The following is a 57,671-nucleotide window of genomic DNA, read 5'->3' on the forward strand; positions in this document are numbered from 1 at the left end:
GGGCTGTCGTAGAACTGGTGCCAAATGGCATAGACCTTGCCGTTTGCCACCGCCTTGGAACCGGTGAAAGCAGGGTCCTGCATCAGCTTCTTGAGAGCCGCCCGGCCTGCATCAGCGTCCTTGGCTGCATCCGGTCCAACCTTGACGTAATTCGGCATGCCGTGCGCATGCGTCCAGTTGGAGCCGGTCGCCACGATCACGTCGGGATTTGAGGCGATCACCTGTTCGGGATTGATCGTGCCGGAAAAGCTCGGCAGGAAGTCCGAGCCGATATTGCGACCGCCGGCGAGTTCGACCATGAGGCCGAAGTTGCCCGGCCCGAAGGTGGCGCAGCAATCCAAGAGTCCGGCCGCCCGGTACATGAAGACACTCGGCCGCGGCGCATTGGCCTTCTTCAGCACGCTTTCGACCCGGGCGAGCTGCGCCTGCGAATAAGCTGCGACTTCATTGGCACGCTGCTCCTGACCAAAGACCTGACCGAGAATGTGCAGGCTCGGCACGGTGTCCTCAAGGATTTTCTGTCGAAAATCGATGTAGACGAGCTTGATTCCGGCGCTGTCCAAAGCCTTGTCGAAGCCGCCTTCTTCAGCCGCTTGCTTGTTGCCGATGGGCAGGAGGACCACGTCCGGATGCAGCGCGATGATCATCTCAGGCTGCAGCGTGCCGTCAAACAGACTGCCGATGAAGGGAAGGTCCTTCACCTTGGGATATTTAGCCACATAGGCGTTGTAGAGGTCGAGATCAGTCAGCCAAAGATCGTTGCGCCATGCCACAACCTTGGAAAAAGGATTTCCCGACTCGATCGCTGCAATCGCGTAGATCATCCGTCCTTCGCCGAGGACCACGCGGCTGACCGGTTTGTCGAAATGCACCTGCCGCCCGGCGATGTCGGTGATGGTGAAACCTTGCGCCAGAACCGGCGTGACGAAGGCGAAAAAGGCGAATAGGAGGCCTGCGAGGCGTTGCATCATTTTCATTTTGAACCCCAGTCAAAAACTCAATATGTAGGCGCGTATAAAAGCTGACGGTATTAATCAACTACTATTTTTTATAGTAATTCCAATGATTTATAGAAATCAGGGCGAGGGAATCAGCCGAGCATGCGCAGCGTCGAGACAAACTATTCAATTCGTGACGAAATCCGCGACTACTGGTCGATGCGGGCGGCCAGCTTCGACGAGAGTGTCGGCCACGAGATTTTTTCCGAGGCCGAGCGGCGCGGCTGGCACCGCCTGCTGCGCAAACATCTCGGCGCGGGACAGGGCCGGGCGGCGCTGGATTTGGCTTGCGGCACGGCGGTGATTTCGCACCTGCTCGACGATCTCGGCTTCCAGGTGACCGGCGCGGACTGGTCCGAGGACATGCTGGCGCGGGCCAGGCGTAAGGCCGAGGCGCGCGGTGCCGATATCCGGTTCGTCATGCGCGATGCCGAAAACACCATGGAACCGCGGGAAAGCTATGACGTGATCACCAATCGGCACCTGGTCTGGACGCTGGTCGATCCGTCTGCCGCCTTTGCTGAATGGTTCGCTCTGCTGAAGCCGGGCGGAAAGCTTCTGATCGTCGATACCAATCAGGATGCAACCTGCCTGGGCACGCGAATCCGCAAGGCCTGGGAAAAGCTGACCGGCCAGCCGAACGGTGCGGGGGTTGTCACCGATCTGGCGGCTGCCGAGCGCCATCGACGGATCCGAGAGCAGGTCTATTTCTCCGCAATGATGCCGGCCGAGGCCGTGGTGGCGCTGTTGCAAAAGGCGGGATTTGTCGATCCGGTGGTCGATCGGTCGATGGGCGACATCCACTGGGCGCAAGCTCGAAAGATGACGTTGCTCCAGGGCTTCGAGCGGCTCACCCAGGATCGCTATGCAATTTGCGTCACAAAACCCACCGGTTAGCGGGTCTGCGCTGTGGTCGATTGAACGCGGGAAATTGAAGTGTGTGCTCTGATCGCGACGGAATGAGTCCATTTTTCGCGACGGCAGCGTTGGACGGGTGAGCGCGTCTCGCTTCAGGCCGTTGTCTCTTCGATGGTTGACAGCGACGTGCTGATGCGGTCCGGAATGTCGCAACTGATTTTTGTCCTTCGTGGCGGGCGAAGGTTATATGAAAATATTCCTTGACAGCGTCACGGTCCTCCTCTAAGTTGTCGGCATCATCAACACGTTCGTGAGGGGCGCCCGAGGACGTGGGCTTGCTCTTTCGGTTCCGGAAGCCTGGCGCGGCTGATGCCAAGGTCTGGTTCGGCCGCCATGCGTTTGCGGTGACGCAAAGCTGTTCTCGGCAAATGGTCTCGAACATGGTGCTGAGCGCGCCGTGCGCCCGATAGAACGCACAAAGCAAGCGCACTCTGAGTCATTCTCCGCATCGTACGTTGCCGACAATCGAGTCCGATGTTCGGGCCGATGCTGGAGCCGAATATCGCCTTCGATCTTCGGGCTGCTGCCCTGATGAGATGTGGCGCGTCGAGGACTGAATGGCGGAATTGTTGTCGAATCGGCTGTTTGCGCTGCTGTCGCGTGAGGTGGCGCGATTGGAGGCCTGCGGAAAGGAATTTAATCCAAAAAGCGAAGCCGTCGATCAGAACGAGGAGACGGCGCGTCGCAGCGGTGACGGGCGAGCCTCGGAGGCGGGCGGCTCGGCCGCCCGGGCGGCCGCGTCGGGCGGGACGAAAATTGGCTTCAAGGAGCGCGCCGACGTCTTGAGCCTCCTGACTCGCACCTTGGAAAAGCTCTTGGAGCTGCGGGGGCGCGAGGCCCGCGACGGCGACGCGGACGACAGCGAGGTTCAGCGGCTGCGCGATGACTTTATGCGACGTCTTCGGGCGCTGGATGCCCGGCGGCCCGGCGGATCGCGCTTGTTCGACGGGGATGGCAACTACGCTCTCGATGCGGCGGCGGCGCGGCTCTTGGCCGACTTCGAGTCCGAAGCGGCTGAAGACGGAACGTTGGACACCGCCGAGCCGGGCGGTGATGGGGACCGCCGGAGTTTCGATGGCTCGCAATGACGAGGCTCCCGTCGTCGGAGAGGGGCCGGTCGGTGACGGTTCGCCAATGCAAGCGATCGGTTGCGGCAACGCGGCGGAGAGGGAAGAGGGCGACAGCCGATTTTGGGATCGGACCGAGCGGTTGGTCGGGCAAACAAGCGGCCGGGTGTTGGTGGGGGAGACGCCGCCGTGGCTGGCTTTGGCGCGGCCGGCCCAGCTACCGGTGCCGGGGCGCTGGCGGCAATGGCTGATCGTCGGCGGCCGTGGCTCGGGCAAGACGCGGGCGGGCGCCGAATGGGTGAGCGCGATGGCGGCGGGCGAGCCGCCCTTCGCCGAAACTCCGGCGATGCGGATCGGCCTCGTCGCCGAAACCTTGGCCGATGCCCGCGAGGTGATGATCGATGGCGAAAGCGGGCTTCTGTCCGTCACAGGCTACCGGCGGCCGGTCTTTGAGGTCAGCCGGCGCCGGCTGGTCTTTGCCAGCGGGGCGGTCGCGCAGATCTTCTCGTCGGAAGATCCGGACGCCCTGCGCGGCTATCAGTTCGATCTCGCCTGGGGCGACGAATTGGCGAAATGGGTGCATGGCGAGGCCTCATTCGACAATCTGCAACTGGCGCTCCGGCTGGGGCGCGATCCGCGGGCGATCTTCACCACGACGCCTCGGCCGATCCCGTTGCTGAAGCGGTTGATGGCCGACCCGTCGACGGTGACCACCCACATGCGGACGGTGGATAATGCCGGCAATCTGGCGCCGGGGTTTTTCGCCGCGATGACGGAGCGTTACGGCGGTACGCGGCTGGGTCGGCAGGAACTCGACGGCGAAATTCTGGCGCTGCGCGAGGACGCCCTGTTCGATCTCGCCCGCATCGAGCGCGAACGCTGTGCGGTGCCGGAGAACCTCGGCCGCATCGTCGTCGCGGTCGATCCGCCGGCAAGCGCCCATCAGCGCTCGGATGCCTGCGGCATCGTCGCGGCGGGGCGCGGCCCGGACGGCACCATCTACATCCTCGCCGATCACAGCCGGCGCCGGGCCAAGCCGCATGAATGGGCGCGGGCGGCGATCGGGCTCTATCGGCAGTGGCAGGCCGACCGGATCGTCGCCGAGGTCAATCAGGGCGGCGACATGGTCGAGGCGGTGATCCGCGCCGTCGAACCGGACACGCCGTTTCAGGCGGTGCGCGCAAGCCGCGGCAAGTGGCTGCGGGCCGAGCCCGTCGCGGCGCTCTACGAACGCGGCCGGGTGCGCCATGCCGGGCGGTTTCCGGAGTTGGAAGACGAGATGGCGGATTTCGGCCCCGACGGCCTGTCCGGTGGCCGCTCGCCCGATCGCCTCGACGCCCTGGTCTGGGCTGTCAATGCGCTCGCCGGCGACGGCAGCGGCCCCCGAATTCGCGAACTTTGAACCCTTCGGCGGCCTGTCCGCCAATCGTGACGGTATCGGAGACAGGCATGAGTCTTGTGCGATCCATGGCCGATTGGCTGGGGGCGGGGCGTCGGCGCGCGGCCGAGCGCACCGCGCCGGGCGCCCACGAAGCGAAGGCCGCGACGCCGGTGACCGGCACGCTGATCTTCACCGGCGGCGGCGATCCGGTGTTCACCGAGCGCTCTTTCCCCTCGCTCGCCCGGACCGGCTTCATGCAGAACCCGGTGGTCTATCGCTCCGTGCGGCTGATCAGCGAGGCCGCAGCGGCGATTCCGTTGGTTCTTTACGACGGGGCTGAGGAGGTCAGCGCCAACCGGCTGCTCGATCTTCTGCACCGGCCAAACCCGATGCAGAGCACTTCGGCCTTCATCGAGGCGATCTGCGGCTTCTTGCTCATGGCCGGCAACGCCTATGTCGAAGCGGCGATGTTTGGCGGCGAGATCAAGGCGCTGCACGTTTTGCGGCCGGATCGCATCCGGGTGATCGAGGGCGATGACGGTTGGCCGGTCGCCTACGAATACCGGGTCGGGTCGACCAGCAAACGCATCGCCGCCGAGGGTGAGGCGGGCACGCCGTCAAGCCTTTTGCACTTGGCTCTGTTTCATCCCCTCGCTGATCTGAAGGGCTATCCGCCCCTCGCCAGCGCGCAGGCCGCGCTCGATCTTCACAACGCCGCCGGCCGCTGGAACAAGGCGCTGCTCGACAATTCGGCCCGCCCATCCGGCGCGCTGATCTATAAATCGGAGGGCGGCGCTAGCCTCTCGCCCGACCAGTTCGCCCGGCTGAAGAGCGAACTCGAAACCGGCTATGCAGGCGCTGTCCGTGCCGGCCGGCCGCTGCTGCTCGAAGGCGGGCTGGAGTGGAAGGCAATGGCGCTGACGCCGAAGGACATGGACTTCATCGAGGCCAAGAACGGCGCGGCCCGCGACATCGCGCTCGCCTTCGGCGTGCCGCCGATGCTGCTCGGCATTCCGGGCGACGCCACCTACTCGAATTACGCCGAGGCGAACCGGGCGCTCTATCGGCTGACGGTGCTGCCGCTGGTCAAGCGGATCAGCGGCGCGCTCGGCGACTGGCTCGGCGCGCATCTCGGCGAGCCCGGATTGCGGCTCGGCTTCGATCTCGACGCGGTGGAGGGGCTGTCGGCGGAGCGCGAGGCGCTGTGGACGCGGGTCGGCGCGGCCGATTTCCTGACGCGGGCGGAAAAGCGGGAGGCGGTCGGCTATGGCGCCGAGGACTGAACTGGCCGCGCTGCACCGACGCTTTGCGGCGACGCCATCGCCGCCGCCGCCGCTTCTATCCGGCTACGCGGCGCTTTTCGGCGAGATCGATCTTGCCGGCGACCGAATCGAGCGCGGCGCCTTCAGCGCCTCTTTGCTGCACCGGCAGCCGGGCGATGTCCGCATGCTTTGGCAGCACGATCCCGCCCGGCCGATCGGCCGCTGGCAGAGGATCGTCGAGGACGAGGTCGGTCTCTTCGTGCTCGGCCGCTTCGCGCTCGGCACCCAAGCCGGACGCGAGGCGGCGGGGCTCGCGGCGGCCGGCGCGATCGACGGGCTGTCGATCGGCTTTCGCACCCGGCTCGCCCGGCGGGCCGCGGCCGGAGCGCGGCGCCGCCTGGTCACCATCGACCTTTGGGAAATTTCCCTCGTTACCTTCCCCATGCAGCAGCGGGCGCGGCTGACGCTCGTCGCCGAACCGGCGGCCTGAAGGCAGGGGCGGAGCTGAACACCGATTATCGATCACAGAGGAGACAGGATATGGACGAAACCGCGATCGCCGGCTTCGAAACGAAGGCGCTTGCCCCTGAGATCCGGGGCCTCCAGGACGATATGATGCGAACCTTCGAGAGCTTTTGCGAGGCCAATGACGCCCGCCTCGACGCCCTCGAAAAGCGGATGGGCGAGGATGTCGTCACCGCCGAGAAGGTGGACCGCATCGCCGCCGCGCTCGACGCGCAGAACCAGCGGATCGAGCGTTTGACTCTGAAGGAGATCCGCCCGGCGCTGGGGCAGAGCGGGCCGCGCGGCGAGGATGCCGTCAGCGAGCACAAATCGGCCTTCGAGCGCTATGTGCGCGGCGGTGACGAGGCGCCGCTGCGGCGCTTTGAGGAAAAGGCGATGTCGAGCCTGACCGGCGCCGACGGCGGCTTTCTGGTGCCGGACGAGACCGAGGCCGAGATCGGCCGCCGGCTCACCGCGATCTCGCCGATCCGCTCGATTGCCGCGGTGCGCACCGTGTCGACGGCCGTGCTGAAAAAGCCCTTCGCCATCTTCGGGGCCGAAAGCGGCTGGGTCAGCGAGACCGCCACGCGTGACCAGACCGCCGCGCCGCAGCTGGCCGAACTCACCTTCCCGACGATGGAGCTTTACGCCATGCCGGCGGCGACCAGCGCGCTGCTCGATGATGCGGCGGTCGACATCGATCGCTGGATCGGCAGCGAGGTCGAGCAGGCCTTCGCGGCGCAGGAGGGCGCGGCCTTCGTCACCGGCGACGGGGCCAACAAGCCGAAGGGCTTCATGAGCTATTCAACCGTTGCTGAAAGCTCCTGGGCCTGGGGCTCGGTCGGCTTTGTCACGACCGGTGCCGATGGCGCTTTCGCCAGCGATGGGGCCGCCGATGCGCTGATCGAACTCGTCTATGCGCTGAAGGCGGGCTATCGGCAGAACGCCAGCTTTGTGATGAACCGGCGCACCCAGGCGAGCGTGCGCAAGCTGAAGGACAAGGACGGCAGCTATCTCTGGCTTCCGCCGGCCTCGGCCGGGGGGCGGGCGACAGTGATGGGCTTTCCGGTGGTCGAGGCCGAGGAGATGCCGGACATTGCCTCGGGCAGTCTCGCCATCGCCTTCGGCGACTTCGCGCGCTTCTATCTGGTCGTCGATCGCCAGGGCGTGCGAGTGCTGCGCGATCCCTATTCGGCCAAGCCTTACGTCCTCTTCTACACCACCAAGCGGGTCGGCGGCGGCATCCAGGATTTCGACGCGGCCAAGCTGCTCGAATTTTCCGCCTGAGCGGTCGGGCATTGCGATTGCCATGATCAGGCCCGGCCCAGCGGCAGGGCCCTTCAATGCTCACGCATCGGCCGGAAAATCGGAGTCGATTTTCGGCAAAGCCCGATGTGTCGCTTTCATGATGGAGAGCGCCCTTTCTGCGTCCTGTTGGACGCACGGCGCTCGATCGGAGACGAGCCATGACGACGATCGATCTTGGCACTTCGGCCGCCGAGCCGCTGACGCTCGCCGATGCGAAAGCCTGGGCGCGGATCGAGCGAGACGACGAGGACGACCTGATTGCCAGCCTGATCACTGCCGCGCGGCAGACGATCGAGCGCGAGACCGGCCTGGCGCTTTTGCGGCGCAGCTTCAAGTTGCTGATCGATCCGGTCCCGACGGATGGCCCCGTCGCGGCAACGCGCCGGCCGCTGGTCTCGATCGACGCGGTTGACGCCTATGATGCGACCGGCGCGCCCGTCGGTTTTGACGTGGGGACGGCGATCATCCCCGATCTGCCGGGGATCGACGCATTCTATCTGACCCCGATCGTGATCGCGGCGGCGGTGAACGGCGTCGAGATCGATTTTACCGCCGGCTTCGGCCCCAACGGTTGTCCCGCCGACCTGCTTTTGGCGATGAAGGCCATGGTCGCCGCCGGCTATGAGGCGCGGGCGCTGGTGCCGTCTGGGGAAGCGGCTGGTCTGCGGCCGGCGATCGCGGCGCGGCTGCTGGCCCCCTATCGACAGGCGAGGCTCTAGATGGCGCCCCTGTTTCTCGATCCCGGCCTCTTCAACCGCCGCGTTGCGCTCGATCAGCCGGTCATTGCCGCCGACGGCGCCGGCGGCGGGACGACGGACTGGCAAGAGCTGCGGGCGGTTTCCGTGCGCATCGAGCCGGTGTCGGTGACGACGCGCGAGCGCTTCGATCAGCGCGAGGCGATGATCACCCACCGGGTGCTGATGCGCGCCAACGCCGTGGTCAAACGCGGCATGTCGTTCCGGCTCGGCGCGCGGCGGCTGGTGATCGTCTCGGTGCACGATCCGGACGAGAGCGGCCGCTATCTCGTCTGCCGCTGCGAAGAGGAGCGCTGAACGATGCGCTTCACGGTCACTGTTCGTCATCGGGCGGTGCAGGCATCGTTTCGACGCTTCGTCGAGGCCGCTCTTTCCCGGCGCTTGAGAATGGTAGGCAGCGCGACGCTGAGGTCGCTTCCGTCTACATCGAACCTTACGGAGACGCCGGAAGGCCGCGCGCTGCTTGCCGATCCCTTCGCCGAATCCGCGTCGTCGGGTGAAGACCGGAGGCCGGACGACAAGGTCGCGAAAAAGTTAAAACCCTGGCGTTGAACTTGTATCGATTCCCATCATTTCAGGGTATATTTCACAGCGACAAGTTTCGTGAAAGCGGCGTCGTGAAAACGGGATGGAACGATGGCTCATCCGAGCGCTGAGTTACAGGAATCGATCTTTTCCGCCTTGTCGTCCGATCCGGCGCTGACGGCGCTGCTCGGCGGGCCGAAAATCTTCGACCGGCGGCCCGAACAGGCGAGCTTCCCCTACCTGACCCTGGGGCGCACGGCGGTGGTCGACTGGTCGACCGGCACCGAGGATGGCGCGGAGCACATTCTCACGCTGCATGTCTGGGCGAAGGGCGGCGGCAAGGCCGAGACCTACGAGATCATGGACAAGGTCGCCACCACGCTGAACGACGCGGCCCTGCCGCTCAAGGACTATCACCTCGTCAATCTGCGCCTGCAATTTGCCGAGGCGCGGCGCGAGCCGGAAACGGCCGCCTATCACGGCATCCTGCGGTTCCGGGCGGTGACCGAACCGCTCGCCTGAGGTGTGGAGCGTGTCAATCTTGCGCAGGGATATATAGCTTGTTAGCTTGTCGTGAGTTTGGTCCGTGCAAGGCTCGCACATGTCGTAAGCGAGTTCATCGAACGGGGGAATTTCGATGGACGACGAGCAGGCCTATTTTTATTACTATGTGCTGCGTATGGAGGCGAGGAAATCCGTTGTCGATGCGTTAAATCGCCGGATTAAAACTTCCGATCATCGATCGCGGTGGCGCGGAATAACGTTGGCTTCAGTAAACGAGGAGTCAGTTGATTACGCTCGACGAGAGTGGTCGAAAAACTATTCGGTCGGAGGTTTTCAAGGCTTCAAGGACAGCTGGGAGCGATTAAATTATAAGTTTAAAGCGATACCATCACATTTCAATATCGCTGTTTGGCAAAGTTATGAGGACGTAAAAGTCCTTCAAGGCATGGCGCTTGGGAAGCCCTCGCGGGGTAAGACGCATCTGACCATTAACTGGCTTGAAAGGTCTTATGTGACACCGTATTTTCGGGGCGGCGTGATGCTTCCTATCCTGGCGTGTGCCGAACAATATGCGAAACTCTTGCGGTGTGAACGCGTTCTGGTTAAAGACGCGGCAGATCCGAATGAGTTTTCAAACTATGGATACAATCCATATAGCGCACTCGGCCGGGGCTATATCGCAAAGGAGTTACGGGATGGCACAACTGATGGACAATGACGCTGTAGCGCATGTGAGTGACGCTCTGGCTTTTGCGTTCGCGCGCGCCAATGAACGTGTCAACTCCTCTGGGATTATGAATTCGGTTCCTTTAATCGACTCTATCGATCAGGCGGCCTGGGATTCCTGGGACGCGACGGATGAAAATCCCATTGTCTGCGACTCAAGCGGCGTGCTGGATCTTGAGGAAGATTCAAAACAAGCTGCATAGTCAGCTTTTGGGTATAATTCTTTAGAAAGGCGGTCCTTCGGGGCCGCCTTTTTTCGTGGCCGCAGTGGCGGCCGGACCGAGCACGGGACACGCCGATGAGCGCGCAAAAAGGCAAGGATCTCCTCCTCAAGGTCGACGCCGAGGGGCAGGGCAACTTCACCACCATTGCGGGTCTGCGCAGCCGGCGCATCGCCTTCAATGCGGCCACGGTGGACATCACCGACAGCGAAAGCGCCGGGCGCTGGCGCGAGCTCCTCGGCGGGGCGGGCGTCCAGCGCGCGGCGCTGTCGGGCTCCGGCATCTTCAAGGACGCGGGCTCGGACGCAACGCTGCGGCAGATCTTCTTCGATTCCCGCGTCGTGCCATTTCAGGCGGTGATCCCGGATTTCGGCACGGTGACCGGACCCTTTCAGGTGACGGCGCTCGAATATGGCGGCGAGCACGACGGCGAGGTGACCTTCGAGGCGACGCTGGAATCGGCCGGCGCGCTCGCTTTCGTGGCGGCCTGACCATGGCCGTCAACCGGCGCCGGGGCGAAGTGTCCGCGATCATCGACGGCAAGGAGCGCCGGCTCTGCCTGACCCTTGGCGCACTCGCCGAACTGGAAGATGCGTTTGCCGCCGGCGATCTTGGCGCGCTCGCCGATCGGTTTCGCGACGGCCGGCTGTCCGCCCGCGATCTGACGCGGATCATCGCGGCCGGACTGCGCGGTGCCGGCGAGGCCGTCAGCGACGCCGATGTCGCGGCGATGCCGATCGAAGGCTCGGCGGCCGGGGCAGCGACGATCGCCGTCGCGCTTTTGGCCGCTGCCTTCGGAAGCGACGAGGAGGCGGCCGGGGCGGGCACGGCAAACCCTTGACCGCCGGCGCCTGCCCAGGGGCAGCGCCCGGGCCTGAAACTGAGACCGAGCCAGCACGGCCCGCCGTGGTGATCGCCTTCCCGTGGGAGGACGCGATGGCCTTCGGCTTCGGCGTGCTCAAGCTTTCCTCCGCCGCCTTCTGGAGTCTCACCCCGCGCGAACTGGCCAGCGCCGCCGGCCTTGGCCGGCACGTTGGCATCGCGCCTTCGGCCGCCGATCTGTTGGCCCTGATGCGCCGTTTTCCCGACGAGGCGCGGTGAGCCGCGCCGATCGCAACCACGAGATCTGACGATGCACGACGACGAAACCTTCACCGTCGCGGTCAAGGCCGATACCAGCGGCGTCGACCGGGCGCTCGGCGACTTGTCGAAACAGGCGACGCGCTTCGGCCATACGCTGACCTCGGCCTTCGCCGAGGCCGTCACCGGCAGCCGTTCCCTCGACGGCGTTCTGAAACATCTCGGCGAAAGCCTCTCCAAACTGGCGCTCGAGGCCGCCCTGAAGCCGCTCGGCGAACTCGCCTCGAACCTCTTTCGCCAGCTCTTTTCCATGTTGGGATCGAGCCTTGGATCAGGGCTCGGCGGGGGGCTGGGCGGCGGCGGGTTGTCGTCGGTGCATTTCGCCAAGGGCGGCGTTGTCGCCGCGCCGCAATATTTTGCGACGGACGGGCGCGTCGGGCTGATGGGCGAGGCGGGCGCCGAGGCGATCTTGCCGCTGCGCCGGGGCGCCGACGGCAGTCTTGGCGTTGCCGCGCCTGGCGGCTCCTCGGCACCCAACATCGTCTTCAACGTGAAGACGCCGGACGCGCCGAGCTTCACTCGCGCCGAAGCCCAGATCCAGGCGATGCTGACCCGGGCGGCGCTGCGCGGCCGCCGGAGCCTCTGACGATGGCGCTCGCAAGCTTCAGCGAGGCGCGATTTCCGCTGCGCGTCGCCTTTGGCAGCAGCGGCGGCCCGGAGCGGCGCACCGACATCGTCCGCTTGTCCACCGGCTTTGAGACCCGCAACCAGCGCTTTGCCCGCTCGGTGCGCCATTACGATGCGGGCTCGGGGCTGAAGAGCCTCGCCGATCTTTCCGCCGTGCTCGAATTCTTCGAGGCGATGCGCGGCAAGCTCATCGGCTTTCGCTTTCGCGATCCGCTGGATCATACGTCCGCGCCGCTGGGGGCGAGCGTGACGGCGCTCGATCAGGAGATTGGCGTCGGCGATGGCGCGACCACCCGCTTTGCGCTTTGCAAAGCCTATGGCACAGCCGACAGCGCCTATTCTCGGCCGATCGAAAAGCCTGTCGACGGCAGCGTGCTGATCGCTCAAGGCGGGGTGGCGATGGCGACCGGCTTCACGGTCGACGCGACGAGCGGGATCGTCAGCTTCGCGGCGCCGCCGGCCACCGGCACGCCGATCACCGCCGGGTTCGAATACGACGTGCCGGTGCGCTTCGACATCGATCAGCTCACCATCAATGTCACCGCCTTTCAGGCCGGCGACATTCCCAATATTCCGCTGATCGAGGTGCGGCCATGAGAGCTTTGCCCCCCGGCCTTGCCGCAGCGACAGAGCACGCGGTGACGACGCTGGCGACCTGTTGGCGGCTGACCCGGAGCGACGGCGTGGTTCTCGGTTTTACCGATCATGACGCCGCGATCACCTTTGATGGCACGCGCTTTGAGGCGGCAAGCGGTCTTGGCGCCAGCGAAACCGAGACGGCGCTTGGCCTCGAGGCGACGACGGCGGAGGTGCAGGGTGCGCTCTCCTCGGCGCGGATCGACGAGGCCGACATCGCCGCCGGCCGCTTCGACGGCGCGACCATTGAAACCTTCGTCGTCGACTGGCGCAATCCGGACGCCCATGTGCGGATCGACGTCGCCGATCTCGGCGAGGTCCGGCGCGGCGATGTCGCCTTCACCGCCGAGCTGCGCAGCGTCGCAGCAAGGCTCGAAGCGGTGCGAGGCCGGCTCTATCGCCGGCGGTGCGATGCGGTTTTCGGCGATCAGCGCTGCCGTTTCGAGGTTACCTCTGCGCCTTACACCGCCTCGGCCGCGGTTTCGGACATGGGCCGCGGCTGGGTCGAGACCACCGCGACGCTTGGCGTCACCCCGGAGCACTACGCTTTCGGCCGGCTGACCCTTCTGACCGGGGCGGCGAGCGGTTTGGCCACCGATCTTCTGGCGGCGAGCGCGTGCGCCACCGGCGCCGTGCGCTTCGCTCTCAGCGGGCAGATCGCGGCGCCGATTGCCATCGGCGATCGCTTCGCGGTGGTGCAGGGCTGCGACAAGCGCTTTGCCACCTGCCGCGATCGCTTCGGCAATGCGGCGAACTTTCGCGGCTTTCCGCATATTCCGGGCGCCGATGCCGGGTTCGCTGTCGCCAAGAAGGGCGATCGTCTCGACGGCTCGCCGGTGGTGCCATGAGCCTTTCCACGGACAAAGCGTCCGCGACGTCGCCGCCGGACGGCGCGTCGGATGCGCTGCGCTCGAAAGTGCTGACGATCGCCCGCAGCTATCTCGGCACGCCCTATCGCCATCAAGGTTCGACCCGCGGCGTTGGCTGCGACTGCCTCGGCCTGTTGCGTGGCGTCTGGCGGGAGCTCTACGGCGCCGAGCCGGAGACGCCGGGGCCTTATGCGGCAAGCTGGGGCCTCAAGGCGGGCGATGATCGCCTGTTGCTCGCGGCCGGCCGTCACCTTCGCCCGCTGGCGCTTGGCGGGGCCTTGCCCGGCGATGTGCTGTTGTTTCGCTGGCGCCCGTTTGCCCCGGCGTCCCATTGCGCGGTGATCGACGAGGATGACCGCATCATTCACGCCTATGAGGGCGCGGCCGTCGTCTCGACCGCGCTGCCGATCAGTTGGCGCAAGCGCATCGCCGGCGCCTTCCGCTTTCCGGAGTGAGCCATGGCGACGATCGTTCTGCAGGTGGCCGGCGCCGCGATCGGCAGCTTTCTCGGCGGTCCGATCGGCGCGGTGATCGGCCGGGCCGTGGGCGCGTTGGCCGGCTCGGCTGTCGACAGCTCGCTGCTCAGCGAGACCAAGCATTATTTTGGGCCGCGGCTCAAAGCCTCGCGCATCATGACCGTCGACGAGGGGACGGGGATTGCCCGCGTCTACGGCACCGCGCGGGTCGCCGGCCAGGTGATCTGGATGACGCGCTTCGAGGAGAAGGTCGACACCGAGCGCCAGGGCGGCAAGGGTTTTGGCCCCAGGGTGGACGTCACCACCTACCGCTATTTCGGTAATGTCGCGATCGGGCTCTGCGAGGGGCCGATCGCCGGGATCCGCCGGATCTGGGCAGATGGCGAGGAGATGGATCTGTCGCAGATCGACTATCGCGTCTATCTCGGCGACGAGACCCAGGCGGCCGATCCGCTGATCGAGGTCAAGCAGGGCAGCGGCAACGCGCCGGCCTATCGCGGGCTCGCCTATCTCGTCTTCGAGCGACTGCCGCTGGAGAGCTACGGCAACCGCATTCCGCAGATCGCCTGCGAGGTGCTGCGTCCGATTGGCCATTTGGAGCAGGCGATCCGGGCGGTCACCCTGATCCCCGGCGCCAGCGAGCACGGGCTCGATCCGCAGCCGGTGCGGGTAGAACTTGCCGAGGGCGAGGACGAACTGATCAACCGCAACGTCCTCTTCGGCGACAGCGATCTGTCGGCCTCGCTGGACGAATTGACGGCGCTTTGCCCGAATTTGAAGCGCACCGCGCTGGTGGTCTCCTGGTTCGGAGACGACCTTCGGGCCGGCCATTGCACGCTGCGGCCGAAGGTCGAGATCGCCGATCGCCATGAAAAGGTGAACTGGCGCGTCGGCGATCTGGAACGGCATGACGCCGAGCTCGTATCCACTATCGACGGCGCCCCGGCCTATGGCGGGACACCCAGCGACGCCGGTGTCATCCGGGCGATCGCGGCGTTGCGCGGGCGCGGCCTCAAGGTCACCTTCTATCCGTTCGTCCTGATGGATGTGCCGCCCGGCAACGCTCGTGCCGATCCTTATGGCGGAACCGAGCAGAACGCGTTTCCCTGGCGCGGCCGGATCTCACTCGACATCGCCGTCGGGCGGACGGGAAGCGCCGACGGGACTGCCGCCGCGCGGGATGCGATCGTGTCCTTCCTCGGCGCGGCGGCGCCGGGCGATTTCACCGTCTCCGGGAACCAGATCTCCTACCATGGCCCGGACGAGTGGTCCTACCGTCGGATGATCCTGCATCAGGCGCATCTGGCGGCCGCAGGTGGCGCCGACGCCTTCCTCATCGGTTCCGAGCTGCCGGGGCTGACGCGGGTTCGCGACGCGGACGGCCGTTTCCCCTTCGTCGAGGGGCTGATCGCGCTTGCCGCTGACGTCAAGACGATCCTGCCCGACGCGACGGTGACCTATGCGGCCGACTGGAGCGAATATTTCGGCTATCATCCGGACGACGGCTCGGGCGATGTCTTGTTCAATCTCGACCCGCTCTGGGCCTCGTCGACGATCGACATCATCGGCATCGACGATTATCTGCCGATCGCCGATTGGCGCGATGGCGAGGCGTCGCCGGACGCGCCATCGATCTATGACCGTGCGGGCCTTGCGGCCGGCATCGCCGGCGGCGAAGACTTCGACTGGTATTATCAGAGCGACGTCGACAGGGCCAAGAAACAGCGAACGCCGATCACCGATGGTGCCGATCAGGAGCCCTCGGTGTTTCGCGCCAAGGATCTCGTCGCCTGGTGGTCAAACCCCCATTACGAGCGCCGCAACGGCCAGCGGGCGGCCACGCCGACATCCTACGTGCCGAAAGCCAAGCCGATCTGGCTGACCGAACTCGGCTGCCCGGCGGTCGACAAGGGGGCGAACCAGCCGAACGTCTTCATCGATCCGAAATCCTCCGAAAGCGCCTTGCCCTATTTCTCCAATGGCGGGCGGGACGATCTTTGCCAGCGCCGCTTCCTCGAAGCCCATCTCGACCATTGGACGCCGGGGTCGCCCGGGTTCGACGAGGCGGCCAATCCGGTCTCTCCGGTCTACCACGACCGCATGGTGACGCCCGATGCGATCCATCTGTGGACATGGGACGCCCGGCCATTTCCGGCGTTTCCGGCATTGTCCAACGTCTGGGGCGACGCCGAGAACTGGCGGCGCGGCCATTGGCTCAACGGTCGGCTCGGCGCGGCGCCCTTTGACGCGCTGGTCGCCGCGATCCTGTCGGCCAACGGCGTCGACGAGCCGGATCTGTCGGGGCTGGAGGCGATTTTGACCGGTTGGGTGGAAAGCGAGCCGAGTTCGGCGCGCGACAGCCTCGACAGTCTGTTTCGCCTTGTGGGTGCCGTCGGCCATCTTGCCGAGGGAACGCTCGTTGCCCGCTCGTTGGCGCGGCTGCGGCCCGAGCGCGACCTTGCCGCCTTCGTCGACGTCGATCAGCAGCCTTTCGTCGAGCTCCGCCGGGCCGAGGCCGCTGCGACGGTGGATGCCGTGGCGGTGTCTTTTCTCGATGTCTGGCATGACTATCAGCCGGGCAGTGCCGAGGCGATGCGCCCCAGCGTTGCCGCGCCGCGCCGCGAACTGGTCAGTGTTCCGGCGGTCATCGACGAAGGGCAGGCGGGTGCCTTTGCCGCACGGATACTCGCCGAGGGGGCGGTGGCGGGCGAAACCGCCCATTTCGCCCTGCCGGCCAGCGATCTCGCTTTGGCGATCGGCGATGTCGTTGACCTCGACGGACGGACCGGCGATTGGCTGGTGACGCGGATCGAGACCGGTCTTTACCACCGGGTGACGGCGCAGCTTCTGCCGGCGCGGCTTGGCGCTGCCAGTCTCGGCGGCGCGATTGCCCAAGCGCCGCCGGCGCGGCTCGCGCTCGCCTCGCGCCCCTTCGCCGGCTTTCTCGATCTGCCCTTGCCGGCGGGCGGCAGCGGTTTCGATGGCGCCCGCGTCGCGATCAGCGCGTCGCCCTTTGTCGGTTATGAGGTTGCGACGATCGGCAGCGACGGCCTCCCACATTCCCGCGCAAGGGTCAGCCAGCCGGCGGTGCTCGGCCGGTTGCAGGCGCCGCTGCTGCCGGGGCCCGAGGGTCGGATCGATCCGGTGCATGCGATCACGGTGGCCTTACCGCGCGGCGCGCTGGCGTCGGTGTCCATGGCGGCGATGCTCGCCGGCGGCAATCTCTGCGCGGTGCAATGCGACGACGGTGGCTTCGAGGTGCTGCAGTTTCGCGATGCCGAGGAGATCGCGACCGGAACGTTTCGTCTCAGCGCTCTGTTGCGGGCGCAGGGCGGGACCGAGGACGCGATGACGGCCGGGGCCTCGATCGGCGCCCTGTTCGTGCTTCTCGACGGTTCGAGCGTGCCGCTCGATATTCAGGCCAGCGAGATCGGCCATACGCTTGATTTTCGTGTCGAGCCGTTTGGCCGCGCCCTCGACGATCCGGCGGTCGCCGCCAAATCCCACAGCCTCGGCGCGCGATCGGTGCGGCCGCTATCGCCGGTGCATCTGACCGCAAGCTTTGCCGGCGACGGCGCGGTGACGATTAGCTGGATCCGCCGCACCCGGATTGGCGGCGACAATTGGGTGGTGCGTGAGGTGCCGCTCGGCGAGGATGAGGAACGTTATCGCCTGACGCTTGCCGCCGCTGGCGCCAGCGCGGCGGTGATCGAGACGACAGCCAGCCCGGTGACACTGACGGCCGATCGGCAGAAAACGCTGTTCGGCAGCCTGCCGGCGGCGATCGACGCGACGGTGGCGCAGGTCAGCCCGGTCTGGGGCGCCGGCACGTCTCGCAGCGCACGGTTCGTGCGGCCGGTCTGACGGCCGCCGACGGCGCTTTCCCGCCGGCCGAACCGACGCGATCGTCGCCCGCGCCGAAGATTTTTCCGGACAATTTTGTCGGTTGCGTCACTTCGTGGCGCGCGGCCCCATCCCTTGCGGCTGCGGCTGCCCTATTGTCGTCTCTCACGAAATGTCTGCTGCAGCATTCATGCCTCATTCAGCCGGCTGATGTTACGGTTTGCCATGAATGGGACGGCCTGCCGCCTGATACGATTGGACACGCATGACCTTCGCTCGCACGATCCTGGTTCTCGCACTGGTGAGCGGCTTGTCCGCCAATCCGGCCTCGGCGTCCCAGGATCGGGAAGGCCCGTCTGATCCGGCGGTGTCGGTGACCGCCGATTTCAGCGATGGCGCGGACCAAGCCGAGCCGATGATCCGGCTGGCGGCGGCGGATTGTTCGGGCGCGGCCAGCCGCGCGGCGCGCCAGACCGGCGGTCAGGTCCTCTCGGTGTCGACCCGCAGCCAGGGCGGGCAGATCGTGTGTGTCGTAACGGTGTTGGTGCCGGGCAAGGGTGACCAGCGCCCGCGCAAGCAGACGATCACCATTCGGCCTTGATTGTGCCGCCTTCGCCGTTTTGGACAAAGACGACGTTCAGTCAAGCACCATCGAAGGGACGAAACCGACGCCATGCGCATCCTGATCGTCGAGGATGACGAAACCTTGAATCGCCAGCTCAGCGACGCGCTGAGCGGGGCCGGCTATGTCGTCGATTGCGCCTTCGATGGCGAAGAGGGACATTTCCTCGGCGACACCGAGCCTTACGATCTCGTGGTTCTCGATATCGGCCTGCCGCAGATGGACGGGATCAGCGTACTGGAACGCTGGCGACGGCAAGGCCGCAACATGCCGGTGCTAATCTTGACCGCGCGCGACCGCTGGAGCGACAAGGTCGCCGGCATCGATGCGGGCGCCGACGACTATGTCGCCAAGCCGTTCCACGTCGAGGAGGTGCTGGCGCGGATCCGCGCGCTGATCCGCCGCGCCGCCGGTCATGCCTCGTCCGAGATCCATTGCGGTCCGGTGCGCCTCGACACCCGCACCGCCCGGGTGACGCTCGACGGCACGCCGCTGAAACTGACCTCCCACGAATACCGTCTGCTCGATTACATCATGCATCACCAGCGCGAAGTGGTCTCGCGCACGGAGCTGATCGAGCATCTCTACGATCAGGATTTCGATCGTGATTCCAATACGATCGAGGTGTTTGTTGGGCGTTTGCGCAAAAAGATCGGCGCCGAGCTGATCGAGACCATCCGCGGCCAGGGCTATCGCATGCAGGATCCGGGAGAAAAGGGCTGATCTCGCTGCGCGGCTTCAGCCGGCGCCGGCACGGCGGTGGGGCGAAGCCGACCGACGCGGCGGCGGAGCGGCGCTCGATTTTCGCGACCTTCCTCCATCCGCGATCGCTGACCCTTCGGGTCATCCTCTTGACCAGCCTCTGGGGGATCGTCGCCCTGTTCGTCGCCGGGGCGCTGATCTCCACCCTTTACGAACGCACCGCGACGCGGGGCTTTGAAAGTCTCCTGGGCGCCCAGCTTTATAATCTCGTCAATGCCGTCGAGGTCGACAACAAGGGCGAGCTGCAGGGCGATCCGGACCTTGGCGATCTGCGTTATTCACGTCCGCTGTCGGGCTGGTATTGGGAGGTGCTGCCGGCCTCGGCCAACACCTCCGGCCGGCTGACCTCGACCTCGCTGGTTCTCCTGAAAATCCCGCAAAAGCCGGTCTCCAAGGTGCCGTTCGATCAGATGTATCGCCGCTCCTATGAGGAGCCCGGCCTCAATGGCGAAACGCTGGAGGTGCTGGAAACCGAAGTGGTGCTGGATTCCCAGAACCACACCGCACGATTTCGGGTGATGGGCAGCCTCTCTTCGGTCGAGAACGACATCAAGGCCTTCGATCGCACACTCTTGTTCTATCTCGGCACGGTTGGTCTTGGGACGGTTCTCGTCAACGTCATCATGCTGGTGTTCGCGCTGCGGCCGCTTGCCCGGGTGCGTGAATCGCTGGCTGAGGTGCGCGAGGGTCGGGCCGAGCGTCTCGAGACCGGTCTGCCGGTTGAGATCGAGCCTTTGGCCGTCGAAATGAATGCGCTGATCGATAACAACCGGCGCATCGTCGAGCGCTCGCGCACCCAGGTCGGCAATCTCGCCCATTCCCTCAAAACCCCGCTCGCCATTTTGATGAACGAGGCCGAGACGATCGGCGGCGACAAGCGTCGTCTTGTCGAGGAGCAGGCTGAGCGCATGCGCCAGCAGGTCCAGCATTATCTCGATCGGGCGCGGATGGCGGCGCAGGGGCAGGGCATCGTCTTTCGCACGCCGGTGAGCACGGTGCTTGAACGCATCGTCCGGGTGATTGCCAAGCTGAACCCCCATCTGACCGTCGCCTATGCCGGCGCTGAGACCGGTGGCCTGGTCTTTGCCGGCGAGCGTCAGGATCTTGAGGAAATCGTCGGCAATCTCCTCGAAAATGCCGGCAAATGGGCCAAGCACAGAGTGCGGGTCACCTGCCGGGCCGAGGGCGCCGATCGCTTCGCCGTGATCATCGAGGATGACGGGCCGGGGCTCGTCGGCGACGAGATCCGTGAGGCGCTGAAGCGCGGCCGGCGTCTCGACGAGGCGACGCCCGGCAGCGGCCTCGGGCTGTCGATCGTGCGCGACCTCACCACCGAATATCGCGGCACGCTGGAGCTTCGACGCGCCGAGCTCGGCGGCCTCGCCGCCGTCGTCGTCCTGCCGCGCATTCGTTGAGGCGCGTCGCGGCGACGCCGCGAGCCGGTCTGTGGCGGGCGGCCATTTGAGGCCGCCGGTTTTGCCGCCATCGCGGCATCTTGATCACGGGTGTGGCCTGGCTGCCGCAGTTGCCGAATTGCTGAACATTTCGCAAGGTCATTTTAGGGGCGAAAAGCCGTCTGCCTGCTGGTTATGACCTAACGGAAATCCTTGCTGCGTCGGGGTGAGGGGCTGAGGATCGGGCGCGACGCGGGCAAACACCGGGCGGCTCCGGCGATCCTTGACTTCTGTCCAGGGAGGGGAAAATCGGGATCATGACAGAGTCGCGGTTCGCGACTTTCGTTTCTCGCCTTGGTGGACATGCCCGATGAGACTGGCCAGAGCCCTTCCGCTTTTCATTGTCGCCCTGCCGCTTGCCGGCTGCCTGGGAAGCGGCGGGTCGACAGGCGGCGCGATATCGTCAGGGGTCGTCGCCCTCGGCAATGGTCTTGTCGGCCAGACCGCATTTGCCGCCAAGATGCCGTCTGACGCGCGCAACCGGGCGCTCGAGGCGGAATTCCAGGCGCTGCAGTTCAGTCCGGCCGGCCAGCCGGTGCGCTGGAGCGACGACGGCTATAGTGGCGAAGTCGTGCCGACGCAGGTCTATCGGGTGGGCTCGCAGGATTGCCGAGCCTACAGCCATATCATCAGCCACGGCGCCAAGCCGGCGACGGTCGAGGGCGTCGCCTGTAAGACGTCCGCAGGTCTCTGGAAGCCCGTCGCCTGAGGTTGAGGGCGGTGAAATCGGCGCGTGGGACGGCGCGCCGGCGATTATGCCGCGACGGCTCCGGACGAATTGAATGGGCCTTTCCCGCCGCGTCTGGTAAGCAACCAAGACGCGTGTGTCGGCGGGGCATGGTCTCGGCGCGGCAGGCGCAGCACGTCGACGGGGCCTCGATCGCGGCATGATTATTGCCCGGCACGAGGTAGCGAATTCGGGGAGGAGGGCGATGCTGTCGCGCGGTGGTTGTTCGCCGGGCGGAGCACGCGTAAGTATTTTGCCATGATGTTCTGGATCGTTGCAGCCGCGATGACGGCGGTCGTCACCCTGGCCCTTGTCTGGCCATTGCTGCGGGGGCGGAACTTTGAGCGTGACGTCGCGGCCGATCACGATGTCGAGGTCTATGCCGCCCAGCTGAGCGAACTCAAGGGCGATCTCGAACGCGGGGCGATTGCCGAATCGGAAGCCGCCTCGGCGCGGGCGGAGGTCGGCCGACGCCTGTTGCGCGCCTCGGCCAAAGCCCGGACGGACCGGTCGGGCGGGGGTCTCGAACGGCCGCTGGTGCTGGCCGCCGTCGGCCTTGTCGCGGTGATCGTGCCGGCGCTGTCCTTTTCCCTCTACGAACAGGTCGGTGACCCCGATACGCCCGATCAGCCGCTCGCTTTCCGCACGCCGCCGAAGGACGAGACGCCGAGCTTCGATCTCGCCACCCTGGTCAAACAGGCCGAGGCCCGGCTGAAGAGCGATCCCAACGATGCCGGCGGCTGGGACGTCCTGGCACCGATCTATTTGCGGATGAACCGCCCGAAAGATGCGGTCGTCGCCTATCGCAAGGCGATCGATCTGGCCGGGCCCTCGCCGAAGCGTCTCGGCGGTCTGGGTGAGGCGTTGACCGAGACCGCCGATGGCGACGTCACCAACGAAGCCAAGCGCGCTTTCGAGCAGGCGCTGAAGATCAATCCGGACTATTTGCCGGCGAAGTTCTTCTTGGCTCTCGACGCGTCTCAGAAGCAACGGGCGGCTGACGCCGAGGTCCGCTGGAGCGAGCTGATCGCCGACAGCCCGAAGAACGCGCCCTGGCTGCAGGTCGCCGAGGCGGGTCTTGCTGACGCGCGCAAGCGGCTCGGCAAGCCGGCGCCGTCGGGCGCGCCTGGCGCCGCCGGCAACGGGCCGGATGCGGCGGCCGTGGCCGCGGCCTCGCAGATGTCCACGGGTGCCCGCCAGGTCATGATCGAGGGCATGGTTGCCGAACTTGCCGCCCGGCTGAAGCATAATCCCAACGATGTCGAGGGCTGGAAGCGGCTGATCCGATCCTACGCGGTGCTCGGCAAGGGCGACGCGGCCAAGGCGGCGCTGCAGGAGGCGCAGAAGGCCTTTCCGGCGGACACCGAAGGTGGCCGGGAGATTGCCGCTTTCGCCGAGCGGCAGTTTTCGACGCCCGCTGCCGCTGCCACGGACGGCATCGGGCAGGCGCCTGGCAACCCGGCCAGCAACGGCCCGCCCGTCAACGGCCCGGACGCGGCGACGATGGCTGCCGCGGCACAGATGTCGGCGGGCGATCGCCAGTCGATGATTGAAGGGATGGTCGCCAAGCTCGCCGCCCGGCTGAGCGAAAACCCCAACGATCTCGACGGCTGGAAGCGGCTGATCCGATCCTATACGGTTCTCGGCAAGACCGATCAGGCTGAGGCGGCGGTGCGAGATGCGCAAAAGGCCTTCCCGGCGAACACCGACGGCGGCCGGGAGATCGCCGCTTTCGCTGAACAGTCTGGGCTTTTAGCTGGCAAGGATGGGGGGACGTCGCCATGAATCGCAAGACCAAGCGGCTCTATTCGATCGGCGGCATTCTCCTTGTCATTGCCACCGCGGCGGGGCTGACGTTGACCGCCTTGTCGAGTTCGATCGCCTATTTCCAGTCGCCGACCGATCTGGTGAAGAACCATCCCGGTCCCAGCCAACGCATTCGCCTCGGCGGCCTCGTCGAGGACGGCACGGTCAAACGCGAGGGCGGTGCCCATGTCACCTTCCGCATCACCGACACGGTGGACAGCGTGCCGGTTACCTATACGGGCATCCTGCCTGATCTTTTTCGTGCCGGGCAGGGCGTCATCGCCGAGGGGACGCTCGGCCCGGATAGCGTGTTTGTCGCGGATACGGTTCTCGCCAAGCACGACGAGAAATACATGCCGAAGGAGGTCGTCGACGATCTGAAGGCCCGCGGTCTTTGGGAAGACGGCAAGGGCCTCACCAAGACGCCGGCGGGCGACAAGACGGTGTCCGCGTCGCCGGTGATGCAGGGAGCCGGCTCATGATCGTCGAAATCGGGCACTACGCCCTGATCCTGTCGCTATCCGTTGCGATCGTTCAGTCGATCCTGCCACTGCTTGGCGCAAGGCGTGGCGACGCGCGGCTGATGGAAACCGGCACGATTGCCGCGACCGGCGGCTTCGTCTTGATCACGATCGCCTTTTCGGCGCTCGTCACCGCCCATGTGACGTCCGATTTTTCGGTGCTCAACGTTTATCAGAACTCGCAATCGGCCAAGCCGCTGCTCTACAAAATCACCGGCGTCTGGGGCAACCACGAGGGCTCGATGCTCCTGTGGGTGCTGATTCTGGCCTTTTTTGGCTCGCTCGTCGCGCTGTTCGGGCGCGATCTGCCGGCGGCGCTGAAGGCCAATGTGCTGGCGGTCCAGGCCTGGATCCTGACCGCCTTCCTGCTGTTCATTCTGTTGACGTCGAACCCCTTCACCCGGCTCGAACCGGCGCCGATGGACGGGCAGGGCCTCAATCCGATCCTCCAGGACATCGGCCTCGCGATCCATCCGCCGCTGCTTTATCTCGGCTATGTCGGCTTCTCGATCGCCTTCTCCTTCGCCGTCGCCGCGCTGATCGACGGGCGCATCGACGCCGCCTGGGCGCGCTGGGTGCGGCCCTGGACGCTAATCGCCTGGATCTTTCTCACCCTCGGCATCTCGATGGGCTCCTACTGGGCCTATTACGAACTCGGCTGGGGCGGCTGGTGGTTCTGGGATCCGGTCGAGAACGCCTCGTTCATGCCCTGGCTTGCCGGCACCGCGCTGTTGCATTCGGCGCTGGTGATGGAAAAGCGCGCGGCGTTGAAGATCTGGACGATCCTTCTGGCGATCCTGACCTTCTCCCTGTCGCTGCTCGGCACCTTCCTCGTCCGCTCGGGCGTTTTGACGTCGGTCCACGCTTTTGCCACCGATCCGACGCGCGGCGTCTTCATCCTTTGTATTCTCTGCCTGTTCATCGGCGGTGCGCTGAGCCTGTTCGCCATGCGGGCCTCGTCCCTGGAGGGGGGGGGCCTGTTCGCGCCGATCAGCCGCGAGGGCGCGCTGGTCTTCAACAATCTGTTCCTGACCACGGCGGCGGCGACGGTGCTTGTCGGCACGCTCTATCCGCTGCTCTTGGAAGTCACCATCGGCAAGAAGATCTCGGTCGGGGCACCGTTCTTCGATCTGACCTTCGGCCCGCTGATGGTGCCGCTGCTCTTCGCCGTGCCCTTCGGGCCGCTGCTCGGCTGGAAACGCGGCGATCTCCTCGGCGCCGGCCAACGGCTCTATTTCGCCGCGGGGGTCGCGCTGGCCGCACTGCTGGTCACCCTGGCGCTAACCAGCGGTGCCCGCATTCTTGCCGCCTTCGGCTTCGCGCTGGCCTTCTGGTTGATCGCCGGCAGCCTCACCGACCTCGTCCTGCGTGCCGCCTTTTTGAAAGTCGGATGGCGCTCCGGCCTATCGCGCCTTATTGGCCTGCCGCGCTCGGCCTTCGGCACCGCCTTTGCCCATTTCGGTCTCGGCGTGACCGTCCTTGGCATCATCACCGTGTCGAGCTTCCAGACCGAAAACATCACCACCATGGCGCCCGGCCAGACCGTCGATGCCGGTGGATACGCCATCACCTTCGAGAAGATCGTGCCGCGTGCCGGGCCGAATTACGAGGAGCAGGGCGCGCTGTTCTCGGTGCGTCAGGGCGGTGTCGAGATGACCACGCTCGATACCGCCAAGCGCTTCTATCCGGCCCGCCAGACCTCGACCACCGAGGCCGGCATCTGGACCCACTGGTTCTCGCAGCTCTATCTTTCGCTCGGCGATCCCTCGGCCGACAAGCGGTCGGTCGTCGTGCGGATCTGGTGGAAGCCGCTGGTGACGCTGATTTGGATCGGCGGGATCTTCATGGCGATCGGCGGCGCTTTCTCGCTCGCCGATCGGCGGCTGCGGGTCGGCGCGCCGTCAAGGCGTCGGCAGGCCGTGCCGGCGGCGGTGAGGGCCTGAGCGTCATGGGGGCTTTCATGAGACTGCCGCGGATTGCTCTCGTGCTGGTGACGCTCGTGGTGATCGTCGCGGCGGCGCCGAAGGGCGTCGCCATCGCGCCGGCCTATGCGGTCAATCCCGACGAGGTGTTGTCCAACCCGAAGCTCGAGGCGCGGGCGCGCAAAATTTCCGAAGGGTTGCGCTGCCTCGTCTGTCAGAACGAATCGATCGACAATTCCAACGCCGACCTCGCCAAGGATCTGCGACTTTTGGTCCGCAAGCGGCTCGAGGCCGGCGACACTGATCAGGAAGTCGTCGATTATCTGGTGTCACGCTATGGTGAGTTCGTGTTGTTGAAGCCGCGCTTCGACTGGGACAATTTGGCGCTGTGGGCGACGCCCGTCGTGGTGCTGCTCGGCGGCGGCATCCTCGCTTTTCTGGTCATGCGCCGACGGAAGGCGCGCCGCTCGCCGGATGCGCTGTCGGCGGCCGAGGAAGCCGCCATCGAAAGGATCATCGCCGAGCGCGGCTAGCGCGGCTAGCGCCCGCGCTGCAGTCAGAAATGGGCCCGGTGCGGCCAGGCCAATCTTACCGAGTTTTCATTCCCGAGACAAAGTCCTGTAACCTCTCGACACCTAGGTTCCTTTCCAAGCGATGGACGGCGAGACGTTCTTGCCTATCGTTGCTCCGAAATCACAGACCTTCGGAAAGGAACCAAGATGCAGCAGAAAAATCGGCCGCGGATCAAGCGCAATCGTCTTCTCGCCGGCGTTGTCGCCGCGGGCGTTGCCGGGACCGCTCTTGCCGGCGGGATGTTGGCCAACACGCTCCCCGTCTTCGCCGACCCGGTCCACGTCGACGCGCCGCAGCAGAGCTTCGGCTTTGCCGATGTCGTCTCGAAGGTCTCGCCGGCGGTGGTCTCCGTCCGTGTGACCGAGGATGTCAAGACGGCGGCGGATGACGGCGAAGATCAGATGCAGAACCCCTTCGACAATCTGCCGAAGGATCATCCGCTGCGCCGCTTTTTCGATATGCCGGGCATGCAGGGCGCCAAGCCGCACGGCCGGCAGCTCCCGCGCCACGCCATCGCTCAGGGCTCCGGCTTCTTCATCTCCGACGACGGCTATCTGGTCACCAACAATCACGTCGTCGACGGCGGCAGCAAGTTCACCGTGGTGATGGACGATGGCAAGGAATATGACGCCAAGCTCGTCGGCACCGACAAGCGCACCGATCTTGCCCTGCTGAAGGTCAACGCGACGCACAAATTCACCTATGTTGCCTGGGGCGACGACAGCAAGGTGCGTGTCGGTGACTGGGTGGTGGCCGTCGGCAATCCGTTCGGTCTCGGCGGCACGGTGACGGCCGGGATTGTCTCTGCCCGTGGCCGCGACATCGGCGCCGGCCCCTATGACGACTTCCTGCAGATCGACGCGGCGGTCAATCGCGGCAATTCCGGTGGTCCCGACTTCAACCTCGAAGGCCAGGTCATCGGCATCAACACCGCGATCTTCTCGCCGTCGGGCGGCAATGTCGGCATCGCCTTCGCCATCCCGGCATCGGTGGCGCAGGGCGTGATCCAATCGCTGAAGGAGCATGGTTCGGTTCAGCGCGGCTGGCTTGGCGTGCAGATCGCGCCGGTGACGGACGATATCGCCGAAGCGGTGGGGCTCGCCGAATCCAAGGGCGCGATCGTCACCTTGCCGGACAACGAGACGCCGGCCTCCAAGGCGGGCATCAAGACCGGCGACGTGATCACCGCGGTCGATGGGCAGACCGTGGCCACGCCGCGTGAGTTGGCCCGTTCCATCGGCGACGACCGCCCGGGCACCACGGTCAACATCACCGTGTGGCGCGACGGCCAGGCCAAGAACATTCCGGTCAAGCTCGGCAATCTGGCGAGCCTCGACGAATCGGCCTCGGTCTCGTCGAAGAACGGTGCGGTGCCGACCAACCCGTCGTCGCTGTCGGGTTACGGCCTCACCGTCACCCCATCGGAAGATGGCAACGGCGTCGTCGTCACCGACATCGATCCGGACTCCACTGCCGCCGAGAAAGGCATGCAGCCGGGCGACGTCATCGTCGCGGTCAACGGCAAGGCGGTGACCGATCAGAAGGAAGTGCGCGAGGCACTGCGCGATGCGGCCAAGTCCGGCCGCAAGGCGGCGCTCTTCCAGCTGCGCCAGGGCGACCAGAATCGCTTCGTGGCGCTGCCGCTGAACAAGGGGTGAGCCACACGGCTCACGCCACTGGGGAGGGGGCTGATCGCCTCCTCCCTCCTCCCCGGAAGTCGGGCACCCGGATCGGGTGTCCGCCTTCTGGCGTTTTCGCGAGATGTCCAAGGGACAACGTCCCGACGCGCATTGATTTTCGGTCCGAGATTATCGATTTAGGTGAGTAGACGTCATGCCAGCCGAAGCCGCGACCGTAATGCCGGAGTCCATGCGTATCCTGATCATCGAAGACGACCGCGAAGCGGCGTCCTATCTCGTCAAGGCACTTAAGGAAGCCGGTCATGTCGCCGACCACGCGGCGGACGGTGAAGAGGGGCTCCATTCGGCCCAGACGCGCGCCTACGATGTTCTGATCGTCGATCGGATGCTGCCGAAGCTCGATGGCCTGTCGGTGGTCACCAATCTCAGGGAAACCGGCCAGGACACGCCGGTGCTGATCCTCTCCGCGCTCGGCCAGGTCGACGACCGGGTCAAGGGCCTCAGGGCCGGCGGAGACGACTACCTATCGAAGCCCTTCGCCATTTCCGAACTCTTGGCGCGGGTGGAAGTGCTCGGCAAGCGCCGTGGCACCAAGGATGTGGAGACGTCCTACCGGGTCGGCGATCTCGAACTCGATCGGCTCTCCCACGAGGTGCGTCGTGCCGGCAAGCCGATTGTCCTGCAGCCGCGCGAATTCCGGCTACTCGAATATCTGATGAAGCACGCCAATCAGGTCGTCACCCGCACGATGCTCCTGGAGAACGTCTGGGACTACCACTTCGACCCGCAGACCAACGTCATCGACGTGCATATCTCTCGCCTGCGCTCGAAGATCGAGCGGGAATTCGGCCCGCCGATCCTGCACACGGTCCGCGGCGCCGGCTATATCATGCGTGCGGACGATTGATCCGCCGCTTCAGCCATCGCGGGCATGCCCTTGTCTGAAATGACTGGCTTTTGACATCTCATCATTTCGCAATTCCCGGCCCGATGGCACGTTTTCGCTCTCTCATGCGCATGACTGCCGTCCGGCTCTCGGCGGTGTATTTCCTGCTGTTCGCCATCTGCGCGGTGGTGCTGGTGTTCTATGTCACCGCCACCGCCTCGACGATCGTCGAGGATCAGAGCCGCCGCGCGATCTCGGAAGAACTCGACGAGCTGGCGCAGGTCTATCATCAGGGCGGCATCATCGGGCTGGTGCGCACCATCGACCGACGCTCGCGCCAGCCGGGGGCCTCGCTCTATCTTGTCACCGATGCCAGCGGCCGGATCATCGCCGGCAATGTCGAAAGCCTGCAGGCGGGCGTTCTCGATCGTGCCGGCCCGACCAAGAACGCGTTTTCCTACGAACGCTATTCCGATAGCCAACGCGAGCGCTACCACCTCGCCATCGCCGAAGTCGTCAGCCTGCCCAACGGCATGCGCGTCCTCGTCGGGCGGGACCAGAGCGAACAGGTGCGGTTTCGCGGCGTTGTGCGCAGCGCGCTGATTCTGGCACTGGCGTTGATGGGCGTCGCCGCCTTGATCGCTTGGTTCTTCGTTGGTCGCAGCGCGCTGAAGCGGCTCGACGGGGTGACGGCGGCGAGCTCTCGCATCCTCTCCGGCGATCTGTCGGAGCGCTTGCCGGTGACCGGAGCCGGCGATGAATTTGACCGGCTGTCGGCCAATCTGAACACGCTGCTTGCTCGCATCTCGCTGTTGCAGGAAGGCTTGCAGCAAGTCTCCGACAACATCGCCCATGACCTGCGCACCCCGCTGACGCGGCTGCGCACCCGGGCCGAGGGCTCTCTTGCCGCGCCGCCGAATGCCGAGGAGGCGCGCGAGGTGATGGAACAGATGATCGCCGAATGCGACCAGATGATCCGGACCTTCGACGCGCTGCTGATGATTTCGCGTGTCGAGGCGGGCTCCGATCAGGTGATCAAGTCGGAAATCGATCTGGCCGCGATCGTCGCCGATCTGACCGATCTCTACGAACCGCTGGCCGAGGATGCCGGCGCCGAACTCACTCTCGAATGTCCGCCGGAAATGGGGGTGGTGGCGAGCCGCGAATTGATCGCGCAGGCGCTGTCGAACCTCATCGACAACGCGCTGAAATACGCCACCAGCGCGGAGCGAAAAACGCGGATCAAGGTCCAACTGGCCAGCGACGAGCGGCAGTGGTGGATCGCCGTCAGCGACGATGGTCCGGGCATTCCCGCCGACAAGCGCGGGCGGGTGCTGGAACGTTTTTATCGCCTCGACCAAAGCCGCACCATGCCCGGCTCCGGCCTCGGATTGTCGCTTGTTCAGGCGATCGCCCATGTTCATGGCGGTCGTCTGGTCCTTGAGGATGCCGCGCCCGGTCTTACTGTTCGTCTGGAGATGCCTCTGGATGACAGGCAGACGGGCGAGAGAAGCGATGGATGACGACGGCAGCTGCGAGGCGGGCCTGAAGATCGGCGGGGACCGGCATCCCCGCCCGTTGAACGAGACAGCGGCGGCCCGCTGGCGCGACGAGCTGGCGGCACTGGCGGCGGAGCGCGAGCTGAATGGCCTCGCCGGTCTGTTGCGCTCGGATCATCCCGACGCAGCGCGGCTTGCGGCGGTTCTCGATCTTTCATCCTATCTCAACGGCATCGCTTTCAAGAACCCGGAATGGGTCGAGGCGCTCATCGGATCGAGCGCTGCCGATCTTATCGCCGCGACCATCACCGAGTTGAACCGGATGCCCGCGCCCGGTACCAGCGATGCGGCGCTGATGGCGGCGCTGCGGCAGGCCAAGCGCAAGGTCGCGCTGCTCGTCGCGCTGTCTGATGTCTTCGGCGCTATCAGGCCAGTTGAGACCACCCGCATCCTGTCCGATTTCGCCGAGGCGGCGGTGAGCGCCGCGTTGCGATTTTGCCTTCTCGACCTCAACGCGAGCGGCAAGATCGCGCTGCCCGATCCAGACAATCCGGAAACGGGATCGGGCCTGTTCGTGCTCGGCATGGGCAAGCTCGGCGCGCGCGAGCTCAACTATTCCAGCGACATCGACCTCATCGTCTTGTTCGACGAGACCCGACCCCTGACGCCGGACCCCATGGATGCGCCGGAGATCCTGTCGCGTCTCGTCCGCCGGCTGACGCGCATTCTCGCCGAACGCACCGGCGATGGCTATGTCGCGCGCACCGACTTGCGGCTGCGGCCGGACCCCGGCGCGATGCCGCTCGCCATCTCGGTGGCGATGGCGCTGACCTATTATGAAGGCAGCGGCCGCGACTGGGAGCGCGCGGCAATGATCAAGGCGCGGCCGGTGGCCGGCGACAAGGCGGCGGCCGAGCGCTTTCTGGAGGAGATTTCGCCTTTCGTCTGGCGGCGCTATCTCGACTTTTCGGCCGTGGCTGCGATCCAGGATATGAAACAGCGGATCGACCACCATCGCGGCTTCGACCGGGTCGGGCTCGAGGGGCACAACGTCAAACTCGGCCGCGGCGGCATTCGCGAGATCGAATTCTTCGCTCAGGCCCAGCAACTGATCGCCGGCGGGCGGGCGCCGCAGCTGCGCCAGCGGCGCACCGACGACGCCTTGCAGGCGCTGGCGGATGGCGGCTGGATCGATCCGGCGACCGGCGCGGAGCTCACCGAGGACTACTGGCTGTTGCGGCAGGTCGAGCACGCGATCCAGATGATCGCCGACGAGCAGAGCCACACCTTGCCGGAGGAAGTGGAAAAGCTTGGCGCCGTCGCGCGGCTGGCGGGTTTTGCTGACGAGGCGGCGCTTGGCGCGGCGTTGCTGCCCTGCCTGAAGCGGGTCGACGGGCGCTATGGTCGGCTGTTCAGTGAGGGCCGGGGGGAGCGCCGTGAGGCCGCCGACACCGAGCGGCTGAAGCGCCTGTCGCAGTCGCCAGACGACGCCGAGGCGATCGCTGCGATCGAGGATCTCGGCTACCAGCGCGGGGCCGATATTGCCCGCGTCGTCCATGGCTGGACGCTCGGGCGCTACCGCGCCACCCGGACGGCGACGGCAAGGGCACGGCTTGCCCAGATCATGCCGATGCTCCTTGCCGCCTTCGGCAAGGCCCATGATCCGGACGCAGCCCTGACCGCCTTCGATCGGTTCCTCGCCGGCCTGCCGTCCGGCATTCAGTTCTTTTCGCTGATCGCCTCCAATCCGAAGATGCTGGAGCTGCTCGCCGACATCATCACCGCGGCACCGGCGCTGCGCGAGACCATCGCCGCGCGGCCGCATGTCTTCGACGCGCTGCTCGATCCGGCGTTTCTCGACGAGGTGCCTGATCGCGATCTCCTCGCCGAGCGGCTGTCGCTGTCCATGGGCCAGGCGCGCGATTACGAGGACGCGCTGAGCCGCTTGCGCATTTTTGCCTCCGAACAGCGCTTCCTGGTCGGGGCGCGGATGCTGAGTGGAGTGATCGAGGCCGACGAGGCCGGCGCGGCCTTTTCGAATATCGCCGATGTCGTGCTTGAGGCGACGCTCGCCGCCGTCGCGGCGGAATTCCAGCGCATACATGGCCAGGTGCCCGGCGCGCGGATCGCTCTTCTTGGCATGGGCCGGCTCGGCAGCCGTGAGCTGACCGCCGGCTCCGACATCGATCTCATTCTGTTCTACGACCACGACGAGGGCGTCGAGGCGTCCGACGGCGACCGGCCGCTGGCGCCGAGCACCTATTTCGCCCGGCTGACCCAGCGCCTCATCGCGGCGATGACCGCGCCGATGCGCGAGGGCATTCTCTACGACGTCGACTTCCGGCTTCGTCCCTCGGGCAACAAGGGGCCGCTCGCCACCCATATCGAGGCGTTCCGGCGCTATCAGGAACGCGACGCCTGGACCTGGGAGCGGATGGCGCTGACCCGATCTCGGCCGGTGGCCGGCGCCCCTGAATTCGTCGCTTTGGTGACGCGGACGGTGGGGAGCATTCTCGCCGCCCGCCACGTCGAGAGCGCGATCACGAAGGACGTCGCGTCGATGCGCCAGCGGATTTCCGCCAGCAAGCCGCCACGCGGCGCCTTGGACCTGAAGCTGCGGCCGGGCGGGCTGATCGATCTGGAGTTTTTGGCGCAATGGGCGCTTTTGACGGGCCGGGCGTCGCCGGATCTTTACGGGGTCGCGACCGAGACGGTGCTGGCCGCCGGCGATTGGCCATGCGGCGTTGACGGCGCGGCGCTCGCCCGAGCGGTGAACGCGTTCACCCGGGTGATCCAGCTGGTGCGGCTCGGGCCCGAAGATGTGCGCGAGGTCGCGGCCTTGCCGGCCGGGCTGGAGCGGGCGATCCGCCGGTCGTTGAGACTTGCGGCCGAGGCGGATCTCGAGGTTTGGCTGGCGGCCGAGACGGCGACGGTCCGAGCCGCCTTCGTCGCGGTTCTGGGCGAAGCGCCGGAGGTCGGTCCGAGACCGGCGACCCCATGAGAGCATCGCTGTCATGTCGTTGCCGACAAGCGCGCGTGGCGTTTGAGCCACGACAGAGAGGGAAGGCCGTCAGGTGACGTCTTGCGATCGGCGGGATGAGGTCGGCTCGTTGCCCGCCGCGTGACGCTTTTCAGGCGGCTCGGTCGAGTTTGTTGGGCATCTCCCGCAGAGCCGGCGCCCGCTCGCGATCGTGGCTCTCCCGGTGCGCCCGGCGATCACGCCGCGTCTGATTGAGCGGCAGGCGCAAGCTGACGACCGTGCCGTGGCCAACCCGCGAGGTGATCCGCATCTGGCCGCCATGCAAGCGGACCAATGCTCGGGCGATGGCGATGCCTAGTCCCGTGCCGCGGCTTTTCGAGCGGAGCAACTCGCTCTCGACCTCGACGAAGGGTAGGCCGAGCGACGCCAGCGCTTCGCGCGGAATGCCGGGGCCGTTGTCGGCGATTGTCAGGCAGGCGGTATCGCCGATTTGGCGCAACCGCAGCCGCACTTCGCCGCCTTCCGGTGTGAACTTCACGGCGTTGGACAGAAGGTTCAGCACCACCTGCGAACTCGCGCGGCGATCGGACAAGAGCGAGAGCTGCTTCGGCGCCTCGATGAAGAGGTCGACATTCTTCTTGCGCGCCAGCGGCTCGATCAACGCTTCGCTGCGCCGCACGATGTCGCCGAAGTCGATGGCTTCGCAGCACAGCTCGAGGCGGCCGGACTCGATCGTCGCCATCTGCAGGATGTCGTCGATCATCCGCAACAGGTGGTTGCCGCTCATGAAGATGTCGTCGACATATTCGCCGTATTTGTCACTGATCGAGCCGAAGGTGCGTTGGCGGATGATGTCGGAGAAGCCGAGAATGGCGTTCAGAGGTGTGCGCAGCTCATGCGACATGTTGGCGAGGAAGGCGGTTTTGGCGCGCGAGGCACGCTCGGCCCGGTCCTTTTCGGCGACGTAGCGCAGGTTGAGTTCGCTCAGCTGGTCGGCCTTACGCTCGGCATCGGCGGTCGCAACCTCCAGCTTGGCGATCGTCGCCAGCAGCTTTTGCCGGGAATCCTGGGTGAGCGTTTTGTGATGCTTGATTTGGGTGATGTCGGTGCCGACCCAGACCGTGCCGCCATCTGCCGCGCGGCGGCTCGAGATCAGCAGCCAGCGGCCATCCGGCATCTGGGCTTCGACGGCGCTTTCGCCGGGCGCCAGATCCTCGCCGTCGAGGGTGATCGACCGGATCGGCCGGCGCGCCTTGCGCATCACCTTGTCGAGCGGCGTTCCGGGGGCGATGTCGTCTTCGCTGAGCCCGAAGGTCTTGCGATAGATCGAGTTGGAGATCACCACCCGGTCTTCGCTGTCGCAGAGAAGAAAGGTTTCGGAGATCTGCTCGATGGTGTTCTTGAGGCGGTGATTGGCCTCGTTGGTTTGCCGGGCAAGTTCCAGTTGCTCGCTGACATCGACCGCGATCCCGATCAGATGCAGCTCGCCTTCGGCGCTCGGCACCACCTTGGCGCAGCCGCGGATCCAGACATAGCTGCCGTCGGCTCTGCGCATGCGGAACACCTGGTCGAGATGGTCGGCTTTGCCTTCGGCGACGTTGCGCGCGATGGTGAACAAGCCGCCATCCTCGCGATGCATCAGCGGTGCCACCTCGGAAAAGGGCATGACGCCGTCGCGCGGTTCCATGCCGAGGATTTCGTACATCGAGCGCGACCAGTACATCTGGCCCCGCGCCACATCCCAGTCCCAAAGCCCGCATTTGCCTCGCGAAAGGGCGATGTCGATGCGGTGCTGGGTTTCGGCGCACAGGCCGCTAAAACCTTCGGCGCGGCGTGACTGGCGGAAATAGGCGATCAGCACGAGCAAGAGAATTGCCGCCGTCAGCGCGAAAAGTGAGACTTTCATCGCGCAGTCCTGGCGCCAAGCGGCGAGCAGTGTCGAATGCGGCCAGAAGAAATTGATCTGCCCGCCGTCGCCCGGAAGCTTGGCGGCGGTGGCGATCGCCTCGTCGCCGTCGAGGCCGATCTGCAGCACGTGGCCGCCGGCGTCGGAAGCCATCAACTCGCGCGGGTCGGAGACATGATCGAAGATGCTGCTGCCGACCCGGCTGTCCTTGGCGGGCAGGGAGGCGAGAATGGTGCCGTCGCGATTGGTCACCAGCACGACGGCCTCTGCCGGCAGGACATTGGCCGTAACGAGGGTGGCGAGAAAGGTCTCGGCGTCGAATTTGACGCCCTTGGCTTCGTCGAGGCTCAAATTGGTGTTGAGAAGCATGGCAATGGCGGCGGTGTCGCGCCGCGCCTCTTTCAACATCGTGACGCGATCGCCGAAGCTCATCGACAGGCGCGTGACACCGAGCGCCACGAGGAACAGGAGGACGAGACCAGGAATCACGCGCCGGGCGAGTATCGGATCGAGTTTCAGCCAGACATCGAACTTGTGTTCGCTCGGATTGGCGCCGTGGTTGCCATCCCCGCGGAGCGCATGATCCTTACCGGCGGATCGGCGTCCCGTCAGGTGGCCGATCCACGCCAGCAAACCTTCCCCGTTCGGTGCGTTGGACGCATCCGCTCGCATAGAAGAACCCTCGTAGCCGCATCAGCGATCCGGTGAGCCGCTTACCGAATCGCAATAAATTGACCAAACACGAATCGGCTTGTCCATAGCTGGCGCACACGAAATGTAAAATTTTTCAACAATTCGCACTATTGCTTCAGCGAGCGTTCGACGATATCGCGAAGATCTTTCGATAAGCCTTTGATATCTCGGAGGTCACGCAGCGTGGTCTCAATTTTTTGACGCCGAGCCGGTTCAAAACTGCGCCAGGCACGGAAGGTCGTGGCGATGCGCGCTGCAATTTGCGGATTGATCGTATCAAGGTCTGCAAGTTTGTCCGCAACCCATTGATAGCCGACGCCATCGGGTCGATGGAAGCCGACCTGGTTGGCGGTGGCAAAGGTGCCGACGAGGGCCCGGACCCGGTTCGGATTCCGCAGGGTGAAATGCGGATGCTCGGCAAGCCGCGCGACAGCTTCGACGGCATCGTGCGAGGGAGCGGAGGCCTGCAGGGCGAACCACTTATCGAGCACCAGATCGTCATGCTCAAACCGCCGGTAGAGATCGTCGAGGGCGGTCGCAGTGCCCGGCTCCTCCGGGAAGTGATGGGCCAGAATCGCCAGCGCCGCCATGCGGTCGGTCATGTTGGTTGCGGCATCGTACTGCCGAAGCGCTGAGCCGGGATCTTGTGTCGCCGCCGTCAGATAGCTGAGGGCGGTGTTGGCAAGGGCGCGGGTGCCGGCGCTGGCCGCGTCGGGCGAAAACGCCGCCCGCGGATCGAAGCCTTTCCGCAGCCGCTCGAACACCGGATATCCCTTTTTGCCGATCTGCTGCCTGGCGCTCTCGACCGCATCATGGACGCGGTCCGGATCGACCTTCACCGCGATCTGCCGGGCAATGTCCATTTCCGCCGGCAAGGCGATCGCCTGCGCCCGAAAGGCTGGATCGAGCGCATCGTCGCCGGCCGACGCCAGAAGCGCGTCGATGACCGCGTCCGGGAGTGGCTGGGTGCTGTCGCCCAACGGATCTTTGCCGGCCTCGGCGAGGGCATCGCCGACGAGGTCGCTGGCGGCTCGCCAGCGGTTGAAGAGGTTCGGGTCGAGCCGGGCGAGGGTGAGGCGCGAGGCCGCGTCCTGGTCGTGATCGAGGGTGACCGGCGCCGAGAAGTCCCTGAGCACCGACAGATGCGGTCGGCTCGGCTGGTTCTCGAAGGTCACGCTGGCGCTTTTGCCGGTGAGGACGATCAGGTCGTCGGCGATCCGCGCGTCGCCGCACACCGTGCCGGCCGGATCGCCGTCGGCGCCGTTGTCGCCGACGAGGCCGAAGCGTACGGGCATCACCATCGGCGCGGTTCCGGTGCCGGCCGCGCCCTCGCTCAAGGTTTGGCGCAGCGTGACCTCGAACCGGCGGGCCGCTGGGTCATAGGCCTCGCGAACGGTCAGAGTCGGCGTGCCGGCCTGAGCATACCAACGTGCGAATTGCGACAGATCGGTGCCGCTCGCCGCTTCGAAGCAGGCGATGAAGGCCTCGATCGTCGTTGCCTCGCCGTCATGGCGTTCGAAATAAAGGTCCATGCCTTTACGGAAGTCGCCGCGGCCGAGCAGCGTCGCGATCATCCGCACCAGTTCGGCGCCCTTGTCGTAGACCGTCGCGGTGTAGAAGTTGTTGATCTCGCGGTATTCGCTCGGCCGCACCGGATGCTGCAGCGGCCCCTGATCCTCGGGGAACTGATGCGCCTTCAGTCGGCGCACGGCGCCGATCCGCTGGACCGTCTGTTCGCGCTCGTCGGCGGAGAATTCCTGGTCGCGATAGACCGTCAGCCCTTCTTTCAGGCAGAGCTGGAACCAGTCGCGGCAGGTGATCCGATTGCCGGTCCAGTTGTGGAAATATTCGTGGGCAATCACCGTCTCGACGCCGGCATAGTCGGCGTCAGTCGCAATGTCGGGATCGAGTAGGACGTATTTGTGGTTGAAGACATTGAGGCCCTTGTTCTCCATGGCCCCCATGTTGAAGTCGGCGATCGCCACGACGTTGAAGACATCGAGATCGTATTCCCGCCCGAAGCGGCGTTCGTCCCAGAGCATCGAGCGCTTCAGCGCGTCCATGGCATAGGCCGCCTGGTGCACGCGGCCTTTTTCGGTGTAGATGCCGAGGGTGACCTTGCGGCCGCTGGCGGTGGTGAAGGGCTCGTGCACGGCGTCGAGATCGCCGGCGACCATGGCGAACAGATAGGACGGCTTGTTGAACGGATCGTCCCAGACCGCAAAGTGCCGGTCATCGCCGAGATCGCCGCTTTCGACCGGGTTGCCGTTCGACAGGAGCACGGGCGCCGCGGCCTTATCTGCCTCGACGCGCACCTTGTAGGGCGCGAGCACGTCCGGCCGATCGAGGAAATAGGTGATGCGCCGGAAGCCTTCGGCCTCGCATTGGGTGCACCAGATGCCGTTGGAGCGATAAAGCCCGCTGAGCTGGGTGTTGTCCTCCGGCACCAGCTCGGTCTCGATGGTCAGAGCGAAACGGGCGCTTTCCGGCAGATCCTCGACGATGAGCGCGTCGGACGTCGCGGTGTAGCGATCGCTCGCCACCGCTTCGCCGTCGAGCGCCAGGCTCGTCAAGGTCAATTCGTCGCCGTCGAGCCGGAGCGGCACCGTGGCCGCGATACCCGCTCGCCGCGACAGGCTGAGCTGCGCACGCACCGCGGCGCGCCCTTCATAGAGACGGATCGTCAGTTCGACGGCGTGGAGGTCGAAATCGGTCGGGCGATAGTCGGAAAGCTTAACGGTCTGGCCATCGTCAGTGCGCTGCATGGGTCTGTCCTCTTGCCTCGATCCGTGTGTCGACTGCGACGTCAAGTCGTGGGTGCAAAGGCACTTGTGTCTCGCGACGGCGAAATCGAATCTTGCTGCGCGCAGGATGCCGATCATCGCCGCATCCGTCCACGCCATCGCCGATGATTTGTCGTTGAAGCATTGAGACTCTCGACGCGGTGCAGTGATCGCAATAAGTGTAGCTGCCTTGCGCAGATTGAAGTTGCTCCATTTCACTTTGATCGCCAGAGCGTTGCCGCTGCCAATCGTCGCCCGGCAACGGACAAGATTTGATTTGTTTTGGAGATTTTCCCATGGCCGTGATGACCCCGAAATTTGGCCTTGGTGCCTCTGTCGTGCGTCTCGAAGACGATCGATTGATTCGCGGCGCGGGTCGCTACACCGATGACGAGAGCCGGCCCGAGATGCTGCATGCGGCGGTCGTCCGCTCGCCGCATGCCAGTGCCCGTTTCACCATCGCCGACCTCGAGGCGGCCAAAGCGGCACCCGGCGTCAGGCTCGTGCTGACCCATGCCGATGTCGCCGCGCTTGGCGATATTCCCTGCGTTGGCAAGCCCGCCATGGCCGACGGCAGCAGCTTTGTTTCGCGCAACGCGCCTGTCTTATGCAAGGACGTGGTGCGCCATGTCGGCGACGCGGTCGCCTTCGTCGTTGCCGAGAGCGCGATTCAGGCGAAGGACGCGGCGGAGCTGATCGAGGTGGATTACGGGCCGCTCGAGGCCGTCGCCGATCTTCACGCGGTGATGGGCGAGGGCGCGCCGCTGGTCTGGCCGGAAGCCGGCAGCAACGTTGCCGGCCGGATGCATGTCGGCGACAAAGCGGCGACCGACAGGGCTTTTGCCGAGGCGGCCCGCACCGTGGCCATCGATGTCGTCCAGAACCGACTGGTCTGCAACTACATGGAAGTGCGATCGGCGATCGGCGAGTTCGTCGAGGCCGAGGGCCGCTATCAGCTGACCTCCGGCAGCCAGGGTGTTCACGGCCTGCGCGACACGCTGGCGAGCGCCGTCTTTAAGGTCGATCCGTCGACCATTCGCGTCGTCACCCGCGACGTTGGCGGCGGCTTCGGCACCAAGGCCTTTCTCTATCGCGAATATGCGCTAGTGCTGTTTGCCGGCAAGAAGCTCGGCCGCCCGGTGAAGTGGACCGCCGATCGCGGCGAACATTTCGTCACCGATACCCATGGCCGCGACAATGTCGTCACCGCCGAGATGGCAATCGACGCGGACGGCCGCTTTACCGGCTTGCGGATCAACATTGCCGCCAATCTCGGCGCCTACACGTCGCAGTTCGGCCCGATGATCCCGTGGTTCGGCATGTCGATGGCGACCGGGCTCTACGACATTCCGGCGATCGACGTCGCTTGCGAGCTGTTTTACACCAACACCGTGCCGGTCGATGCCTATCGCGGGGCCGGTCGCCCGGAGGCGGCCTATCTGATCGAACGGCTGGTCGACAAATGCGCCGCCGAGCTCGGCGTTGCGCGCGAGGAGATCCGCCGGCAGAACTTCATCAAGCCGGAGCAGCTCCCCTATAAGACCGCCTTCGGCCGGCTTTACGACACCGGCGACTTCGTCGGCCACATGAGCGAAGCGATGCGCCGCGCCGGCTGGGCGGATTTCGAGGCGCGGCGCGAGAGCGCGTCGGCGGGCGGCAAATTGCGCGGCATCGGCATGGCGACATATGTCGAGGCCTGTGCCTTTCCAGGTTCGGAGCCGGCTTATGTGGAACTCACCTCCGACGGCCGGGTGACGCTGAAGATCGGCACTCAGTCGAATGGCCAGGGCCACGAGACCGCCTATGCACAGTTTGTCGCCGAGGCGCTGAAGCTCGATTACGACCGCATCGAGGTCCGTCAGGGCGATACCGACGACACGCCGACGGGCGGCGGCACCGGTGGGTCGCGGTCGATCCCGCTCGGCGCTGTCTCGGTGCGCCGCGCGAGCCAGGTGCTGGCGGACAAGCTGAAGAAGATCGCCTCGGACGAACTCGAAGCGGCGGTCGCCGACATCGAGCTCGAGGGCGGGCTCGCCCGTGTCGCCGGCACCGATCGCACGATTGATTTCGCCGCCCTCGCCAAGGCCGCCAAAAGCGCCGACGATCTGAAGGCCACCGGCGAGTTCAAGCAGGACGAGTGCACCTATCCGAACGGCACTCACATTTGCGAGGTGGAGGTCGACGAAGAGACCGGCGTGGTCGAGATCGTCGCCTATACGATCGTCGACGATTTCGGGGTGACGGTGAATCCGCGCCTGCTCGCCGGCCAGATCCATGGCGGCGTTGCGCAGGGGCTCGGTCAGGCTCTGCTCGAAAACACCGTCTATGCCGAGGATGGTCAGCTGATCTCGGCGAGCTTCATGGACTACGCCATGCCGCGCGCCTGGGATCTGCCGATGTTCGACTTCAAGACCCGCAACGTGCCCTCGACCACCAACGCCCTAGGAATCAAGGGCGCCGGCGAAGCGGGAACGATCGGCGCGGCGCCGGCGGTGATGAATGCCGTTGCCGATGCGCTGCGGCCAGCCGGTGTCGAGCGGATCGACATGCCGGCGACGCCGCTGCGGGTCTGGGAAGCCCTCCAGGCGGCACGCGCCGGCGTCTGACCCTTGAGCGCCCTGCATCCGATCGGACGCAGATAGGTCGCTCTCACTCTTTCAATCGACGCATCGTGCTTTGCCGAAAATCGATTCCGATTTTTGGGCCGATGCTGTCTGTAGACATCGCCGCCGCGATCAGCCTGGCTTTCAGCACGCGGCTGATCCGCTCTGTCGCGGTTGCCGCACATGGCAGAGTGGCAGCCGTCTGCTGCCGCCACCTGCGGGCGGTTCATACAAATGTGAAAGAAATCGTAACACCTTTCCGGCAATTCGTTCGTCGTCCGGCCTCTGCAGAATCGCAGGCCGCCGGACGCTTTCTTTCCCTTCCCCCGAAGGCGGTCTGTGGGCGCCCGAAGCGGCGTAGATGAGGTCGAGACCATGGCGATGCCGCCGCAGGCTGATTCCAACCCTATGGTCGGGGTCGGCCTGAAATGCATGTCGGTCGTCGTCTTCGTCGGCATGCAGACCATGATCAAAAGTGTCGGACACGCCGTTCCGGCCGGCGAGGTCTCGTTCTTCCGGTCGTTCTTCGCGCTGGTGCCGGTGGTGATCTATCTCGCCTGGCTCGGCGATTTGAGATCGTCGCTGCGAACCAACGACCTTCCGGGCCATATGCTGCGCGGCTTTGTCGGCGTTGGGGCGATGGTGCTGTCGTTCTTCTCGCTCGCCTCACTGCCCTATCCGGAGTGGGTCTCGATTTGTTATGCGGCGCCGCTGCTCACCGTTATTTTCGCCGCGATCTTCCTGAAGGAAGTGGTGCGGGCCTATCGCTGGACCGCAGTGATCATTGGTCTTGCCGGCGTCTGCGTGGTCACCTTGCCGAGTCTGACCATCGCTGAAGCCGGCCTTGGCGGCATGGGCGCGGTCGGCGCGCTGGCGGCGCTAGGCTCCGCCGGCTTCACGGCGGTCGCGATGATCCAGATCCGCCGCCTTGCCCAGCACGAGAAGACGGCGACAATCGTCATCTACTTCTCGCTCACCAGCTCGCTGATCTCGCTCTTGTCGAGCCCTTTCGGCTGGGTTCTGCCCACGCAGGGCGCAGCGCTGCAACTTATCCTGGCCGGTCTTCTCGGCGGCATCGGCCAGCTGCTTCTGACTGCGAGCTACCGATTTGCCGATACCTCCACCATCGCGCCGTTCGAATATACCTCGCTCATCTTTGCCGTCCTGATCGGCGTGTTTGTGTTCGGCGAGCCGCTGGCCTGGACGACGGTGGTCGGCGGGCTGATCGTGGTCTCGGCCGGCATCTTCATCATCTGGCGCGAGCACCAGCTTGGCATCAAACGCCGCAAGGTCCGCCGGGCCGCGTCGCCCACCTTGAGCTGAACGCCAAGCCGAAAAGCGGCCGCCCGGATTTCGGACGGCCGCTCGGTCGATTGGTCTGGGCAGGACGCCGGAATGCGGCGCGCTGGCTCGTCAACGGATGATCAGCGCCGGAATGGCGCAGTGGCGGATGATCTCCGCCGTCGTCGAGCCGACGATGAAGCTGCGGATTCGCGAGTGGCCGTAGGCACCCATCACGATCAGATCGATGCCGTCCTGCTCCACCTTGTTGGCGATGCACGCCTCGACATCGCCTTCGGTGGTGTAGACGCTGACGTTATACCCAGCGGTATGAAGCCTTTGCTCGGCGTCGTGCAGTCGCTTGCCGGCATCGCCGCTCGGCTGACCGACCATGAACAGCTCACAACGCACGTCTTTCAACAGCGGGCTCGCCACCAGCCGCTCAACCACCTCCGATGAGCTCTTGCCGCCATCGAAGGCGACAAGAAACGTTTCGATCGGCCGGAAGGCGCGGGATGTGACGAGCAGCGGGCGCTTGGTCGAGCGGGCGACGCGTTCGAGATTGGAGCCGAGATGGCCTTTGGAAAAATCCGCCGCCTCGCCGCGCTTGCCGATTACCGTCAGGCGGGTCTCGTCGGCGAGATCGGCCACCGTGTCGGCGATGTCGCCATGGCGGAGCTTCTCGCTAACCGCCTCGATGCCGGCGGCCTTCACCCGCGCCACCGCTTCTTCGAGGACGACGCGGCCGCGCTTCAGTGCAATCTTGGAACGTTTTTCATCGAGTTCGGCGAGTTCGTTCATCAACGTGCTGCGCTCGCCGAGGTCGAGATTGCCCGACAGATCGAAGATTCCGCCTGCCGCCTCGCGCCGGCCGATAGCATGCACCACCTCGACTGGAGCCTTGAGCCGGCGCGCGGCCCAGACGGCATGATCGGTGACGCTGGTTGCGTAGATCGAGCCGTCGACGCAGGCCATGATCTTGGTCATGAGTTCCTCCCTTCGATCAGTGCGCGGCGAGCTGGTCGAGCGCGTCCGGCTTGTCATGGATGGCAATCCGGTCGACCAGCGTGGCGCTCGCCTCGTTGAGGCCGCGGATCTCCACCTCGGCGCCCTCGCGGCGGAATTTCAGGACGATGCGATCCAGGGCGCCGACGCCTGATAGATCCCAGATATGCGCATCGGCGACGTCGATGACCACCGTGTCGAGTGCTTCCTTGAAGTCGAAGGCCTTGCCGAAGCGGTCGCTGGAGGCGAAGAACACCTGACCCTCGACCTTGTAGATGCGGGTATGGCCGTCCGCGGACAGCACCGACGTGACGTGGAACAGCTGGGCCACCTTCGAGGCGAAGAAGACGCCGGACAGCATCACGCCGATCACGACGCCGATCGCCAGATTGTGCGTCCAGACGACGGCGACGACGGTGGCCAGCATCACCACCGACGAGCGCCGGGGATTGCTGGGCAGGGTCTTGATCGAGGACCAGGAGAAGGTGCCGATCGACACCATGATCATGACCGAGACCAAAGCCGCCATCGGGATCACCGCCACCCAGTCGCCGAGGACGACGATCAGGAACAACAGGAAGATCCCGGCGCAGAAGGTCGACAGGCGGCCGCGGCCGCCGGACTTCACGTTGATCACCGACTGGCCGATCATGGCGCAGCCCGCCATGCCGCCGAGAAAGCCGGTGACGAAGTTTCCGATGCCTTGGCCGATGCATTCGCGGTTCTTGTTCGAGCCGGTGTCGGTCAGATCATCGACGATCTGCGCGGTCATCAGCGATTCGAGCAGGCCGACCACGGCGATCCCGGCCGAATAGGGCAGGATGATCATCAGCGTCTCGAGATTGACCGGCACGTCGGGCAGCAGGAAGACCGGCAGCGCGGAGGGCAGTTCGCCCATGTCGCCGACCACCCGCAGATTCATGTGGAAGACCAGCGACACCGTCGTCAGCACCACGATGGTGATCAGTGGCGAGGGGATCGCCGTGGTGATCTTCGGGAACAGATAGATGATCGCCAGACCCGCCGCGACCATGACGTAGGTCATCGGCGGCACGTTGATCAGTTCGGGCAGCTGCGCCATGAAGATCAGGATTGCGAGGGCGTTGACGAAGCCCGTCATCACCGATCGCGAGACGAACTGCATGGCGTTGCCAAGCTTCAGTGCGCCGCAGATCATCTGCAGGATGCCTGCCAAGATCGTCGCGGCGAACAAATATTGGAGGCCATGGTCGCGCACCAGCGAGACCATCAGCACGGCGGTGGCGGCGGTGGCGGCGGAGATCATGCCCGGCCGGCCGCCGGTAAACGAGATCAGAACGGCGATCGAGAAGGAGGCATAGAGGCCGACCTTCGGGTCGACGCCGGCAATGATGGAAAAGGCGATGGCTTCGGGAATGAGAGCAAGGGCGACGACGAGCCCGGCCAGCACGTCGGCACGCACATTCCCGAACCACTCGCGGCGGAGTGTTTCAGCAACAGTCATCGGTGTCTTCAGCTTGCGCGGAGGAAAATGACCCGATCAAGGGTCGTGCGAATTGTGATCGAAGTTGGCCGGGGGATAGGCGCCCAGCATAGCCACCCAAGAGCTTGGGTCCAGACGTGGCCCCGCTCTTGCCATTTCGCCGCTGCGAGATCAACCCTGCGGCGCCGCGTCACGACGAAGCGGGCAGCGGCTGCCCGCCGCGCAGCGCTGTCCGGCGTGGCTCAGGCGGCGGCTTTGTCGGTCTCGTCGGCCTCGCCGCCCGTCCTCTCGGCGGCGTTTTCCTCCGCTTCGAGGCCCGCCTCGGCGCGCGGATCGAGGTTGAAGCTCGCCGGGGTCTGCACCCTGGCGAAGGGGATGGTCTGGAAGTCCGGCCGCTCGTCGGCCGGGATCGCGACGCGGCGGAAGGTGCGATAGAAGGCATAGGCGGCGTAGATCGCCATGGCCGAACCCACCGCCTGAAACAGGCCCTCCGGCCCGATCGTCTCCATCAGGAAGGCGGCGTAGATCGGCCCGATCATCGTGCCGATGCCGTAGAGGATCAGCAGGCTGCTCGATACCTTCACGAAATCGGTGTCATCGGCATAGTCGTTGGCATGGGCGACGGCCAAGGAGTAGGCCGGATAGATGATTCCGCCCAGAATGAAGGCGATGCCGAACAGGGCGGCATCGCTCGTCTGGCCGAAATACACGCCGGCGATGGCCGCGCCGACGCCGATGATCCCGGCGGCGCTCATCACGTAGCGGCGATCGGTCTTGTCGGAGATCCGGCCGAGCGGGATCTGGAAGATCGCCCCGCCGAACATCGCCGCGACGGTCAGCGTCGCGATATTGGCAGTGGACAGGCCGATCTGCTGGCCGAAGACCGGCGCCATGTTGCCCCAGCCGGCCGACAGGATGCCGGCGAGGACGATCCCGACGGCGGCGACCGGCGAATTGCGAAACAGGATCAGCACGTCGATCTTCACCGCGGCGATCGGCGCCGGCGACTGCGCCCGCGACAGAGCGGTGGGGATGACCGCCAGCGCGAAGCCGATCGCGCACAGCATGAACGGCGCTGACAGCTCCGGCCGGCTGAGAGGCATGACATATTGTCCGCCCATCATCGCCGCCATGGTGACGATCATATAGATCGAGAAGATCGTGCCGCGGGTCTCGTTGGTGACGCGCTCGTTCAGCCAGCTTTCGATGACCATGTAGCTGCCGGCAAGGGCAAAGCCCGAGAGGCCGCGAAAGACGATCCAGGCGATCGGATCGACGAACAGGCCGCACAAAAGGATTGAGATCGCGAGCAGCGCCGAGAGGCTGGAGAAGGTGCGCACATGGCCGGCGCTGCGCACCAGCCGCGGAACGATCACGCAGCCGATGGTGAAGGCAAGGGCATAGGCCGTGCCGAACGAGCCAATCTCATAGCTCGTCCAGCCTTCGATCGAGCCTCTGACCGGCAACAGGATGCCCATGAGACCGGCACCGGCCATCAGGAAAAAGGTCGATGTCAGGAGGGCTGCGATCGGCAGAAGCGGCATGGATCAGCTCGGGTGCGAGGAAGGTTGCAACAGGCCGGCACTATCGGAATCGGTCGCTCGCTCGTTACGTCGTCGTTATCGATTTGGCGAGGGATTTTCGTTCGGCAATAGGGGCTGCGGGGTGGTGACCGGGTCTGCGCGGAATGTCCTCAGGCGGCGCCGATCTCGACGAGTTTTGTCTTCAGCGCGAGAAGATCGCGCCAGGCGAGCTGCTTTTGCGCTGGCTGGCGCAACAGATAGGCCGGATGCAGCATGGCGATCGCCGGAATCGTCGTGTCCAGGCTGGGCCCGAAGGTGTAGCTGTGCCACTGGCCGCGAATCCGCAGGATGCCCTGCTGCACGCCGAGAACGGCTTTGGCCGAGGGGGCGCCGAGGCAGACCAGCACCTTCGGCTGCACCAGCGCGATCTGGCGCTGGATGAAGGGCAGGCAGATGCGCGTCTCGACCGGCGTCGGTGGACGATTGCCCGGCGGGCGCCAGGGCACCGTGTTGGTGACCCGCACGCTCTCGCGCTCGATGCCGATCGCCGCCAGCATGCGGTTCAAGAGTTGGCCGGAGCGGCCGACGAAGGGCACGCCGGCCAGATCCTCGTCGCGGCCCGGCGCTTCGCCGATCAGCATCAGATCGGCCCTGTCCGGGCCATCACCGAAAACCGTGTGCTTGGCGGTGATCTTCAGATTGCAGCCGTCGAATTCGGTGAGCAGCGCCCGCAGCTCGTCGAGGCTGGCGGCGCTCGTCGCCCGCTCCCGCGCATCGGCGAGCGCGATGTCGTCGGGAACGGTGACGCGGCTCGACGGGAATGCTGAGTCGGGGTTGACTGTTTGGGCAAAGCCGCCGGAGGACGCGGGCGGTGATGCGTTGCCTATGGCCTCGCGCGGCGCGGCAGGCCGGCGCTCGCGGTTGTCCCCCGGCCGAGGCGCAGCCTTCCCGTCATGGCCGCGATTGCCGGCCGCGCGGCGCTCGCTCTCGGCCGCGGTTTCGGCAAAACGATCGCGCGGCGCATCGAGCATCAAGGTCTCAATGCCGGCCTCGCGGTAAAAGGCGAGGAGGGCGGTCGCGGCATCGTTCGCGGTGCGGGGTGTTTCGTCGAGCATGAGCCGATTCTATTCCATCCGGCGGCGCATTGCAGCCGCTTTATCGCACTGCGGTCAGTGGCCGACTGTGCTGGAAAACAGATTGATGACAAGGACGCCGGCGACGATCAGCGCCAGGCCGGCATAGCCGGCCGCATCGATCTCGAGCTTGAACCAGAAGACGTCGATCAGAGCGAGCAGCACGACACCGCAGCCGGACCAGATCGCATAGACGATGCCGACCGGCATGGTGCGCAGCGGCAGCGACAGGAAATAAAAGGCGAAGGCGTAGAAGGCTACCGTCATCAGCGACGGAGCGAGGCGGGTGAAGCCGGCGGCGGATTTCAGCGCGCTGGTGCCGAGGATTTCGCAGACGATGGCGATGGCGAGATAAAGCGCGTTCATGGCGGCTCCTGGCGACGCGGTGAGCGGTGGGCCTGCTTCAGCATTCGTGAGGATAATGCGTCAATCGCCGGGAGGCCGAGTTCGCTTGGTTGGAACGGAGGCTTGGCCGGGCGAACATTGCCAATGGCCCAGGCGGGCGGTGCATTGTCGTTGCGTCAGTGGACGGCCCGCGCCGCGCCTGGACATCCGCCGCAGAGGCCGCGGCGGAGTCGCGCAGATGGCACCAATCTATCTCGATCAAACTCACAATAATCCTTTTGCGTCCGGCAATTGTCCAGCTTCCCGTTCTGTGTTTAAGCCTGAAAGGCCGGGGGTGCCGCGTGCGAGCGTTGCGAGAGTATTCCTGCCGCACCTTGCCCCGGCAAAGTGTGCCGGCATACGGCGTGCCACCCGTGTCGCATTGGTTGCCGAACGCGGCTTTCGAAATAGGTTCGGGGCGTCAGGCGCCGGACCGAACCGGCCACGACCGGGAAGAGATGGATACGACATGGATGACGCCGCCGAACTGCCCGACCGCGAATCGATGGAATTCGACGTCGTCATCGTCGGCGCCGGGCCGGCTGGACTAGCCGCGGCGATCCGGCTGAAGCAGATCGATCCCGAGATTTCGGTCGTCGTTCTGGAAAAGGGCGCGGAGGTTGGCGTCCATATCCTGTCCGGCAATGTCCTCGACCCGTCGGCCCTCGACCGGCTGTTGCCCGAATGGCGCCAGGAAGAGACACCGATCAAGACCGAAGTGACCGAGGACCATTTCTACCTCTATGGCGAGAAAAGCGCGAGGCGCTTGCCGAATGCGCTGATGCCGAGGCTGATGTCGAACCACGGCAATTTCATCGTCTCGCTCGGTCTTGTCTGCAAGTGGCTGGCCGAAAAAGCCGAGGCGCTTGGCGTCGAGATCTATCCGGGCTTTGCCGCTTCCGAACTCTTGTTCGACGAGACCAACGCGGTGATCGGCGTCGCCACCGGCGACATGGGGGTGACCCGCAGCGGCGCGCCCGGCGGGATGTATCAGCGCGGCATGGCGCTGCTCGGCAAATATGTCTTCCTCGGCGAGGGCGTGCGCGGCTCGCTCGCCAAGACGGCGATCAACGCCTACGGCCTCGACGAAGGCTGCGAGCCCGGCAAGTTCGGCCTCGGCATCAAGGAGCTGTGGGAGATCGCGCCGGAGAAGTCGAAGCCCGGCCGCATTCAACACTCTTTCGGCTGGCCGCTTGGCGACAAGACCGGCGGCGGATCCTTCCTTTACCACCTCGGCGACAATCAGGTCTATGTCGGCTTGGTCGTCCATTTGAACTACAAGAACCCATATCTCTCGCCGTTCGAGGAATTCCAGCGCTTCAAGACCCATCCGAACGTCGCCGAGTTGCTCAAGGGCGGCAAGCGCATCGCCTATGGCGCGCGGGCGATCACCGAGGGCGGCTGGCAGTCGGTGCCGAAGCTGGTCTTCCCGGGCGGGGCGCTGATCGGCTGTTCGGCCGGCTTCGTCAATGTGCCGCGCATCAAGGGCGCGCACAACGCCATGACCTCCGGCATGCTTGCCGCCGAAACGGCCGCCGAGGCGCTGAAGGCCGGCCGCGCCCATGACCAGCTCACGGCCTATGAGGATGCCTGGCGGACCTCGCCGATCGGCAAGGATCTGAAGCCGGTGCGCAACGTCAAGCCGCTGTGGTCGAAATTTGGCACCAGGCTCGGGGTGATGCTCGGCGGGCTCGACATGTGGACGAACTCGCTGTTCGGCTTTTCCTGCTTCGGCACCCAATCGCACGGCAAGCCCGACTATGCGTGCCTCGATGCGGCCGACAAGCACACGCCAATCGTTTATCCCAAGCCCGACGGCGAACTGACCTTCGATCGGGTCTCCTCGGTCTATCTGTCGAACACCAATCACGAGGAGGACCAGCCGGTTCATCTGCAGCTCAAGGATCCGGCGCTGCAGACGTCATCGGAACTCGGCGTCTATGCCGGGCCGTCGCAGCGTTATTGCCCGGCCGGCGTCTACGAGTGGGTGAAGGAGGGCGACGCGGACAAGTTCGTGATCAACGCCCAGAACTGCGTCCACTGCAAGACCTGCGACATCAAGGATCCGAACCAGAACATCACCTGGGTGCCGCCACAGGGCGGTGAGGGGCCGGTGTACGAAACGATGTGAGAGCCGGGCCAGGCGCGTCTGGCGCGCGGCTCTGCACAGAGTGTCGGCGCGAAAATCGGAATCGATTTTCGGCAAAGCACGATGCTCAACTCAATAATTTCGGGCGCCGTTCACCCTGCCGGGCGCACGGCGCTCTGGTGTTTTGCCGGGGAGATTTCGGGCGTTGTCGCCCCTGATTGAAACCCTGCCGCAATCGCACCATCTTCCCCACCGCCGATATCTTTACCGAGACTTTAAGAATTTCGACCTGGCAGGGGCTTGAGAATCATGGGAAAGGCCGCTAGAAGGCACTTTCCAAAGGAAACGGCGCGTGGGGTGTGTCTGCACTCGGCACGCGCCTTAGCCGTGAGCAGTTGATGGCCAAAACCAATCCCTTCAAATTTCTGGAGCAGGTCCGTTCCGAAACCTCGAAGGTCACTTGGCCAACGCGTCGCGAGACGATGGTGTCGACCTTTATGGTCTTCGTCATGGTGGTGTTCGCGGCGGCATTCTTTTTTGTTGCCGATCAGGTCCTCGGCTATGTCGTCGGCTTGATCATGAATGCGCGCGTCTGACACTGCCGCAGGAGATATTGAAGCTTTCATGACCGCCCGCTGGTACATCGTCCACGCCTATTCGAATTTCGAGAAGAAGGTGGCCGAATCCATCGAGGAGCAGGCCCGTCAGAAAGGTCTCTCCGAGAAGTTCGAGAAGATTCTCGTGCCGACCGAGAAGGTCGTCGAGGTGCGTCGCGGCCGCAAGGTCGATGCGGAGCGCAAGTTCTTCCCTGGCTACGTTCTCGTCAAGGCCGAGCTGACCGATCAAGTCTTCTCGTTGATCAAGAACACCCCGAAGGTTACGGGCTTTCTGGGGCCGGACAATCGCCCGGTGCCGATCTCCGAGGCCGAGGCGAACCACATCCTGAACCAGGTCCAGGATGGTGTCGAGCGGCCGAAGCCGACAATGTCCTTCGACATCGGCGAGCAGGTGCGGGTCTCCGACGGTCCGTTCGCGTCGTTCAACGGCGTCGTTCAGGAGGTCGATCAGGAGCGGGCGCGTCTCAAGGTGGAGGTTTCGATCTTCGGGCGCGCGACGCCGGTGGATCTCGAATTCGGCCAGGTCGAGAAGACCTGAGTCGAACAGGGCGCCCGAATTTGACGGGCGCCTTTCTCGTGCGGGAGGCGTGTGGGCTCTTTGAAGCCGGCCCATGGATCGCCGCACCGCGCGGACTGCAAAACGCCGGAGCGTTATCGGTTCCCGGCTTGACGAAAGAAGGCAGGAAAAATGGCTAAGAAGGTAGCGGGCCAGCTGAAGTTGCAGGTTCCGGCCGGTTCGGCGACCCCGTCGCCGCCGATCGGCCCGGCGCTCGGTCAGCGTGGCATCAATATCATGGAGTTCTGCAAGGCGTTCAACGCGCAGACCCAGGAGCAGGAAAAGGGATCGCCGATCCCGGTGGTGATCACCTATTATCAGGACAAGTCCTTCACCTTCGCGATGAAGACGCCGCCGGTGAGCTACTTCCTGAAGAAGGCGGTGAATCTGAAGTCCGGCTCCAAGACCCCGGGCAAGGCGACCGCCGGCACGATTTCGCGCAGCCAGCTGCGTGAAATCGCCGAGAAGAAGATGGCCGATCTGAACGCCAACGACCTCGACGCTGCGACCGCGATGATCGAAGGGTCGGCCCGCTCGATGGGCCTTGAGGTGACGGAGTAAGCACGATGGCACAGACCGGAAAGCGCATTCGCTCCGCCCGCGAGGGTATCGAGCGCACCAAGCTTTACAGCCTCGACGAGGCGATTGAGATGATCAAGGGCAAGTCGAAGGTCAAGTTCGACGAAACGATCGAAGTCGCGATGAATCTCGGCGTCGATCCGCGTCACGCCGACCAGATGGTCCGCGGCGTCGTCAATCTGCCGAACGGCACCGGCCGCACCGTGCGGGTCGCCGTCTTTGCCCGCGGCGATAAGGCTGACGAAGCCAAGGCCGCTGGCGCCGACATCGTCGGTGCCGAGGATCTCGTCGCTGAGGTTCAGGCCGGCAACATCAATTTCGATCGCGCCATTGCGACCCCGGATATGATGGGGCTTGTCGGCCGTCTCGGTAAGGTGCTCGGCCCGCGCGGCCTGATGCCGAACCCGCGTGTCGGCACCGTCACCCCGGACGTCACGGCCGCGATCAAGGCTTCGAAGGGCGGCGCTGTCGAGTTCCGCGTCGAGAAGGCCGGTATCGTTCACGCCGGCGTCGGCAAGCTGTCGTTCGACGCGGCCGCGATCGCGGAGAATGTGCGGGCCTTTGCCGATGCGGTGACCAAGGCCAAGCCGTCCGGCGCCAAGGGCAACTATGTCAAGCGCGTGGCGATCTCTTCGACCATGGGGCCGGGGATCAAGATCGACCCGTCGACCCTGTCGGCTGCCGCGTCGGCCTGACCCTTCACATCGCGGCTGCGGATCTTTATATCCGGCGCTTTGCGATCACAACCATTCCGGGCTCGCCCGGGACAACGGAACGGCGCCCTCCGGCGGCGTTCCAAGCATGCCTGTCCGAGATTGTGGGCGATCAGTGCCGTTTGGGTGCCGATCATAATCGTCAGAAAGCCCTCATGAGACGGGGAAGAAACCGTTTTCAGGCGAGACGCCGAAACGGGTTCGAACTCCGATTGCCTTGCGCCGCCCGCGGGTTTCATCCGCAGGTTCGGGTAAGGGGACAGGATCTCCGAGCGTCGTCCGGATGATCCGGGCGGCAAAAGGCAAACCGGCCGCGGCGTTTCCTCGGGAGCGTCTCGGTCAACTGGAGAGAGGCAGTGGACAGAGCGGAAAAACGCGAATTCGTCACGACCCTCAACGAGACCTTCAAGGCCTCGGGGACGGTCGTGGTGGCCCACTATGCCGGTCTCACGGTCGCGCAGATGAACGACTATCGTTCGAAGATGCGTCAGGCCGGCGGGGCTGTCAAAGTCGCGAAGAACCGTCTCGCCAAGATCGCTCTTCAAGGCACGGACGCCGAAGGCATCTCGAACCTGTTCGAGGGCCAGACCCTGATCGCTTATTCGAGCGATCCGGTGGTGGCGGCCAAGGTTTCCCAGGATTTCGCCAAGGGGCACGACAAGCTCGTGATCCTCGGCGGCGCGATGGGGACGACCACGCTCGACGCTGATGGTGTGAAGGCTCTCGCCAACATGCCGTCGCTGGACGAGCTCCGTGCGAAGCTTGTCGGCATGATCAACACGCCGGCAACGCGTATCGCCGGGGTCCTCCAGGCGCCTGCGGGTCAGCTCGCACGCGTATTCGGGGCCTACGCCAAGAAGGACGAAGCGGCGTGAGGATGGTTCCTCGCTGCTCAAATCAAAGTTCGAACCTGAAGGAATTGAAACATGGCTGATCTCGCCAAGATCGTTGAAGACCTGTCGAGCCTGACCGTCCTCGAGGCGGCTGAGCTGTCGAAGATGCTGGAAGAGAAGTGGGGCGTGTCCGCCGCCGCTCCGGTTGCCGTCGCGGCTGCCGGTGGTGCGGCTGGTGGCGAAGCCGCCGCTGTCGAGGAGCAGACGGAGTTCAACGTCATCCTCGCTTCTGCCGGCGCGCAGAAGATCAACGTCATCAAGGAAGTCCGCGCCCTCACGGGTCTCGGCCTCAAGGAAGCCAAGGATCTCGTCGACAACGCGCCGAAGCCGGTCAAGGAAGGCGTCGACAAGGACGAGGCCAACAAGATCAAGGAAGCGCTGGAAAAGGCTGGCGCGACCGTCGAGCTCAAGTAATCGCGGCTCGCCCGCGGTTTCGCGAGGAAAATTCGGTGGGCGGGACGGCGTTTCGCCGTTCCGCCTTCCGTGCCTGCGAGAGCGCCCTCTGCCCGATCGGAGGCAGACAGGACGCTCAAGCACCTTGAATCGGCGCATCGGGCTTGGTCGATGCGGCCGGCCGGTCAATTCGAGGCCGGTGATGTGTGCGGTGTGGTCGTCGTGCCGGTTCGGGCCAGGCGATGCGCCGGAGCCCGGATCGCCGGGTGGCGGCCTCGATCGGTGTTCGGGCGCTGTCGACGGGTCGAGGGGCGTATGTCCTGACCCCCGTTCGTTCGCGTATCCGTTGGATGCGTCGCGGCGAGGGTGCGGAGATGCGAGCCGGGCGGCTCGGCGAAGTCTTGGTGGCGGTTTTCGCCAAGGGCCAAGCTTCGATCCCGCGACGTGCGGGACTGACATACCCGCCTTGCGCGGGACGACATATGCCCCTGTCTTGCGGCAGGGGAAGGGCGGCGAGCCCGAAAATTGCAAGTTCGGCCGCGGCGACGCGGCAGCCCTCCGGCCAGAGGGTTAGCAGGGTCAGCCCTTTGGTCAAGGGCGGAGACGTTACGAGAAGGAGCGACGATGTCCCAGACGACGACATTTTCCGGTCGCAGGCGGGTGCGCAAGGTTTTCGGGTCAATTCCCGAAGTCGCGCAGATGCCCAATCTCATCGAGGTGCAGAAGGCCTCCTACGATCAGTTCCTGATGGTGGAGGAGCCGGAAGGCGGGCGTCCCGATGAGGGATTGCAGGCGGTGTTCAAGTCGGTGTTTCCAATCACCGACTTCTCGGGTCAGGCAATGCTGGAATTCGTCAAGTACGAATTCGAAGCGCCGAAATTCGACGTCGACGAATGCCGTCAGCGTGATCTCACCTTCGCCGCGCCGCTGAAGGTGACGCTGCGCCTGATCGTCTTCGATATCGACGAGGACACCCAGTCCAAGTCGATCAAGGACATCAAGGAGCAGGACGTCTATATGGGCGACATGCCGCTCATGACGATGAACGGCACCTTTATCGTCAACGGCACCGAGCGCGTCATCGTCTCGCAGATGCACCGCTCGCCGGGCGTGTTCTTCGATCACGACAAGGGCAAATCGCACTCGTCGGGCAAGCTGTTGTTTGCCGCTCGCGTCATTCCCTATCGCGGCTCCTGGCTCGACATCGAATTCGACGCCAAGGACGTTGTCCATGCGCGGATCGACCGTCGCCGCAAGATCCCGGTGACGAGCCTTCTGATGGCGCTCGGCATGGATGGCGAAGAGATCCTGTCGACGTTCTACAACGTGCTTGAGCTGAAGAAGGACAAGAACGGCTGGCGGATGCCGTTCTCGGTCGACCGCGTGCGCGGGCAGAACGCGGTGGTCGATCTGGTCGACGCCGATTCCGGCGAAGTGCTGGTCGAGGCCGGCAAGAAGGTCACCGCCCGTCAGGCGCGGCAGATGCAGGAAAAGGGCGTCAAGGCCCTGCGCGCCACCGAGGAAGATCTCTACGGCTACTATCTCGCCGAGGACATCGTGAACTTCGCCACCGGCGAAGTCTATCTGGAGGCCGGCGACGAAATCGACGAGAAGACCCTCAAGGTCCTTATCGACGCGGGCTATGACGAGATCTCGGTGCTCGACATCGATCACGTCAATGTCGGCGGCTACATCCGCAACACGCTCGCCGCCGACAAGAACGAGACGCGCCAGGACGCGCTGTTCGACATCTATCGGGTGATGCGTCCGGGCGAGCCGCCGACGATGGAAACCGCCGAGGCGATGTTCCAGTCGCTGTTCTTCGATGCCGAGCGCTACGACCTTTCGGCCGTCGGCCGCGTCAAGATGAACATGCGTCTCGAGGTCAATGCCGAGGACACCGTCCGGGTGCTGCGCAAGGAGGACATCGTCGCCGTGGTGCGCACGCTGGTCGACCTGCGCGACGGCCGCGGCGAGATCGACGACATCGACAATCTCGGCAACCGCCGGGTGCGCTCGGTCGGTGAGCTGATGGAGAACCAGTACCGCGTCGGTCTGCTCCGCATGGAGCGGGCGATCAAGGAGCGCATGTCCTCGGTCGAAGTCGATACGGTCATGCCGCAGGATCTGATCAACGCCAAGCCGGCGGCCGCCGCCGTGCGTGAGTTCTTCGGTTCCTCGCAGCTCTCGCAGTTCATGGACCAGACCAACCCGCTGTCGGAGATCACCCACAAGCGTCGCCTGTCGGCGCTTGGACCGGGCGGTCTGACCCGTGAGCGCGCCGGCTTCGAGGTGCGCGACGTCCACCCGACCCATTACGGCCGTATCTGTCCGATCGAGACGCCGGAAGGCCCGAATATCGGTCTGATCAACTCGCTGGCCACTTTTGCGCGCGTCAACAAATACGGCTTCATCGAAAGCCCGTATCGGCGGGTGATCGACGGCAAGGTGACGAGCGAAGTCGTCTATCTGTCGGCGATGGAGGAGTCCAAGCACCACGTTGCCCAGGCGAACGCGCTGCTCAACGACGACGCCACGTTCCAGAACGAGTTCGTGGTCTGCCGCCATCAGGGCGACGTCTTCATGACGCCGCGCGAGAACGTCGATCTCATGGACGTCTCGCCGAAGCAGCTCGTCTCGGTCGCCGCGGCGCTGATCCCGTTCCTGGAAAACGACGACGCCAACCGCGCGCTGATGGGCTCGAACATGCAGCGTCAGGCCGTGCCGCTGGTGCGCGCCGAAGCGCCCTTCGTCGGCACCGGCATGGAGCCGGTGGTGGCGCGCGATTCCGGCGCCGCGATCGGTGCGAGGCGCACGGGCATCGTCGACCAGGTCGACGCGACCCGTATCGTCATTCGCGCGACCGAGGATCTCGAGGCCGGCAAGTCCGGCGTCGACATCTACCGGCTGATGAAGTTCCAGCGTTCGAACCAGAACACCTGCATCAACCAGCGTCCGCTGGTCGCCGTCGGTGACCGGGTGAACAAGGGCGACATCATCGCCGATGGTCCGTCGACCGATCTCGGCGATCTGGCGCTTGGCCGCAACGTCCTCGTCGCGTTCATGCCGTGGAACGGCTACAACTACGAGGACTCGATCCTGCTTTCGGAGCGGATTGTCGCCGACGACGTCTTCACCTCGATCCATATCGAGGAGTTCGAGGTGATGGCGCGCGACACCAAGCTCGGACCGGAAGAGATCACCCGCGACATTCCGAACGTTTCGGAAGAAGCGCTGAAGAATCTCGACGAGGCGGGTATCGTCTATATCGGCGCGGAAGTGCAGCCGGGCGACATCCTGGTCGGCAAGATCACGCCGAAGGGCGAAAGCCCGATGACGCCGGAGGAAAAGCTCCTGCGCGCGATCTTCGGCGAAAAGGCCTCGGATGTGCGCGACACCTCCAGCCGGATGCCTCCCGGCACCTACGGCACGGTCGTCGAAGTGCGCGTCTTCAACCGCCACGGCGTCGAGAAGGACGAGCGCGCCATGGCGATCGAGCGCGAGGAGATCGAGCGGCTCGCCAAGGACCGTGACGACGAGCAGGCGATCCTCGATCGCAACGTCTACGGCCGTCTGGTCGAGATGCTCGACGGCAAGGACGCGATCGCCGGCCCGAAGGGCTTTAGGAAGGGCTCGCCGCTCTCGGCCGAGGTGATGAACGAATATTCCCGCTCGCAGTGGTGGATGTTCGCCGTTGAGGATGAGAAGCTCCAGGCCGAGCTCGAAGACCTGCGCAATGTCTACGATGAAGCCAAGAAGACGCTCGAGCAGCGCTTCATGGACAAGGTCGAGAAGGTCCAGCGCGGCGACGAGCTGCCCCCGGGCGTCATGAAGCAGGTGAAGGTCTTCGTCGCCGTCAAGCGCAAGATCCAGCCGGGCGACAAGATGGCCGGCCGTCATGGCAAC

The 57,671-nt window shown here is 65.1% G+C and carries 50 protein-coding genes and 1 other annotated feature (2 of these 51 only partly in view); of the genes, 42 read left to right on the forward strand and 8 right to left on the reverse strand.

Features of this window, described 5'->3' with window-relative positions; translation table 11 throughout:
* Positions 1-977 carry the 5' portion of an ABC transporter substrate-binding protein gene (locus tag J1C48_RS04470; RefSeq protein WP_207256507.1) on the reverse strand. It extends 157 nt beyond the left edge of the window, so the window shows 977 of its 1,134 coding nt (coding positions 1-977); its start codon is at positions 975-977; the stop codon falls past the left edge of the window.
* A 123-nt stretch (positions 978-1,100) separates the two neighbouring features.
* On the opposite strand from J1C48_RS04470, the gene J1C48_RS04475 reads away from it, so the two are divergent.
* The 32 genes from J1C48_RS04475 to J1C48_RS04630 all read left to right on the forward strand — a co-directional run bounded on the left by J1C48_RS04475 (position 1,101) and on the right by J1C48_RS04630 (position 33,173).
* Positions 1,101-1,895, forward strand: a complete 795-nt coding sequence (locus J1C48_RS04475; RefSeq protein ID WP_207256508.1) for a class I SAM-dependent methyltransferase — start codon at positions 1,101-1,103, stop codon at positions 1,893-1,895.
* Between the two features lie 578 nt (positions 1,896-2,473).
* Positions 2,474-3,004 (forward strand): hypothetical protein, encoded by a 531-nt coding sequence (locus J1C48_RS04480; RefSeq protein ID WP_207256509.1) that lies wholly within the window; start codon positions 2,474-2,476, stop codon positions 3,002-3,004.
* Entirely contained in the window at positions 2,991-4,385 is a 1,395-nt protein-coding gene (locus J1C48_RS04485) for a DNA-packaging protein (RefSeq protein ID WP_231081572.1), read from the forward strand. Before J1C48_RS04480 ends, J1C48_RS04485 begins: the two co-directional genes overlap by 14 nt.
* Before the next feature lie 47 nt (positions 4,386-4,432).
* Positions 4,433-5,647 carry a phage portal protein gene (locus J1C48_RS04490; RefSeq protein WP_231081573.1) on the forward strand — a complete coding sequence of 405 codons (1,215 nt, stop codon included), beginning with the start codon at positions 4,433-4,435 and terminating at the stop codon, positions 5,645-5,647.
* On the forward strand, positions 5,631-6,116 hold the full coding sequence (locus J1C48_RS04495) for an HK97 family phage prohead protease (protein ID WP_207256510.1): 486 nt from the start codon (positions 5,631-5,633) through the stop codon (positions 6,114-6,116). Before J1C48_RS04490 ends, J1C48_RS04495 begins: the two co-directional genes overlap by 17 nt.
* A gap of 50 nt (positions 6,117-6,166) precedes the next feature.
* The gene (locus J1C48_RS04500) at positions 6,167-7,417 is read left to right on the forward strand and encodes a phage major capsid protein (protein WP_207256511.1); all 1,251 of its coding nucleotides are present in this window, start codon (positions 6,167-6,169) and stop codon (positions 7,415-7,417) included.
* 179 nt (positions 7,418-7,596) lie between these two features.
* The gene (locus tag J1C48_RS04505) at positions 7,597-8,157 is read left to right on the forward strand and encodes a head-tail connector protein (protein WP_207256512.1); all 561 of its coding nucleotides are present in this window, start codon (positions 7,597-7,599) and stop codon (positions 8,155-8,157) included.
* Positions 8,158-8,490, forward strand: a complete 333-nt coding sequence (locus J1C48_RS04510) for a phage head closure protein (RefSeq protein ID WP_207256513.1) — start codon at positions 8,158-8,160, stop codon at positions 8,488-8,490.
* Positions 8,491-8,493: 3 nt separating this feature from the next.
* The gene (locus J1C48_RS04515) at positions 8,494-8,745 is read left to right on the forward strand and encodes a hypothetical protein (RefSeq protein ID WP_207256514.1); all 252 of its coding nucleotides are present in this window, start codon (positions 8,494-8,496) and stop codon (positions 8,743-8,745) included.
* 84 nt (positions 8,746-8,829) lie between these two features.
* Positions 8,830-9,240 (forward strand): DUF3168 domain-containing protein, encoded by a 411-nt coding sequence (locus J1C48_RS04520; RefSeq protein ID WP_207256515.1) that lies wholly within the window; start codon positions 8,830-8,832, stop codon positions 9,238-9,240.
* Between the two features lie 115 nt (positions 9,241-9,355).
* Entirely contained in the window at positions 9,356-9,940 is a 585-nt protein-coding gene (locus J1C48_RS04525) for a hypothetical protein (RefSeq protein ID WP_207256516.1), read from the forward strand.
* A complete protein-coding gene (locus J1C48_RS04530; RefSeq protein ID WP_207256517.1) occupies positions 9,918-10,151 on the forward strand; it encodes a hypothetical protein in 234 nt (77 codons plus the stop codon). Before J1C48_RS04525 ends, J1C48_RS04530 begins: the two co-directional genes overlap by 23 nt.
* 95 nt (positions 10,152-10,246) lie before the next feature.
* On the forward strand, positions 10,247-10,660 hold the full coding sequence (locus tag J1C48_RS04535; protein WP_207256518.1) for a phage major tail protein, TP901-1 family: 414 nt from the start codon (positions 10,247-10,249) through the stop codon (positions 10,658-10,660).
* Positions 10,661-10,662: 2 nt separating this feature from the next.
* Positions 10,663-11,010: a gene transfer agent family protein gene (locus J1C48_RS04540; RefSeq protein ID WP_207256519.1), complete on the forward strand. Its 348-nt coding sequence runs from the start codon at positions 10,663-10,665 to the stop codon at positions 11,008-11,010.
* A gap of 65 nt (positions 11,011-11,075) precedes the next feature.
* Positions 11,076-11,270, forward strand: a complete 195-nt coding sequence (locus J1C48_RS04545) for a rcc01693 family protein (protein ID WP_425523481.1) — start codon at positions 11,076-11,078, stop codon at positions 11,268-11,270.
* Positions 11,271-11,301: 31 nt separating this feature from the next.
* Positions 11,302-11,895: a phage tail tape measure protein gene (locus tag J1C48_RS04550; RefSeq protein WP_207256520.1), complete on the forward strand. Its 594-nt coding sequence runs from the start codon at positions 11,302-11,304 to the stop codon at positions 11,893-11,895.
* A 2-nt stretch (positions 11,896-11,897) separates the two neighbouring features.
* Positions 11,898-12,533, forward strand: coding sequence for a DUF2460 domain-containing protein (locus J1C48_RS04555; RefSeq protein WP_207256521.1), 636 nt, complete (start codon positions 11,898-11,900; stop codon positions 12,531-12,533).
* On the forward strand, positions 12,530-13,420 hold the full coding sequence (locus J1C48_RS04560) for a DUF2163 domain-containing protein (protein WP_207256522.1): 891 nt from the start codon (positions 12,530-12,532) through the stop codon (positions 13,418-13,420). Before J1C48_RS04555 ends, J1C48_RS04560 begins: the two co-directional genes overlap by 4 nt.
* Positions 13,417-13,896: an NlpC/P60 family protein gene (locus J1C48_RS04565; protein WP_207256523.1), complete on the forward strand. Its 480-nt coding sequence runs from the start codon at positions 13,417-13,419 to the stop codon at positions 13,894-13,896. The genes J1C48_RS04560 and J1C48_RS04565 overlap by 4 nt, the downstream gene beginning before the upstream one ends.
* A 3-nt stretch (positions 13,897-13,899) precedes the next feature.
* A complete protein-coding gene (locus J1C48_RS04570; RefSeq protein WP_207256524.1) occupies positions 13,900-17,781 on the forward strand; it encodes a baseplate multidomain protein megatron in 3,882 nt (1,293 codons plus the stop codon).
* A 244-nt stretch (positions 17,782-18,025) separates the two neighbouring features.
* Positions 18,026-18,361 carry a hypothetical protein gene (locus J1C48_RS04575; protein WP_207256525.1) on the forward strand — a complete coding sequence of 112 codons (336 nt, stop codon included), beginning with the start codon at positions 18,026-18,028 and terminating at the stop codon, positions 18,359-18,361.
* 72 nt (positions 18,362-18,433) lie between these two features.
* Positions 18,434-19,105 (forward strand): response regulator transcription factor, encoded by a 672-nt coding sequence (locus J1C48_RS04580; protein ID WP_207256526.1) that lies wholly within the window; start codon positions 18,434-18,436, stop codon positions 19,103-19,105.
* Between the two features lie 128 nt (positions 19,106-19,233).
* Positions 19,234-20,559, forward strand: a complete 1,326-nt coding sequence (locus J1C48_RS04585; protein ID WP_231081574.1) for an ATP-binding protein — start codon at positions 19,234-19,236, stop codon at positions 20,557-20,559.
* Positions 20,560-20,908: 349 nt separating this feature from the next.
* Positions 20,909-21,307, forward strand: a complete 399-nt coding sequence (locus J1C48_RS04590; protein WP_207256527.1) for a hypothetical protein — start codon at positions 20,909-20,911, stop codon at positions 21,305-21,307.
* A gap of 276 nt (positions 21,308-21,583) precedes the next feature.
* Positions 21,584-23,110 (forward strand): c-type cytochrome biogenesis protein CcmI, encoded by a 1,527-nt coding sequence (gene ccmI / locus J1C48_RS04595; protein WP_207256528.1) that lies wholly within the window; start codon positions 21,584-21,586, stop codon positions 23,108-23,110.
* Positions 23,107-23,613: a cytochrome c maturation protein CcmE gene (gene ccmE / locus J1C48_RS04600; protein WP_207256529.1), complete on the forward strand. Its 507-nt coding sequence runs from the start codon at positions 23,107-23,109 to the stop codon at positions 23,611-23,613. Before ccmI ends, ccmE begins: the two co-directional genes overlap by 4 nt.
* The gene (locus J1C48_RS04605; protein WP_207256530.1) at positions 23,610-25,595 is read left to right on the forward strand and encodes a heme lyase CcmF/NrfE family subunit; all 1,986 of its coding nucleotides are present in this window, start codon (positions 23,610-23,612) and stop codon (positions 25,593-25,595) included. Before ccmE ends, J1C48_RS04605 begins: the two co-directional genes overlap by 4 nt.
* A 5-nt stretch (positions 25,596-25,600) precedes the next feature.
* Positions 25,601-26,107: a cytochrome c-type biogenesis protein gene (locus J1C48_RS04610; protein WP_246753813.1), complete on the forward strand. Its 507-nt coding sequence runs from the start codon at positions 25,601-25,603 to the stop codon at positions 26,105-26,107.
* Between the two features lie 186 nt (positions 26,108-26,293).
* On the forward strand, positions 26,294-27,805 hold the full coding sequence (locus J1C48_RS04615) for a Do family serine endopeptidase (protein ID WP_207256531.1): 1,512 nt from the start codon (positions 26,294-26,296) through the stop codon (positions 27,803-27,805).
* 211 nt (positions 27,806-28,016) lie between these two features.
* Positions 28,017-28,694 (forward strand): response regulator transcription factor, encoded by a 678-nt coding sequence (locus tag J1C48_RS04620; RefSeq protein ID WP_207256532.1) that lies wholly within the window; start codon positions 28,017-28,019, stop codon positions 28,692-28,694.
* Positions 28,695-28,777: 83 nt separating this feature from the next.
* Complete coding sequence (locus J1C48_RS04625) at positions 28,778-30,196, forward strand: sensor histidine kinase (protein ID WP_207256533.1); 1,419 nt, start codon at positions 28,778-28,780, stop codon at positions 30,194-30,196.
* Positions 30,189-33,173, forward strand: a complete 2,985-nt coding sequence (locus J1C48_RS04630; protein WP_207256534.1) for a bifunctional [glutamine synthetase] adenylyltransferase/[glutamine synthetase]-adenylyl-L-tyrosine phosphorylase — start codon at positions 30,189-30,191, stop codon at positions 33,171-33,173. Before J1C48_RS04625 ends, J1C48_RS04630 begins: the two co-directional genes overlap by 8 nt.
* Before the next feature lie 130 nt (positions 33,174-33,303).
* On the opposite strand, the gene J1C48_RS04635 is transcribed toward J1C48_RS04630, so the two are convergent.
* Both J1C48_RS04635 and pepN read right to left on the reverse strand, forming a co-directional pair.
* On the reverse strand, positions 33,304-35,691 hold the full coding sequence (locus J1C48_RS04635; protein WP_231081575.1) for an ATP-binding protein: 2,388 nt from the start codon (positions 35,689-35,691) through the stop codon (positions 33,304-33,306).
* 167 nt (positions 35,692-35,858) lie between these two features.
* Entirely contained in the window at positions 35,859-38,516 is a 2,658-nt protein-coding gene (gene pepN / locus J1C48_RS04640; RefSeq protein WP_207256537.1) for an aminopeptidase N, read from the reverse strand.
* 314 nt (positions 38,517-38,830) lie between these two features.
* On the opposite strand from pepN, the gene J1C48_RS04645 reads away from it, so the two are divergent.
* Positions 38,831-41,140, forward strand: a complete 2,310-nt coding sequence (locus J1C48_RS04645; RefSeq protein ID WP_207256539.1) for a xanthine dehydrogenase family protein molybdopterin-binding subunit — start codon at positions 38,831-38,833, stop codon at positions 41,138-41,140.
* 372 nt (positions 41,141-41,512) lie between these two features.
* Complete coding sequence (locus J1C48_RS04650; protein WP_231081576.1) at positions 41,513-42,460, forward strand: DMT family transporter; 948 nt, start codon at positions 41,513-41,515, stop codon at positions 42,458-42,460.
* Positions 42,461-42,550: 90 nt separating this feature from the next.
* On the opposite strand, the gene J1C48_RS04655 is transcribed toward J1C48_RS04650, so the two are convergent.
* The 5 genes from J1C48_RS04655 to J1C48_RS04675 form a co-directional block, all read right to left on the reverse strand.
* Positions 42,551-43,405 (reverse strand): universal stress protein, encoded by an 855-nt coding sequence (locus tag J1C48_RS04655; RefSeq protein WP_207256540.1) that lies wholly within the window; start codon positions 43,403-43,405, stop codon positions 42,551-42,553.
* Positions 43,406-43,421: 16 nt separating this feature from the next.
* Positions 43,422-44,906: a SulP family inorganic anion transporter gene (locus J1C48_RS04660; protein ID WP_207256541.1), complete on the reverse strand. Its 1,485-nt coding sequence runs from the start codon at positions 44,904-44,906 to the stop codon at positions 43,422-43,424.
* A 62-nt stretch (positions 44,907-44,968) separates the two neighbouring features.
* Positions 44,969-45,021: a sequence feature (sul1 is cis-regulatory element that is thought to sense ions involved in sulfur or methionine metabolism; They are found in Alphaproteobacteria), on the reverse strand.
* Between the two features lie 106 nt (positions 45,022-45,127).
* Positions 45,128-46,429 carry an MFS transporter gene (locus tag J1C48_RS04665; protein WP_207256542.1) on the reverse strand — a complete coding sequence of 434 codons (1,302 nt, stop codon included), beginning with the start codon at positions 46,427-46,429 and terminating at the stop codon, positions 45,128-45,130.
* A 149-nt stretch (positions 46,430-46,578) separates the two neighbouring features.
* On the reverse strand, positions 46,579-47,523 hold the full coding sequence (locus tag J1C48_RS04670) for a uracil-DNA glycosylase (RefSeq protein WP_207256544.1): 945 nt from the start codon (positions 47,521-47,523) through the stop codon (positions 46,579-46,581).
* A 54-nt stretch (positions 47,524-47,577) separates the two neighbouring features.
* Positions 47,578-47,907, reverse strand: coding sequence for a DMT family transporter (locus tag J1C48_RS04675; RefSeq protein WP_207256546.1), 330 nt, complete (start codon positions 47,905-47,907; stop codon positions 47,578-47,580).
* A gap of 487 nt (positions 47,908-48,394) precedes the next feature.
* On the opposite strand from J1C48_RS04675, the gene J1C48_RS04680 reads away from it, so the two are divergent.
* The 8 genes from J1C48_RS04680 to rpoB all read left to right on the forward strand — a co-directional run.
* Positions 48,395-50,056, forward strand: coding sequence for an electron transfer flavoprotein-ubiquinone oxidoreductase (locus J1C48_RS04680; RefSeq protein ID WP_207256548.1), 1,662 nt, complete (start codon positions 48,395-48,397; stop codon positions 50,054-50,056).
* A 353-nt stretch (positions 50,057-50,409) separates the two neighbouring features.
* Positions 50,410-50,610, forward strand: a complete 201-nt coding sequence (secE, locus tag J1C48_RS04685; RefSeq protein ID WP_207256652.1) for a preprotein translocase subunit SecE — start codon at positions 50,410-50,412, stop codon at positions 50,608-50,610.
* Between the two features lie 28 nt (positions 50,611-50,638).
* The gene (gene nusG, locus J1C48_RS04690; protein ID WP_207256549.1) at positions 50,639-51,169 is read left to right on the forward strand and encodes a transcription termination/antitermination protein NusG; all 531 of its coding nucleotides are present in this window, start codon (positions 50,639-50,641) and stop codon (positions 51,167-51,169) included.
* Between the two features lie 150 nt (positions 51,170-51,319).
* Positions 51,320-51,748, forward strand: a complete 429-nt coding sequence (gene rplK, locus J1C48_RS04695; protein WP_207256551.1) for a 50S ribosomal protein L11 — start codon at positions 51,320-51,322, stop codon at positions 51,746-51,748.
* 5 nt (positions 51,749-51,753) lie between these two features.
* Entirely contained in the window at positions 51,754-52,461 is a 708-nt protein-coding gene (rplA, locus tag J1C48_RS04700) for a 50S ribosomal protein L1 (RefSeq protein ID WP_207256553.1), read from the forward strand.
* Between the two features lie 374 nt (positions 52,462-52,835).
* Positions 52,836-53,354 carry a 50S ribosomal protein L10 gene (gene rplJ / locus J1C48_RS04705; RefSeq protein WP_207256554.1) on the forward strand — a complete coding sequence of 173 codons (519 nt, stop codon included), beginning with the start codon at positions 52,836-52,838 and terminating at the stop codon, positions 53,352-53,354.
* A 51-nt stretch (positions 53,355-53,405) separates the two neighbouring features.
* Positions 53,406-53,786: a 50S ribosomal protein L7/L12 gene (gene rplL, locus J1C48_RS04710; RefSeq protein ID WP_207256555.1), complete on the forward strand. Its 381-nt coding sequence runs from the start codon at positions 53,406-53,408 to the stop codon at positions 53,784-53,786.
* Between the two features lie 603 nt (positions 53,787-54,389).
* Positions 54,390-57,671, forward strand: partial view of a DNA-directed RNA polymerase subunit beta gene (gene rpoB / locus J1C48_RS04715; protein WP_207256557.1) — the 5' portion only. It continues 867 nt past the right edge of the window; 3,282 of the gene's 4,149 nt are visible here — the first part of the coding sequence; it begins with the start codon at positions 54,390-54,392; its stop codon lies beyond the right edge, outside the window.

The sequence above is a fragment of the Jiella flava genome, assembly GCF_017349315.1.
Lineage (GTDB): Bacteria > Pseudomonadota > Alphaproteobacteria > Rhizobiales > Rhizobiaceae > Jiella > Jiella flava.

Excerpts from the sequence above, each read along its gene's own strand:
- J1C48_RS04475 (WP_207256508.1), top strand. The coding sequence starts at position 1,101 with ATGCGCAGCGTCGAGACAAACTATTCAATTCGTGACGAAATCCGCGAC.
- J1C48_RS04480 (WP_207256509.1), top strand. The coding sequence starts at position 2,474 with ATGGCGGAATTGTTGTCGAATCGGCTGTTTGCGCTGCTGTCGCGTGAG.
- J1C48_RS04485 (WP_231081572.1), top strand. The coding sequence starts at position 2,991 with ATGGCTCGCAATGACGAGGCTCCCGTCGTCGGAGAGGGGCCGGTCGGT.
- J1C48_RS04490 (WP_231081573.1), top strand. The coding sequence starts at position 4,433 with ATGAGTCTTGTGCGATCCATGGCCGATTGGCTGGGGGCGGGGCGTCGG.
- J1C48_RS04495 (WP_207256510.1), top strand. The coding sequence starts at position 5,631 with ATGGCGCCGAGGACTGAACTGGCCGCGCTGCACCGACGCTTTGCGGCG.
- J1C48_RS04500 (WP_207256511.1), top strand. The coding sequence starts at position 6,167 with ATGGACGAAACCGCGATCGCCGGCTTCGAAACGAAGGCGCTTGCCCCT.
- J1C48_RS04505 (WP_207256512.1), top strand. The coding sequence starts at position 7,597 with ATGACGACGATCGATCTTGGCACTTCGGCCGCCGAGCCGCTGACGCTC.
- J1C48_RS04510 (WP_207256513.1), top strand. The coding sequence starts at position 8,158 with ATGGCGCCCCTGTTTCTCGATCCCGGCCTCTTCAACCGCCGCGTTGCG.
- J1C48_RS04515 (WP_207256514.1), top strand. The coding sequence starts at position 8,494 with ATGCGCTTCACGGTCACTGTTCGTCATCGGGCGGTGCAGGCATCGTTT.
- J1C48_RS04520 (WP_207256515.1), top strand. The coding sequence starts at position 8,830 with ATGGCTCATCCGAGCGCTGAGTTACAGGAATCGATCTTTTCCGCCTTG.
- J1C48_RS04525 (WP_207256516.1), top strand. The coding sequence starts at position 9,356 with ATGGACGACGAGCAGGCCTATTTTTATTACTATGTGCTGCGTATGGAG.
- J1C48_RS04530 (WP_207256517.1), top strand. The coding sequence starts at position 9,918 with ATGGCACAACTGATGGACAATGACGCTGTAGCGCATGTGAGTGACGCT.
- J1C48_RS04535 (WP_207256518.1), top strand. The coding sequence starts at position 10,247 with ATGAGCGCGCAAAAAGGCAAGGATCTCCTCCTCAAGGTCGACGCCGAG.
- J1C48_RS04540 (WP_207256519.1), top strand. The coding sequence starts at position 10,663 with ATGGCCGTCAACCGGCGCCGGGGCGAAGTGTCCGCGATCATCGACGGC.
- J1C48_RS04550 (WP_207256520.1), top strand. The coding sequence starts at position 11,302 with ATGCACGACGACGAAACCTTCACCGTCGCGGTCAAGGCCGATACCAGC.
- J1C48_RS04555 (WP_207256521.1), top strand. The coding sequence starts at position 11,898 with ATGGCGCTCGCAAGCTTCAGCGAGGCGCGATTTCCGCTGCGCGTCGCC.
- J1C48_RS04560 (WP_207256522.1), top strand. The coding sequence starts at position 12,530 with ATGAGAGCTTTGCCCCCCGGCCTTGCCGCAGCGACAGAGCACGCGGTG.
- J1C48_RS04565 (WP_207256523.1), top strand. The coding sequence starts at position 13,417 with ATGAGCCTTTCCACGGACAAAGCGTCCGCGACGTCGCCGCCGGACGGC.
- J1C48_RS04570 (WP_207256524.1), top strand. The coding sequence starts at position 13,900 with ATGGCGACGATCGTTCTGCAGGTGGCCGGCGCCGCGATCGGCAGCTTT.
- J1C48_RS04575 (WP_207256525.1), top strand. The coding sequence starts at position 18,026 with ATGACCTTCGCTCGCACGATCCTGGTTCTCGCACTGGTGAGCGGCTTG.
- J1C48_RS04580 (WP_207256526.1), top strand. The coding sequence starts at position 18,434 with ATGCGCATCCTGATCGTCGAGGATGACGAAACCTTGAATCGCCAGCTC.
- J1C48_RS04590 (WP_207256527.1), top strand. The coding sequence starts at position 20,909 with ATGAGACTGGCCAGAGCCCTTCCGCTTTTCATTGTCGCCCTGCCGCTT.
- ccmI (WP_207256528.1), top strand. The coding sequence starts at position 21,584 with ATGATGTTCTGGATCGTTGCAGCCGCGATGACGGCGGTCGTCACCCTG.
- ccmE (WP_207256529.1), top strand. The coding sequence starts at position 23,107 with ATGAATCGCAAGACCAAGCGGCTCTATTCGATCGGCGGCATTCTCCTT.
- J1C48_RS04605 (WP_207256530.1), top strand. The coding sequence starts at position 23,610 with ATGATCGTCGAAATCGGGCACTACGCCCTGATCCTGTCGCTATCCGTT.
- J1C48_RS04610 (WP_246753813.1), top strand. The coding sequence starts at position 25,601 with ATGGGGGCTTTCATGAGACTGCCGCGGATTGCTCTCGTGCTGGTGACG.
- J1C48_RS04615 (WP_207256531.1), top strand. The coding sequence starts at position 26,294 with ATGCAGCAGAAAAATCGGCCGCGGATCAAGCGCAATCGTCTTCTCGCC.
- J1C48_RS04620 (WP_207256532.1), top strand. The coding sequence starts at position 28,017 with ATGCGTATCCTGATCATCGAAGACGACCGCGAAGCGGCGTCCTATCTC.
- J1C48_RS04625 (WP_207256533.1), top strand. The coding sequence starts at position 28,778 with ATGGCACGTTTTCGCTCTCTCATGCGCATGACTGCCGTCCGGCTCTCG.
- J1C48_RS04630 (WP_207256534.1), top strand. The coding sequence starts at position 30,189 with ATGGATGACGACGGCAGCTGCGAGGCGGGCCTGAAGATCGGCGGGGAC.
- pepN (WP_207256537.1), bottom strand. The coding sequence starts at position 38,516 with ATGCAGCGCACTGACGATGGCCAGACCGTTAAGCTTTCCGACTATCGC.
- J1C48_RS04645 (WP_207256539.1), top strand. The coding sequence starts at position 38,831 with ATGGCCGTGATGACCCCGAAATTTGGCCTTGGTGCCTCTGTCGTGCGT.
- J1C48_RS04650 (WP_231081576.1), top strand. The coding sequence starts at position 41,513 with ATGGCGATGCCGCCGCAGGCTGATTCCAACCCTATGGTCGGGGTCGGC.
- J1C48_RS04655 (WP_207256540.1), bottom strand. The coding sequence starts at position 43,405 with ATGACCAAGATCATGGCCTGCGTCGACGGCTCGATCTACGCAACCAGC.
- J1C48_RS04660 (WP_207256541.1), bottom strand. The coding sequence starts at position 44,906 with ATGACTGTTGCTGAAACACTCCGCCGCGAGTGGTTCGGGAATGTGCGT.
- J1C48_RS04665 (WP_207256542.1), bottom strand. The coding sequence starts at position 46,429 with ATGCCGCTTCTGCCGATCGCAGCCCTCCTGACATCGACCTTTTTCCTG.
- J1C48_RS04670 (WP_207256544.1), bottom strand. The coding sequence starts at position 47,523 with ATGCTCGACGAAACACCCCGCACCGCGAACGATGCCGCGACCGCCCTC.
- J1C48_RS04675 (WP_207256546.1), bottom strand. The coding sequence starts at position 47,907 with ATGAACGCGCTTTATCTCGCCATCGCCATCGTCTGCGAAATCCTCGGC.
- J1C48_RS04680 (WP_207256548.1), top strand. The coding sequence starts at position 48,395 with ATGGATGACGCCGCCGAACTGCCCGACCGCGAATCGATGGAATTCGAC.
- nusG (WP_207256549.1), top strand. The coding sequence starts at position 50,639 with ATGACCGCCCGCTGGTACATCGTCCACGCCTATTCGAATTTCGAGAAG.
- rplK (WP_207256551.1), top strand. The coding sequence starts at position 51,320 with ATGGCTAAGAAGGTAGCGGGCCAGCTGAAGTTGCAGGTTCCGGCCGGT.
- rplA (WP_207256553.1), top strand. The coding sequence starts at position 51,754 with ATGGCACAGACCGGAAAGCGCATTCGCTCCGCCCGCGAGGGTATCGAG.
- rplL (WP_207256555.1), top strand. The coding sequence starts at position 53,406 with ATGGCTGATCTCGCCAAGATCGTTGAAGACCTGTCGAGCCTGACCGTC.